This window comes from Veillonella ratti (genome assembly GCF_003992115.1).
Lineage (GTDB): Bacteria > Bacillota > Negativicutes > Veillonellales > Veillonellaceae > Veillonella_A > Veillonella_A ratti.
In genome coordinates, this window is the sequence record NZ_RQUX01000008.1 from 1 (window position 1) to 57,671 (window position 57,671).

General features: G+C 43.5%; 44 protein-coding genes and 1 pseudogene (1 of these 45 running past the window's edge). 7 read left to right on the plus strand and 38 right to left on the minus strand.

Annotated elements, in window-relative coordinates; translation table 11 throughout:
* Positions 1-581: 581 nt before the first annotated feature.
* From EO124_RS04810 to pdxR, 6 genes are all read right to left on the minus strand, one after another.
* Positions 582-1,721: an efflux RND transporter periplasmic adaptor subunit gene (locus EO124_RS04810; RefSeq protein WP_127058574.1), complete on the minus strand. Its 1,140-nt coding sequence runs from the start codon at positions 1,719-1,721 to the stop codon at positions 582-584.
* Positions 1,722-1,741: 20 nt separating this feature from the next.
* A complete protein-coding gene (locus tag EO124_RS04815; RefSeq protein ID WP_127058575.1) occupies positions 1,742-2,368 on the minus strand; it encodes a TPR end-of-group domain-containing protein in 627 nt (208 codons plus the stop codon).
* A gap of 324 nt (positions 2,369-2,692) precedes the next feature.
* Complete coding sequence (gltB, locus tag EO124_RS04820; RefSeq protein ID WP_127058576.1) at positions 2,693-7,327, minus strand: glutamate synthase large subunit; 4,635 nt, start codon at positions 7,325-7,327, stop codon at positions 2,693-2,695.
* A 434-nt stretch (positions 7,328-7,761) separates the two neighbouring features.
* Complete coding sequence (locus EO124_RS04825) at positions 7,762-10,662, minus strand: ATP-binding protein (protein ID WP_127058577.1); 2,901 nt, start codon at positions 10,660-10,662, stop codon at positions 7,762-7,764.
* Positions 10,652-11,920: a metallophosphoesterase family protein gene (locus EO124_RS04830; protein WP_127058578.1), complete on the minus strand. Its 1,269-nt coding sequence runs from the start codon at positions 11,918-11,920 to the stop codon at positions 10,652-10,654. Before EO124_RS04830 ends, EO124_RS04825 begins: the two co-directional genes overlap by 11 nt.
* Position 11,921: 1 nt before the next feature.
* The gene (gene pdxR / locus EO124_RS04835; RefSeq protein WP_438873614.1) at positions 11,922-13,466 is read right to left on the minus strand and encodes a MocR-like pyridoxine biosynthesis transcription factor PdxR; all 1,545 of its coding nucleotides are present in this window, start codon (positions 13,464-13,466) and stop codon (positions 11,922-11,924) included.
* Between the two features lie 273 nt (positions 13,467-13,739).
* On the opposite strand from pdxR, the gene bioB reads away from it, so the two are divergent.
* Positions 13,740-14,765, plus strand: coding sequence for a biotin synthase BioB (gene bioB / locus EO124_RS04845; RefSeq protein ID WP_021842376.1), 1,026 nt, complete (start codon positions 13,740-13,742; stop codon positions 14,763-14,765).
* A 249-nt stretch (positions 14,766-15,014) separates the two neighbouring features.
* Here the strand turns inward: bioB and EO124_RS04850 are convergent, their stop codons facing one another.
* The 4 genes from EO124_RS04850 to pta form a co-directional block, all read right to left on the minus strand.
* Positions 15,015-16,325 (minus strand): DUF445 domain-containing protein, encoded by a 1,311-nt coding sequence (locus EO124_RS04850; RefSeq protein WP_127058579.1) that lies wholly within the window; start codon positions 16,323-16,325, stop codon positions 15,015-15,017.
* Positions 16,322-17,557, minus strand: coding sequence for a DUF445 domain-containing protein (locus EO124_RS04855; RefSeq protein WP_127058580.1), 1,236 nt, complete (start codon positions 17,555-17,557; stop codon positions 16,322-16,324). The genes EO124_RS04850 and EO124_RS04855 overlap by 4 nt, the downstream gene beginning before the upstream one ends.
* Positions 17,558-17,607: 50 nt before the next feature.
* Positions 17,608-18,315: an MBL fold metallo-hydrolase gene (locus EO124_RS04860; protein ID WP_127058581.1), complete on the minus strand. Its 708-nt coding sequence runs from the start codon at positions 18,313-18,315 to the stop codon at positions 17,608-17,610.
* Between the two features lie 207 nt (positions 18,316-18,522).
* On the minus strand, positions 18,523-19,524 hold the full coding sequence (pta, locus tag EO124_RS04865; protein ID WP_127058582.1) for a phosphate acetyltransferase: 1,002 nt from the start codon (positions 19,522-19,524) through the stop codon (positions 18,523-18,525).
* A 438-nt stretch (positions 19,525-19,962) separates the two neighbouring features.
* Between pta and EO124_RS04870 the strand changes: the two genes are divergently transcribed.
* From EO124_RS04870 to bioF, 3 genes are all read left to right on the plus strand, one after another.
* Positions 19,963-20,469: a hypothetical protein gene (locus EO124_RS04870; RefSeq protein WP_127058583.1), complete on the plus strand. Its 507-nt coding sequence runs from the start codon at positions 19,963-19,965 to the stop codon at positions 20,467-20,469.
* Positions 20,459-21,217 carry a 6-carboxyhexanoate--CoA ligase gene (locus tag EO124_RS04875; protein WP_127058584.1) on the plus strand — a complete coding sequence of 253 codons (759 nt, stop codon included), beginning with the start codon at positions 20,459-20,461 and terminating at the stop codon, positions 21,215-21,217. The genes EO124_RS04870 and EO124_RS04875 overlap by 11 nt, the downstream gene beginning before the upstream one ends.
* Positions 21,218-21,314: 97 nt before the next feature.
* A complete protein-coding gene (bioF, locus tag EO124_RS04880; RefSeq protein WP_127058585.1) occupies positions 21,315-22,487 on the plus strand; it encodes an 8-amino-7-oxononanoate synthase in 1,173 nt (390 codons plus the stop codon).
* A 73-nt stretch (positions 22,488-22,560) separates the two neighbouring features.
* On the opposite strand, the gene EO124_RS04885 is transcribed toward bioF, so the two are convergent.
* The 10 genes from EO124_RS04885 to ybiA form a co-directional block, all read right to left on the minus strand.
* Complete coding sequence (locus EO124_RS04885; protein WP_127058586.1) at positions 22,561-23,901, minus strand: purple acid phosphatase family protein; 1,341 nt, start codon at positions 23,899-23,901, stop codon at positions 22,561-22,563.
* Between the two features lie 142 nt (positions 23,902-24,043).
* On the minus strand, positions 24,044-24,670 hold the full coding sequence (locus EO124_RS04890; RefSeq protein WP_127058587.1) for a fibronectin type III domain-containing protein: 627 nt from the start codon (positions 24,668-24,670) through the stop codon (positions 24,044-24,046).
* Positions 24,671-25,320: 650 nt separating this feature from the next.
* On the minus strand, positions 25,321-26,328 hold the full coding sequence (gene mglC, locus EO124_RS04895) for a galactose/methyl galactoside ABC transporter permease MglC (RefSeq protein WP_127058588.1): 1,008 nt from the start codon (positions 26,326-26,328) through the stop codon (positions 25,321-25,323).
* A 13-nt stretch (positions 26,329-26,341) separates the two neighbouring features.
* Positions 26,342-27,853, minus strand: a complete 1,512-nt coding sequence (locus EO124_RS04900) for a sugar ABC transporter ATP-binding protein (protein ID WP_127058589.1) — start codon at positions 27,851-27,853, stop codon at positions 26,342-26,344.
* Positions 27,854-27,920: 67 nt separating this feature from the next.
* Positions 27,921-28,958, minus strand: coding sequence for a galactose ABC transporter substrate-binding protein (locus EO124_RS04905; protein WP_127058590.1), 1,038 nt, complete (start codon positions 28,956-28,958; stop codon positions 27,921-27,923).
* 75 nt (positions 28,959-29,033) lie between these two features.
* Positions 29,034-30,215 (minus strand): ROK family transcriptional regulator, encoded by a 1,182-nt coding sequence (locus tag EO124_RS04910; protein WP_127058591.1) that lies wholly within the window; start codon positions 30,213-30,215, stop codon positions 29,034-29,036.
* Between the two features lie 20 nt (positions 30,216-30,235).
* Positions 30,236-31,390 carry a galactokinase gene (locus tag EO124_RS04915; RefSeq protein ID WP_127058592.1) on the minus strand — a complete coding sequence of 385 codons (1,155 nt, stop codon included), beginning with the start codon at positions 31,388-31,390 and terminating at the stop codon, positions 30,236-30,238.
* A complete protein-coding gene (gene galT, locus EO124_RS04920) occupies positions 31,383-32,378 on the minus strand; it encodes a galactose-1-phosphate uridylyltransferase (protein WP_127058593.1) in 996 nt (331 codons plus the stop codon). Before galT ends, EO124_RS04915 begins: the two co-directional genes overlap by 8 nt.
* 317 nt (positions 32,379-32,695) lie before the next feature.
* Positions 32,696-33,586, minus strand: coding sequence for a helix-turn-helix domain-containing protein (locus EO124_RS04925; RefSeq protein WP_127058594.1), 891 nt, complete (start codon positions 33,584-33,586; stop codon positions 32,696-32,698).
* Between the two features lie 322 nt (positions 33,587-33,908).
* Positions 33,909-34,538: a riboflavin biosynthesis intermediates N-glycosidase gene (gene ybiA / locus EO124_RS04930; protein ID WP_206512536.1), complete on the minus strand. Its 630-nt coding sequence runs from the start codon at positions 34,536-34,538 to the stop codon at positions 33,909-33,911.
* Positions 34,539-34,869: 331 nt separating this feature from the next.
* Here ybiA and EO124_RS04935 point away from each other — a divergent pair, with 331 nt between their 5' ends.
* Together EO124_RS04935 and EO124_RS04940 are read left to right on the plus strand one after the other, a co-directional pair.
* Positions 34,870-35,451 (plus strand): hypothetical protein, encoded by a 582-nt coding sequence (locus EO124_RS04935; protein ID WP_127058595.1) that lies wholly within the window; start codon positions 34,870-34,872, stop codon positions 35,449-35,451.
* 433 nt (positions 35,452-35,884) lie between these two features.
* Positions 35,885-36,382 (plus strand): nitroreductase family protein, encoded by a 498-nt coding sequence (locus tag EO124_RS04940; RefSeq protein WP_127058596.1) that lies wholly within the window; start codon positions 35,885-35,887, stop codon positions 36,380-36,382.
* A 102-nt stretch (positions 36,383-36,484) separates the two neighbouring features.
* On the opposite strand, the gene EO124_RS04945 is transcribed toward EO124_RS04940, so the two are convergent.
* Positions 36,485-37,267, minus strand: a complete 783-nt coding sequence (locus tag EO124_RS04945) for a cyclase family protein (RefSeq protein ID WP_127058597.1) — start codon at positions 37,265-37,267, stop codon at positions 36,485-36,487.
* 153 nt (positions 37,268-37,420) lie between these two features.
* Positions 37,421-38,374 carry an alpha/beta hydrolase family protein gene (locus EO124_RS04950; protein ID WP_206512537.1) on the minus strand — a complete coding sequence of 318 codons (954 nt, stop codon included), beginning with the start codon at positions 38,372-38,374 and terminating at the stop codon, positions 37,421-37,423.
* Between the two features lie 497 nt (positions 38,375-38,871).
* On the opposite strand from EO124_RS04950, the gene EO124_RS04955 reads away from it, so the two are divergent.
* Positions 38,872-40,338 (plus strand): catalase, encoded by a 1,467-nt coding sequence (locus EO124_RS04955; RefSeq protein ID WP_127058599.1) that lies wholly within the window; start codon positions 38,872-38,874, stop codon positions 40,336-40,338.
* A 178-nt stretch (positions 40,339-40,516) separates the two neighbouring features.
* On the opposite strand, the pseudogene EO124_RS04965 reads toward EO124_RS04955, so the two are convergent.
* The 16 genes and pseudogenes from EO124_RS04965 to EO124_RS05035 all read right to left on the minus strand — a co-directional run.
* Positions 40,517-42,144 (minus strand): annotated as a pseudogene (locus EO124_RS04965) (L-lactate permease).
* Positions 42,144-43,448 (minus strand): YjiH family protein, encoded by a 1,305-nt coding sequence (locus tag EO124_RS04970; protein WP_127058602.1) that lies wholly within the window; start codon positions 43,446-43,448, stop codon positions 42,144-42,146. Before EO124_RS04970 ends, EO124_RS04965 begins: the two are co-directional and overlap by 1 nt.
* Before the next feature lie 267 nt (positions 43,449-43,715).
* Positions 43,716-45,080, minus strand: a complete 1,365-nt coding sequence (locus tag EO124_RS04975) for an FAD-dependent oxidoreductase (RefSeq protein ID WP_127058603.1) — start codon at positions 45,078-45,080, stop codon at positions 43,716-43,718.
* Between the two features lie 299 nt (positions 45,081-45,379).
* Positions 45,380-45,853 (minus strand): Rrf2 family transcriptional regulator, encoded by a 474-nt coding sequence (locus EO124_RS04980; RefSeq protein WP_021842660.1) that lies wholly within the window; start codon positions 45,851-45,853, stop codon positions 45,380-45,382.
* Positions 45,854-45,955: 102 nt separating this feature from the next.
* Positions 45,956-46,585 carry an SDR family oxidoreductase gene (locus EO124_RS04985; RefSeq protein WP_127058604.1) on the minus strand — a complete coding sequence of 210 codons (630 nt, stop codon included), beginning with the start codon at positions 46,583-46,585 and terminating at the stop codon, positions 45,956-45,958.
* A gap of 454 nt (positions 46,586-47,039) precedes the next feature.
* On the minus strand, positions 47,040-47,723 hold the full coding sequence (locus tag EO124_RS04990; protein WP_127058605.1) for a TerC family protein: 684 nt from the start codon (positions 47,721-47,723) through the stop codon (positions 47,040-47,042).
* Positions 47,724-47,741: 18 nt separating this feature from the next.
* Positions 47,742-48,272 carry a nitroreductase gene (locus EO124_RS04995; RefSeq protein WP_021842663.1) on the minus strand — a complete coding sequence of 177 codons (531 nt, stop codon included), beginning with the start codon at positions 48,270-48,272 and terminating at the stop codon, positions 47,742-47,744.
* A 320-nt stretch (positions 48,273-48,592) separates the two neighbouring features.
* Positions 48,593-49,147, minus strand: coding sequence for an NAD(P)H-dependent oxidoreductase (locus EO124_RS05000; protein WP_127058606.1), 555 nt, complete (start codon positions 49,145-49,147; stop codon positions 48,593-48,595).
* A gap of 83 nt (positions 49,148-49,230) precedes the next feature.
* Positions 49,231-50,106 carry a LysR family transcriptional regulator gene (locus EO124_RS05005; RefSeq protein WP_127058607.1) on the minus strand — a complete coding sequence of 292 codons (876 nt, stop codon included), beginning with the start codon at positions 50,104-50,106 and terminating at the stop codon, positions 49,231-49,233.
* A 271-nt stretch (positions 50,107-50,377) separates the two neighbouring features.
* On the minus strand, positions 50,378-50,923 hold the full coding sequence (locus EO124_RS05010; protein ID WP_127058608.1) for a cyclophilin-like fold protein: 546 nt from the start codon (positions 50,921-50,923) through the stop codon (positions 50,378-50,380).
* A 69-nt stretch (positions 50,924-50,992) separates the two neighbouring features.
* The gene (locus tag EO124_RS05015; RefSeq protein WP_127058609.1) at positions 50,993-51,544 is read right to left on the minus strand and encodes a flavodoxin; all 552 of its coding nucleotides are present in this window, start codon (positions 51,542-51,544) and stop codon (positions 50,993-50,995) included.
* A gap of 188 nt (positions 51,545-51,732) precedes the next feature.
* Complete coding sequence (locus tag EO124_RS05020; protein WP_127058610.1) at positions 51,733-53,019, minus strand: L-cysteine desulfidase family protein; 1,287 nt, start codon at positions 53,017-53,019, stop codon at positions 51,733-51,735.
* Between the two features lie 226 nt (positions 53,020-53,245).
* Positions 53,246-54,736, minus strand: a complete 1,491-nt coding sequence (locus EO124_RS05025) for an aldehyde dehydrogenase family protein (protein ID WP_127058611.1) — start codon at positions 54,734-54,736, stop codon at positions 53,246-53,248.
* Positions 54,737-55,083: 347 nt separating this feature from the next.
* Positions 55,084-55,464, minus strand: a complete 381-nt coding sequence (locus EO124_RS05030; protein WP_127058612.1) for a hypothetical protein — start codon at positions 55,462-55,464, stop codon at positions 55,084-55,086.
* A 67-nt stretch (positions 55,465-55,531) separates the two neighbouring features.
* Positions 55,532-56,635, minus strand: a complete 1,104-nt coding sequence (locus tag EO124_RS10345; RefSeq protein ID WP_241230671.1) for a DUF3387 domain-containing protein — start codon at positions 56,633-56,635, stop codon at positions 55,532-55,534.
* Positions 56,619-57,671: the 3' portion of a type I restriction endonuclease subunit R gene (locus tag EO124_RS05035; protein WP_241230672.1), read on the minus strand. It continues 993 nt past the right edge of the window; 1,053 of the gene's 2,046 nt are visible here — the last part of the coding sequence; its start codon lies beyond the right edge, outside the window; it ends in the stop codon at positions 56,619-56,621. Before EO124_RS05035 ends, EO124_RS10345 begins: the two co-directional genes overlap by 17 nt.

Sequence of the window (57,671 nt, forward strand, 5' to 3'; positions counted from 1 at the left end):
CTAGCTCGTTTTTCGTTGTTTGTCAGCTTAACCGAAGTTATCTGACTTAGAATTTATTTGGTTGGTTTCAACGTTGTCGAAACCCGCACTCTGGCTATGTTCATTTCGTTAAAAATGATTACCTTACATTGTTCAGTTTTCAAAGATCTGCTCGCTTAACCTTCATTGCACTTAGCGCATTTCAGATTTGCGATTCAATCACCGTCATCTCTGACGGTTATTACATTGTAACACCATTGTTTTATTCTGTCAACAACTTTTTTACAAGTTATTTACGAGATTTAAACATTCAGGCTACTCACAACACTCTGTGTTGTTTGTCGTCTTCAACTGACGACTTGATTATCTTACCAAATTAACACGGGGAACGTCAACCCCTTTTTTAAATTTTTTCAGTTTTTTCTTCAGGAGGTTCTATATACTATTAATGAATGTATAAAAAACTGTCTCTAAAGGCCATACCTTAGACTGTTTGTAATACACAAAAAACGAGGCTCTCATCTGAGCCTCGTTCAGTTTAATATACGTATGTTATACAGCAGGTCAATTTATCTTGTAATAATATACTACTTAATATGCTACTAATACTCTACTTTTTCGCCCAACTCGAATTCACCTTTAGACGTAATTACACGTTCCCCTTTAGCTAAGCCATTTACAATAGCCGTATAATCATCATCGGTTTCACTGGTTTCTACTACGCGAACGTCCACCGTATTATCGGCAGTTACTACATAGACGAACTTGCCATCTTTGTTTTCACGAACGGCGTCTTTAGGAACGGCAAGTACCGGTGCTTTGGCTTCTGATTCAATAACCAACGTATAGAACTCGCCCGGCTGAATGAGGCCATCCGCATTCAAGAAGGTCGCTTTTACTAATACGCTTGGCACGCCGGCCGGTGCATTGGTGTCTATATACGTTATTTCGCCCGGAATCTGTTTGTCATCAATTTTTAAATATACCTTAATGGATGGTTTAATCGTCGGCTCGGCCAACTTAAGCGCAAAATTCTGAGGAATACTTAGGGATGCTACAACCGGTGAACTCTGCTGAATGAGCATAAACGGTCTACCTTCAATAGCAACCTTTCTATCTTCATTATAAATAGCTGCTACTCGCCCATTAATTGGCGATACAATTTGAGCCTGGGCAATTTGTGTCTGCAGTTGAGCAATAGCGGCTTGGATACCGGCCGTTTCCATGCCGCCGGTGGACACATAGCCGCCGCCACTCGTCACAACAGTTGCCTGCGAACGTTGCACAATGGTCTGGTATTCTTTTTCAGTAATGATCCCGTTCTGCATCATTTCTCGAGCACGGTTCACATCAGCCGCCGACACTGCGCCCGGTACGATAGTCGTCTCTTGTGGTACAGCCTGTACACCACCACTGCTTTGTGCTTCACCAAGTTGTTGGATCAACTGATTCAGTTGTTGCTGCATGGTACTCGTATCAAGCATAGCCACAACCTGACCTTGCTTAACTTCATCGCCCACTTTGACCGCCATCGTCGCCACCTGCCCGGAAACGGTCGGTTCAATTGTCGCTTTATTTAAAGCCGTAATATTGGCGTCATTATTAATTTTAACCGGCATCTCGCGCATATCCGCCTCGGCTGTTGTTACCTTCGTCGGTCCAAAGCACCCGGCCATAAGACCGGCTACCATAACAATCATTACCATGAATAGCCATCGAAAACGTCGCTGTCGTTCTTCCATAACTAATCCTCCTTCTCCGGTTATTTTACAATCTCTTCAAATTCTTCATTGCCGTGAAAACGCTCAAAATGATCTTGCGTGCGCGCTACTTCTTTCACACTTTTGTCCAGCGCAATGGCCTGCCGCAAATATTGCAATGCGTTAGCATCCTGCCCCTGGTCCGCATAAATAGTAGCTATGCCATACACCGACCAAGTATTGGTTGGATCCTTAGCCAATAACGCATCAAACCAAAATTTAGCATCATTCAATTGCCCCTGCAATTTATACAGCATGGCCATATTGTAATAATTGCTTAAATTATTTGGATTGATATTATATGCTTTTTTTGCCAAAACCAGTCCCCCCGCGGGATCACCGTTTAGCCCCATGGCCATTCCTTTCAACGAATAGGCCGCATCAGAATTCGGATACTTTTGCAAAATCTCATCCGCTTTTGCAATAGCACCGGGATAATCATTCGACTGCAATAATTTAGTTGCTTCTTCCAATTCCGTCGTCGGTACCGGCCCTTTCATGGCAACTGTATTAGACGTCACAGTCTTTCCGGGGTCTACCGAAGGCGTCTGCTCGGCAGCTAAACCGCATCCCCCCAAAAGCAAGGCTGCACCGAAAAACAAGGCTGTCACTATATGTAATAACTTCACTAATGGCTCCTTTACTATATGCGCAAAACACGCCGTAACTATATTCTAAGATTCGATATGCTAATAATTGATTTATAATTAACTTATTTACTTATTTCTATTTGTCTGTTCTTAATTATATACTATTTTGAATATTTTAAAAATCTCTAATGTTCAAAAAAATCGCCGAATATAGCAAAATGGGCCCGTTTATATCGAACTCACTAAAGAGCCCATGTGTTATGTAATTACTCAAACGATACGACTTACAACGGTACTTGCAATGCTACTTGCAACGCTGCTTACAATACTACTTACAACGCTTTTTACAAAGTTACTTACATGCTACTTAATGTGGTAGGCATCTTTAAAGGCCTGTAATTGAGCATCTTCCAATTTTAAGCCCGTTGCTTCATAGACAGCAATTGCTTTTTGCATGTTTTCATAAGCAGTCGGTACGATTTTGGTAAAACGCTGTGCAAAGTTTTGCCAATTGTCCAAAATGTGACGACCTTTACGACTATCTGTATGCAATACATGTGCTTCTACCAAAGATTTAATGCGTTTTAAATCTTCATTCGTAGCCGCACGCGGTTCTACCAACGCAGTATTGCACTTGCGCACGTCAAAATCAAGAATGTACGCATAGCCACCGGACATGCCGGCCCCGAAGTTACGACCGGTGGGACCTAAGATGAGAACTTCGCCGCCGGTCATGTATTCACAACCGTGGTCGCCCACGCCTTCTACCACGGCGGTAATACCACTATTGCGGACGGCAAAACGTTCACCGGCTCGGCCGCTTACATAGGCTTCACCGGAAGTGGCCCCATAAAAAGCCACGTTACCGATGATAACGTTCTGGTCTGCTTCAAAAAGCGCCGCTCTCGGCGGATATACCGTCACCACGCCACCGGACAAGCCTTTACCTACATAGTCATTAGCGTCACCTTCCAGCACCATAGTCATGCCTTTTGGAATGAAGGCGCCAAAACTTTGACCGGCACTGCCAACAAAGCTGAGTTTAATCGTATTCGGAGCTAAACCGTCAGCGCCGTATTTTTTAGTAATTTCACTGCCCACGATAGTGCCTACTACGCGGTGCGTATTGTTGATGGCCAATTTAGCACGAATCGGTTTCTGCTCTTCAATAGCCGGACGACACATGCGGAGCAATTTGCCGGCATCTAACGTTTTTGCCAATTCATGGTCTTGTTCGTGTTGATGGTAATGACCGACAGAAATATCCGTATATGGACGGAAGAGAATTCGTTTCAAATCGACGCGGGATAATTTGTAATTATCATCCACCACTTTTTGACGTAACAAGTCTACACGACCAACCATTTCTTCTACGCTGCGGATGCCGAGTTTAGCCATGATTTCGCGAAGTTCACGAGCTAAAAAGAGCATCAAATGTTCCACATACTCCGGTTTGCCTTTAAAGTTTTTACGTAACTTTTCATCTTGCGTTGCTACGCCGTATGGACAGGTATTTAAATTACAAACACGGGCCATTTTACAACCTACGGCAATGAGCGGCAAGGTACCGAAACCAAACATTTCAGCCCCTAAGAGCGCTGCTACGGCTATGTCAAAACCGGTCATCAATTTGCTATCCACTTCGAGCACAATGCGGTCACGCAAACGATTGAGAAGTAAGGTCTGATGCGTTTCGGCGAGGCCCAATTCCCAAGGAGCCCCGGTGTGACGCATACCGGTACGACCGGCCGCGCCGGTGCCGCCGTCATAACCGCAAATAAGGATATTATCGGCTTTCGCTTTGGCTACACCTGCAGCGATGGTACCAACACCCGCTTCGGCTGCTAATTTCACACTGATACGAGCATCGCGATTGGCGTTTTTCAAATCAAAAATTAATTCCGCCAAATCTTCAATAGAGTAAATATCGTGATGAGGTGGTGGCGATACCAGTTCTACACCCGGCGTGGAGTGACGGGCTTTACCGATTGGCGGATATACCTTTTTGCCCGGCAGCTGACCGCCTTCACCAGGCTTGGCACCTTGGGCACATTTAATTTGCAATTCCTTGGCATTGACTAAATATTCGGAGGTTACGCCGAAACGGCCTGATGCAATCTGTTTAATTTCACTGCATCGATTGTCTCCATTAGGCAACAATTTATAACGGTCCGCATCTTCGCCGCCTTCACCGGAATTGCTCATAGTCCCCAAACGGTTCATGGCAATGGCGATGGTTTCATGTGCTTCCTTACTGATAGCGCCATAACTCATGGCGCCCCCTTTAAAGCGCTTTACGATAGATTCTACCGGTTCTACTTCTTCGATAGCGATGCCGCCGCCCACCGGGAAATTGAACTCGAGCAAACTGCGAAGTGTTACATGGTAATCATTGCGAATCGCCGACGCATACTCTTTGTAGAGTTCATAATTATTTTCAATACAAGCGCGCTGCAATAAATCAATGGTCTTCGGATTGTATAAATGAGGTTCCCCGTCCTTCATAGGACCGTAGAAACCACCCGCTTCAAGAGCTGTGTCGGCCGGTTCTTCGAAAGCACGATGATGACGACTCAATGCTTCCAACGCTACCCCATCAGTACCGATACCGCCGATACGAGTCGGCGTATTCACAAAATATTTACCGATGAAATCGCTGTTAAGGCCTACGGCTTCAAAAATCTGAGCACCTTGATAACTGCGCACCGTGGAAATGCCCATTTTGGACATAACTTTTAAAATACCGTTTACCGCTGCTTTAATATAGTTTTGTTCAGCCTGTTCCGCCGTAACATCGCCTAAACGACCCTGTTTTTGTAAATCCGCTACCGTTTCAAGGGCAACATACGGATTAATAGCCGTTACACCATAGCCGATTAAGGTACAGAAATGATGAACTTCACGCGGTTCCCCCGATTCGAGGACCAAACCGATATCGGTGCGAAGTACTTTTTTAATTAAATGATTGTGCACCGCTGCTACCGCGAGCAGTGCCGGAATGGCTACATGATTGGCATCAACGCCACGGTCGGACAACACCAACACATTATGGTCGGAGCGCGCCGCTTCTTCCGCTTTTTCACAAAGAGTCTGTAACGCTTTGCGCATCCCTTGAGTGCCTTCGGCCGGGTCAAAAAGAATGGATAAAACGGTGCTCTTCATGCGGCGACAATCTAATTTACGAATGGCGGCAAATTCTTTATTTGTCAAAATCGGACTATCCAAGTACACACAATAAGTGCCGCTTTTGTGCGGATCCATCATGTTGCCGCTGTTGCCGAACATTACGCCGGTGGAGGTTACCATTTTTTCTCGAATCGCATCGATTGGCGGATTCGTGACTTGCGCAAATAATTGTTTAAAATAACTGTACAACAACTGCGGTTTATCCGATAAAATGGCCAACGGTGCATCAGCCCCCATAGCCCCTACCGGATCTTTGCCGTCTTTAGCCATAGGCTGTAACATGCGCACCAAATCTTCCTGAGTATAGCCGAAAGCTTGCTGCAATTCTTTCAAGTTGGTCACTGTCGGAATTTCATCATCCGTCGCCTGCTCAATGCTGTCCAAGTGAATGATATGTTCTTTCACCCATTCCCCGTACGGTTTTTCAGTAGCAATGCGATGTTTAATTTCTTCATCCGATACAATACGCTGTTCCTTCGTATCAACGAGGAGCATTTTGCCCGGTTCCAAACGACCTTTATAGCGGATGTTTTCAGCTGCTTCATTGACAACGCCTACTTCGGACGCCATAATGAGGCGATCATTGCCCGTAATATAGTAACGGGACGGGCGCAAACCGTTGCGGTCCAACACACCACCGATAACGGTACCGTCCGTAAAGCCCATAGCAGCCGGACCATCCCAAGGTTCCATCATGAAGCTGTTAAACTCGTAAAAGTCTTTTTTCTCCTGACTCATGAGCTCGTTGTTTTCCCAAGGTTCCGGAATCATCATCATCATGGCATGTGGCAAACTGCGGCCCGTCATATATAAGAACTCAAGCGTGTTGTCGAACATGGCCGAATCGGAACCGGTGTCGTCAACAACGGGGAATACTTTTTTAATTTGCGGGAAATATTCCGAATCGGCTTTGCCTTCACGGGCATTAATCCAGTTAATATTGCCGCGAATAGTATTAATTTCCCCATTATGAACGATGAAGCGATTCGGATGAGCCCGCGCCCAGCTTGGGAATGTATTGGTACTGAAACGGGAGTGCACCATGGCTAAGGCCGACGTGAAATCCAAGTCCACTAAATCAAGATAAAATTCTCGGAGTTGCTTTGGTGTGAGCATCCCTTTATAAACGATGGTTTTGGCGGACAATGAAGCAATGTAGAAGTCGCCGCTTTCCGCTTTACTGAGGGGAATAATCTGTTTTTCCGCTTCTTTACGAATTACATACAGTTTGCGTTCAAACTCTTCATCGTTCATGATATTATCGCCTTTACCGATAAAAATCTGGATGAGCCAAGGTCGAATGGCAGCCGCTTCGGCACCCACTGCATGGGAATCGACCGGCACTTCACGCCAACCGAGTACGACTTGACCTTCTTCACGAACAATGTTTTCCAAAATCGCCTTCTGCTTATTGCGAAGGGTTTCATAACGATGGGCAAATACCATGCCTACGCCGTAACTGCCAACCGGCGGCAAGGAAAAACCCAACACTTCACATTCACGACGGAAAAAGTCGTGCGGAATTTGCACCAAAATACCGGCGCCGTCACCGGATGAAGCATCGGCGCCACGCGCGCCACGATGTTCCAAACGTTCCAAAATACGTAAACCGTCATCGATAATATCATGAGATTTACGGCCTTTAATATCGACTACAAACCCCATACCACAGGCGTCTTTTTCATAGGCCGCATCATATAAACCCTGCTTTTGCCATTGCCCCTGTTCCTGCTGCTGAATTTCAATCTGCGTTTTTCCTTGTTGCTGTACGCTTCCTGATTTTTGATATGTCCCTTGATGTGCTTGTCCCATAAGCCCTTGCTCCTTCCAAACCCTATACTCTCTCTTTAGCTGCCCTAGCAGAGGCAGATGCTATTTCTATATTAAGACAATCACTGTTGTTCAACGAATCCGGGCCCGCCTCCCCAAAGCTATATCAAATAGCCCCGCCGGGAATCTCTATTAGCCTGTGCCAACGTCTAACAATCTATGATTATACGCCTTATATCCATTCTATAGAAAATAGATTGTTTCTATTATATACCTATTGTCAAAAAAAATCATATAGCAATATGCCATACATATTGTGCATTAATCTCATGTATACAAGGTACTTCTAAATACAAAAAACCTCTCCGAATTATTTTCAGAGAGGTTTTCAGATTTACCATACAGATCGTCAAATAACAACTTTCTGTATTTTTAATCTATTTTAACTTATAAATTTACACTTTTATTATATTCACCTACATAGCTTCGCGAGTCGACAAATCATACACGCTCACGCCATCGAGCTGCGCACTGCGTTCCGCCGTGCCCTGCTGACAGGTAAAGATCAAAATTTGTTCACTTTGACCGATATGAGCCAATAGCTTCAAGGCCGCATTTTGTCGACCTTCATCAAAGCGCAACAAAATGTCATCCAAAATAATCGGCAATGATTCCACCCGCTGTGCAAACACGCTGGCCAAGCTGAGGCGCAAGGCGAGATATACCTGATCGCCCATGCCGCTGCTCCAACGTTCCGTCGGTACCACTTCACCGGATGCCAACACGGCTTCCACATTGGCAGTGCTGTCCCCCAATTGCAAGGTATATTTGCCATCTGTCATCAAAGACAAATATTTCGAAGCCTTCGCCATAGCTTCCGGCTGACGGTCTTTTTCATAGTCCATCTGTGCCAGTTCCATGAAATGGCTTACCAAAACTTGGGTCGCCCAGGCTGTTAAAGCTTCCTGCAATTCCCCTTCCAACTGTTGTTCTTCCTGCAGCGCCAAGGACAGGGCCTTATCCTGCGATAAGGTGCGCATCGCTTCCTGAATCTGGCCGCGTTTTTCATACAAAGCAGCTAACCGTTTCTGCAAGGCCGCCATTTCCGAATGGCTTCGTTCCGCTTCGGTCTGCCATTTTTCTTTATTGCCCGATTTCAAACGACGATACAAAGCTTCCTGACCGTCTTTCTTCGGTGCAAACAAGGCCAATTGGTCACGGCTCTGTTCGTACACTTTTTGCCACTGCACATATTGATCCTGCAATAATAAACGCTGACGATATTCGCCGGCCGTAGCGACCCCGGTCTTTTGTAAAAACTCTTGCTGTTCCAACAACAGTGCCTTTTCTTGGCGGCTCCACTGCTCGTATTCCTCATGATAATTGCGACGCTGTGATTCTTTTTGTTCCCAACGAACCTGGTTTTGGCGATGGGATTTCAAAAGATTATAAACACGACGCAGTTCAATCGGCGTAACCGGAATATCCAGTTCCAATTTTTCCCATAAAACCGCACAACGCGATTCAATATCCTTAAGGGTTGCCTCATGTTCGGCCAAGCGTTTTTCATAATCTTTATACTGGTTGAAATCTTCCATATACGTATCGTATTCCTGTTTGAGGGCAAAGAATTGATTGTCCGTCAAAACACGGCTGGCCCCTTCCGGTAACCAACGTTGCCAAGCTTCCATGGCCGCATTGCCGGCGGCTTCCAATTTTTTACCTTCTTCCAGCCACTGATTATGCACCTGTTCATAGCTGTGAATTTTAGCCAAGATTAAATTCTGATTACTGAAGGCCGCCCGTTTAGCTGCTACCGAATCTTCCAAATCCTTAATATCGGCCGCGGTTTTGGGTTCCGATAATTCCAAATCACGAGCCATGGCTTTTACCAGTTCTTCCCAACGTTCACGCTGGTGCAAAGCTGCTTCGCGAAGGCCCGTAAATTTGCGACCTTGCTGCCAACCGTAGCCAAAAGCACCCGCTGCTAAAATGAAGCAAAGAATACCTGCCCAAAGGCCTATATCGGGAAGCACCATCATGAGGACAATACCAATAACAATGAGTGCGATGGCACCATAGCGATATAAAGGTGACGGGCCACTTTGGTTGAGTTCATTTTCCTTAGCTAAGCTATTTTCATACTCCGTAAAGGCCTGTTTCAATTGGGCCACGCCTGTTTCCAATTCCTTAAGGGAATTTTCTTCGTCTTTTACCGTAGAGTTGGCAATGTCTGCCGGCTCAACCGGTTTACGACCTTGCCAATTCAAATAATTGTCTTGGGCACTGCGCAGTTCACGGGCCAGTTTTTCACCGGTTGCCCAGTCCACTTTTTCCGGCATTTGTGCATCCGCCCGCCAAACATTATGCAAAGTGCGGGACAAATCCAACTGTTCTTTAACTCGTTTTAAATAGTTACGCCCTTGTTCACAATCCTTTTGAAGTTGCGTCCACTGGCCTAATTCTTGGAACAGGTTTTCAATCTCTTGACTGTAAACGCCTACCAAAGAATCGGGGGCAAAGTTTTCCGGCACGAGCCCCGCTTCTTTACCGCTCCAAAGCTTCATATTATTACGGCATTCCGTAATCTTTTCGTCCAATTCATAGAAAGCGTCTTTTTCAAGCAAATCTGTAACCGCATAGGTATTCATCTGCTCTTTCGCATGTTCTGCCCGCTTATATACATCCCAGGCCCGCAATACAAGATCCACGTCTTTGCCGTAATCTTGCCATTCTTTAAGGCGCTCCTGCAATTCCTTTTCCGTTGTGGCGATGCCGTCCAATTCCTGTTGGTACGCCGTATAAGCCTCTTCATTTTTACCGAGGTCCGCCATCTTTTCACGAAGCTGTTTCAACCGCTCCATGAGCACATTGATTTTCCGCTTCCCATTCGCCGAAGCTACCAGTAAATCGGAGGAGGCTTTTTCAATATCCTTCACGGCCGTGCTGAGGCGCTCTCCACCCTCACCGCCGAAGAAGCGAGCTCGCACTTCCACTTCGGCCAACACATCCGCACCTTGCAATTCATCAACGGTAATGGCAAAAATTCTATCATAGGTCTTTTTATCAAGACCATGCCACCATAGAGCGGCCGGTTCTTCCGAAATCGGACCTTTGCCTAAAGGATAGAAATTAAGCTTTTTGCCGTCGCGACCGATATGATAGGCCACGCCGTCCCGTTCTACCACAAGATAGCCCGAACCGTAGCCGTACGTTTTACTTTTTTTACCAAACAACAAAAAGCGAAGGGCTTCCAATAAGGAGGTCTTACCGCTTTCGTTGGGGCCGTAAATAACTTGTACCCCTTCGGCGGCCGGTGTAAACGACCATTCGTGATAAGGGCCAAATTCTTTAATATATATTTCCTTAATCCTCATCCGTATCTCCCATGAGGCAACGAGCGCCTTCCGCTTCCGCTCGTCGCAATGCGTCTAATAAAACATCATCTGTCAACAGTTCCTGATACATACCGAGCCTTTTACTTTCCGGCCGTTCCGCAATTAGATTGCGAATCGTTGAAGCGCGTTCTACGGCCGGCAGTTTGGCGATTGTATCATAACTACGCAAATAGTCGCCTACCATATCTTCCATTTCACGGCGCGCCGTCCAGTCCGTTACGCCTCGCGTGCGGTCCACGATACTGAAAGGCATGACGAAATTAAACTTATTACGTTCTTCCGCCTGCGCCATTTCAAGCCAAGTTTGGCGCACCTCGTCTTGACTGCAAAGTTCATACAAAGCCCCTTCGCCGGTGAGCACAATTTCGAGGAGTACCTGCTTTTTCAGTTTACGCAGCATTTCCTTCTTATGGCGAATCATTTCCACCATATCGCCCATACTGCCAAGGGCACCAATATCTATGGTTACCTGCTCAAAGCGAATGGGCGCCGTTTCGTGAAACTGCAGGGTCACACGACCTTTGGCGGTTACATCAACCAGATAGCAACCTTTAGGTCCCAATTCTTTTTTATGAAGGCCTTGAATATTACCGGCATACACCACATAGGGCGTTTCGTTTAACACCTGCCGTTTATGAATATGGCCGATAGCCCAATAATTCATAGGCGACGCCGTCAATTCCCCCAGCGTAGTGGGCCCCACCGTTTCGTGCTCACCGGCTGAGCCTACGGTACCGTGAAAAATCCCGATGGAAAAAGGATCGTCCGACCAAGGTTTCAATTGCTGCGCCACATTGTCGGCCCGGTTTTGATTGCTCGTACTGATGCCGTAGATATACGCGGCCACCTTATTTTTCACATATAAAGGCTGGCGCTCACTCTTAGTGGCGCTGAACACATACACGGAACTTGGTAAGCTGATTTTGGCCGCCCAACTTTCCGCCGGATCATGATTGCCCTGTACTAAAAATACGGGTATCTTATGCTCGCTTAAACGTTCGCATTCATAGGCAAAACGCACCTGTGCTTCCAAATTATGCTTTTCACTATCATAAATATCGCCCGTAATCAGCACGGCGTGCACCTGCTGTTCAATGGCAAAATCCACAATATTCGTAAACGACTGATAGGTAGCACGATTGACAGCTTCGTCCACTTGCTTGCCTAATGATTTTAAATATTTAAAAGGAGTCCCCAAGTGGAGGTCTCCACATTGTATAAAGCGAAATGGTATCATCTCACAGTCCTTTCCAAGCGTTGCCCAGTTCTTTTACGGCCGCTTCCAATTCGTTGGTCGGAATCGCACTGAATGACAACAGACAACGGACTTCGTCATCACCGTCCGCTTCAATGCGCACATCACAACCGGCCTCACGAGCTTTTTGCAAAAGAGCGTCCGCTCCCTTATCCGTAAAAATCGTAAGACCTATATAAACACCGCCTTCCGGCAGATATACTTTAACGGTATCGCCAAATGTTTGCTGCAACTGTGCCGCTAAAACCTTACTTTTATCCGCATAGTGCTTACGCAAACGACGAATTTGTTTGGACCACTCGCCATCCTTAATATAACGCGCCCATACAAGCTGCTCCATGACACCGGCACTTTGCCGATACGATGTGCGATAGGTTAAAAAATCGCTCCACAGCACCGGTGGCAAAACCATGTAACTGATGCGAATAGATGGGGGCAACACTTTTGATGGGGTCCCCAAATAGATAACCCGCTCCGTCGTGGCCATCCCCTGCAAGGAGGAAATAGGTCGTCCGTAATAGCGAAGTTCGCTGTCATAATCATCTTCAATGAGATAACTATTTTGCTCCGCCGCCCAGTGTAACAATTCCTTGCGCCGGCCTACACTCATGACTCGGCCCTGCCTATCGCCATGAGACGGCGTGCAGTACAAAGCTTCCACACCGGCTTTATGGAGGTCTTCCAACAAGGTCTCACTATGCTGGTCCACGGTGATAACGGTAAATCCGTAATCCTTAAAAATATGCGTTACCCCGATGATAACACTGGCATCAACGGCCACCGTGGTGAGACCGGCACGTTTTAAAAGGGCTGCCAGCATCATGACCATGGCCTGAGTACCGCTACCGATAATAATATGATCCACCGTGGTACGCACAGCGCGGGCATTATTCAAATACTGCGCCAGCTCAGCCCGCAGTTCCGGTTCCCCTTGCGGATGGCCGTAGGCCAAAAGCCGTTCCGGTTCACGCAAGATATAACCGATATAACGCTTCCACCGCGTATAGTCAAACCCCTCCGGATCCATGGCACCGGTAGCAAAATTATAGCGAATCGGCACGGCCTGCGTTGCTTTAGAGGATAGTTCCCCTTGATTGGTTAACCTCGTAGAGGCCACCCTAGTTTCGTTTTGTATCACACCGCTTAGATCCAATTCGGTTGTCTTTTCATTCAAAATATTGTCAACCTCGGCAACGGTTCCACTCATTTCATGATTCTTTTCAAAATGAGAGCCATTGTCCAATAAAATCGGTAAAGGCAACACTTCATAGGGCGAGCGATCATGAGCCTTAATATAGCCTTCCGCGGCCAACTGCAAATAGGCCTGCTCCACCGTTATCTTGCTTACCCCTACTTCACCGGCTAAGGAACGAACCGACGGTAAACGGGAACCGGCCGCATATTGTCCGTGCTCAATTCGAGATTTAAGGTATTGATAAATCTGTTCATATAAAGGCGTGACACTTTTACGTTCAATTGTTAACAGATGGCTCGCCCCCTCACCGACTTTTAAATCGTGTAAAACAATACTTACTACATTACTTCTTATTTTATCACAGCCTCTTGAAAATGGTAATCTGTCCTATCCATTTTTTGTAAATTTTTTACAAACTGACATTACAATTGTTAACCATATTTATAATTTTCGGTTATTGTTAACTATAATTAAAATTCATGGTTGACTATCTTAAATCATGTTCGTATAATATAGGCAACGGCTAATGGTTAATATCAAGTAGACCCACAGCCGAAGCTCCCAGGTAGAGCGGGATAAACTAAAGAAATACAGAGGTGTAGGTTCATGACAACAAAACAAACTATTGGCTATGAAGAAATTATTGCGTACGCCCAACGCATCTTAGATGGTGGTGAAATAACCCCAAAGGAAGCAGAAGAATTGATTCATGTTTCCGACGAAGATACAATGATTTTATTGGCTATGGCCGATAAAATTCGTCAAAAATTCAGTGGCAACGAAGTTGACCTTTGTGCGATTGTTAACGCACGTTCCGGCAAATGCCCTGAAAACTGTAAATTCTGCGCCCAATCGGCTCATCACGAAACAGGCGTTACCGTATATCCGTTTATGAGCGAAGAAGATATCGTTGAACACGCTCGTAAAGCAAAAGAAGCCGGCGCTATCCGCTTCTCCATCGTAACCAGCGGTCGTAACACCAACAATCCTAAAGAATTCGAACAGATTTTGAGTGCTCTTCGTCGTATTCACGAAGAAACAGGTCTTGAAATTTGCTGCTCCTTAGGTCTTCTTACTTACGAACAGGCTGTTCAGTTGAAAGCTATCGGTGTAACTCGTTACCATTCCAATATCGAAACAGCACCAAGCAACTTCCCTAACATTTGCAGCACTCACAACTTTGCTGATAAAATGTCCACCATTGAAAACGCTAAAAAAGCAGGTATCCGCGTATGCTCCGGCGGTATCCTCGGTCTCAATGAAACCTTGGAACAACGCGTTGAAATGGCTTATGAATTAAAACGTCTCGGCATTGATTCCGTGCCACTCAATATTTTGAATCCAATCAAAGGCACCCCATTTGAACACAACAAACCATTGCCTCCATTGGAAATTTTACGTACTTTTGCTATGTTCCGTTTCGTATTGCCACATGCACAGATTCGTACAGCCGGCGGTCGTGAAGTTAACCTCCGCGACTTACAAGCCTTAGCATTATCCGGCGGTCTCAACGGTATAATGGTAGGCGGTTACTTAACCACCGATGGTCGTTCCCCACTCCAAGACTTACAGATGATTGAAGACTTGCATTTGGAACGCACCGCGCCTCAGCCTATTCAGACTCAGGCTTAATTCGCTAACACTTCATTGCCGGCAACTTCATCACAACAGTTTGCCACCCAACTTCATCAGTGACAAGCTGACAACTAACTTCATCTCCGGCAATGAATGTTTATAAAAAGTTTTTCATTAACTTTCTTCAAACACGCTACAATATTACAACCTAAAAAAGGACCCCTCACAGGGTCCTTTTTAGGTTAACAAAAACGGTCTCACTCCTAAGCGAAGTAAGACCGTTTATTTTTTCACTACAAAATATTCTTATAATCCCCACAAAGCCAAGAGCGGTTCATAGATAAAGTGCAAGAAACTCCAAGCGCCGAGGCCGCATACAGCACCTACCAAGGCACCGTTAATACGGATCCAGCTCAAGTCATCCTCTACTTTCGATTCGATGAAATAGATAAACTTCTCTGTGCTGAGCGAGCCCAGTACTTGTCGCACAATGACGCCCAGTAGCGCATGACTGCGCAATAACACATAGCCGGCCATGTGCTGGCACATGTTTTCCAATTTAGCTTCCAATTCCGGGTTTTTACTGTAAACAGCCCACAACTCCTGCAACGACTGTTCCAATACATTAACCGGTGTGCCTTCTTCAAAAACATCTTCCTTATCGGACATGTGGATTACATTATGAATGTACGGACACACATAACTTTCCAGAACAGCTTCCCAATCCTGTTCATCAATCCAGCGTTGCCACACATCGTCGATAGCTTTACCGACGGTGCTGTTATAGGCCAACTCCTGCAAAGGACCAAGCCACTGCTGCATCCACACAAGACGCTCCGTGCTGCCCGGCTGTTTCCACCGCTCCAATATCATGTAGAGCTCACGCAACATGGCCATGGCCATATCGCGGGCATTAATAATGTCAAAGGTTTCCGAAGCGCCGATAAGAATGGCGGACAGAATATTTTCCTTACGAGCCTGAATCTCGCGATCAATCGTATTCGTAAGCCAGAACAAAACTTGCGGTTTATCAAGAGCTTCCTGCAGCAGCATGATGCCCTTAATAATCGTAGTTTCGTGCTTATTGGTTTTACAAACATCCGTTAAAAACTGCTGCAAAGGTCCCGTAATCGACTGGCGATGCAAGAAATAACGAAGCTTCTCAGCACCCCAGGCAGCCCATTCCTTTTCACTGCGACTATGCCACACTACATGGAGCAAACTGCGCAGTGCCTTACGAATGTACTGACGGCCCTTATCACTCTTGATATAACCGTCAATATAGGGCACGAATTTCACCGATTTCAAAGCACGCTGACACTGGTCCAAAGTCAAAAGACGCGTTTCAATGAGGTTAACCAAACCGGAAATCATGCGCTCTTTATTGCGCGGAATGAGCGCCGTATGATACGGGAAACCCAGCGGTTTACGGAATAAGGCCGTCACGGCAAACCAGTCCGCCACGGAACCGATAAGAGCCGATTGAACGAGCCAATATAAAGCATCATACCAGGTAGCGGTAATGTAGAATTGCCCCACAAAAACTATGGCGTATAAAACGGCGGAGATAGCTAATATACGATTAGCCCATACGCGATACGGTACACCACCAATCATAAGCTAACACCTCCTTGCACGAGTTGCGCCGCCACATAGAAGAGACCGCCCAACACAGCACCTACCAAGGAGCCGTTAATACGAATCATCTGTAAATCATGATATAACTTACCTTTAATCAAATCGGCCAAGCGTTCCGGCGAATAGGAATTTAATTCACGCACTACCGACGTATCTACAAAGGGCCGCAATTTACGAAGTAACGGCACCAGTTGATACAAAAGTAAGCGTTCCAAACTCTGCATTTTGGCCTTATCCTGCAATAAACTGCGTGCATAGGATTCAGCTTCTTCTTGAGCGCGTTTGAAAATTCCCTGCCAAGCTTTAGTGTCGCCGGCCATATCTACATCTTCCAGGGCATCCATAAGCCAAGTATTCTTTTTGGTTTCTATGTACGCGCGCCACTCTTTATTGCGTTCCAACTCAGATAAGAGCCAAAGCACCTTATTGTACACATACTGCCCCATGGGGGAGTAAATCGATTCTTGAGAGCGTAAAAACTCCGTTGCTTTGCGCTGAATTAATTCAGCCACTCGCTCCGGTGAAAAACTGTCACTGCCGAGGGCTAATGCCAGCTCTCGCCAAAAGGAGTTTTCCGCATAACGGCTCATCATCGCTGCCACGATACCCGTAATATACGGCTGGATTCCTTCAGAACCAATAAGACGCTGCGCCATGCGGTTAAGATAGAGCCACAACGTCTCGGCTGTTTCATATTTCATCAAAAGATGACCAAACCGAATGAGGAGCGGTGCCACTTCCCAGTGCTCCACGCCCTGTTTAATAGCGCCCGTCACTTCCTTGCGAAGGGGCGCCCCGTCAAAGCGATTGCCTAATTGTGAACCTACTTCTTCGATAAATTGATTCAGTTGTTTACGCCCGTCATCGCTCAAAAAGTACATGAGAATGCGCTTCGGCAACTGTTCTTTTTTAATAATCGTATATACCGGCTGAACTCTGAGGAGTTCTTCCACCATCATATAACGAGCCGTTTCCACCAAGCGGGCCTTACTGCGCGGTATAAGGGCCGTTTTATACGAAATCCCTAAAGGCTTTTTAAATAATGCGGTCACCGCATACCAGTCAGCCAGGCCGCCGATCATGGCAGCACCGCTTACATGAGTCAAAAAGCCGAATAAGGGCTCTTGGCGAAACGGATAAACGCCTAAAAATATAATCATCATACCAAACAATAAGCCGGTGGCAATCGGCCAATCCGTTCGTTGTTTCATACTCAATCCTTTCGAACTATTCAATACTTTACTCACCAAACTCAATCGAATTATTCAATCCCATACTCTTCTAATTCAACGCTGTCGCCCGTATGTTTCGGGCTCCAAACCGGCATATGTTCATACAAGGATTTAAAGTATAACGAAGGTTCCCAAACAGGACCGTGACGGTGCATCGGTACAAATAGTTTTGGCAAACGTCCTACCGCATGTAAGAACTCAAAGGCGCCCCATTCACGGGCCGCTTCCAAGCGATCGTCTACCGGGAACATGGCAAGATCCGGCGTGATGCCGGCAATACGTTTAAATTCCTTGGCCGCAAAATCACGAGCAAAGTCGATATTTTCCGGTGTATCACCGAGCCAATGCCACCAGTTCAAATCGCCGGCATGGAAAATCGTAGCATCACCGGTATCGATTAAGAAGGACCCGCCTTCATCGGTGGAGCCGTACATGGTAACTTTAAGGTCTTCAACGTACGTCGTATCCCCTACGGCCATAACCGTAGTTCGTTCTTTAGGCATATCTTTATGTGGCACATCGGTATGCACAATGTAACGTGTTGTAGGGCTGTTAAAATCCAAAATAGCCGGCGAATAATGGTCGCCATGCCAATGGGTCACGAAGAACCTCAATACTTTACCTGCCGCTTGCGCTTTTTTGACAACCTGCGCTTCATCTTTCCAATAATCAAAGACATAACAGGTATCACCGGCATCAAGCATAAAACCGCTGTGTTCTAAATAATATAGTTTCATAGTATCACCTCTACTTAAGAGTCATAGATTATAGTAAGCCAAATATCTTAGCCAAAACAGGTCTTAAGAAACGCCTTATTGATAATATTATTACTAACAACTTCTATTATACCATAAAACACAAGCTAAAAAACTCCGTTATTGTCAGAGTTTTTCAAAAACCTACTACAATAACGGAGTTTATTATTCATTCGCTATATGAAATTCTTATTCAACACTTTCAGCTGCTGCAATAGCTACAACATCAACGATGTCGGTAGCGAAGCAACCACGGGACAAGTCATGAATAGGAGCTGCCAAACCTTGAATCAATGGTCCAAGAGCGGTAGCACCGGCAAAACGTTGTACCAATTTGTAACCGATGTTAGCTGCCTGAAGATCAGGGAAAATCAAGATGTTAGCTTTACCGGCTACTTTGCTGCCAGGCGCTTTGCGTTCAGCAACAGATGGTTCGATAGAAGCATCAAGCTGTAATTCGCCGTCGAAGTCGAAATCTACATTGCGTTCTTTCAACATTTCAACAGCTGCAACTACTTTATCTACTTCAGGAGAGGACGCAGAACCTTTAGTGGAGAAAGATAAGAAGGATACGCGAGGGTTAGCCATGTTGCCAACTTTGCGAGCTTTTTCTACGGAAGACATAGCGATGTCAGCCAATTGTTCGGAAGTTGGGTTAGGAATAACGCCGCAATCGGAGAATACGAGCATACCGTCGTCACCATATTGTTTTTTGTCAGAGAAAACAAACATGGAGCTGGATACGGTTTTAAGACCAGGTTTAGTACCTACAACCTGTAAAGCGGCACGCAATACGTTAGCCGTAGGGCTGGCAGAACCGGCTACCATGCCGTCAACTACACCGAGGTGTACCAACATAGCACCGAAGAATAAGCAATCACCAAGCATAGTTGCTTTTGCTTTTTCAGGAGTCATACCTTTTTTAGCGCGTTTTTCTACGAAAATGTCGATCATTACAGGTAAACGATCATAAGTTTCAGGGTTGATGATTTCAGCACCGTCAACGTTGAAGCCTTCTTTTTGAGCCAATGCTTTAACTTCTTCAGGGTTACCAACCAATACAGGGGTTGCAAAACCTTCTTTAAGAATTAATTCAGTAGCTTCTAATACACGAGCATCTTTGTATTCAGGTAATACAATTTTCTTGCCTAATGGTTTTACTTTTGCTTTTAAGTTTTGTACTAATTCCACAATATCGTCCTCCTTGACTGTGAACGGTCCCCTTCAACGGACCTTTTATACTATTTTATTATATCAAATCTGCAACAGAGATTAAAGGGGCTCATGTCATATTACTTTTTGTAAATTGATATGACTTTTAGAGATAGGTCAATTGCTAATTCTACGCTTTAATCCGAGGAAACAAACTTTATCATCTAGTTGATAAAACTCTCTCCTGTATAACTACTTGTAGTTTTAAACATAAACGCTGATATAACTTTATTTTCCTACATTTTTTCTATGATATTTCTGAAAAAATTTGTACAAAAATTTCTTAAAATTCTCATTTACAGTATACAACGACTGGGGTATAATATTCTCAAATGTTAACCATTTTATTTATTGTAGGTTTACATAAGGGTTAACAATAGGTATTAGGGGTATTATTTTTAGAAAAGGGGTTTACGTATGAGAAATTCTAACATTCGTTTCATTTGCGAAATCGCCATCTTGGCCGCCATGATTGGGATTACCGGTGCCATTAAATTACCGAATGTGATTCCCGGTATAGAATTCCAGCTATCGGCACCACTTGCCGTTGCCATCTGCTGTGTATTCGGCTTTAAACGCTATATCATTGCCGGTTGTTTAGCCAGTGCCATTTCCCTCATGTTGGGCACTCATAACTTATTAAATGTAGCGATTCAGATGCAATTCCGCATCATTGCCGGTGCCGTTCTCTATTTAGGTCACCGAGCCGTTTGGTCACAAATAATTGCCGGTCCGATTGCATCTATCATTGCCCGCCTCACCTTGGGCCTATTCTTCGGCAAATTAGCTATGGCTATGATTCTTATGGCCGTACCGGGCTATATTTTTACCGCCATCTTCTCCCCACTCTTAGTCAAAGTGTTGTCCCGTGTTCGTCGCTCTGTTCCGGCACTCTCCGGAGGTGACAAAGCCAATGCTTTATAGTATTCGTATGCGTTCGGCTAAAGGCGGTGCCCATGAAAACGGTGGTCACCATATTTCCGGGGCCGAACGAATTTTGAGTAAAGAAGAGTTAGCGCAAACAGCCTCTGAACTCGTAACCAGGGCGTTAACTCACAGCAAAGGCTGTGCCGACTTTATTCGCATCACCATCGATGCCATCGAAGATGACGACATAGTGTATAAACCGGCTTTAGACGTTGCCATCACCAAAGCCGACTCCGTAACGGAAGGTCTCGAGGATGCGTACCGTCTCCTCGAAACCTCCGGCATTAAGCGCGACGCCATTCAAAAAGCCCTCCATACCCTGCGCAGTCAACCGGAAAACATGTGCGGTGCTTTAATCTGCAACGCCGAAACCGGCGAACGGATGGATGATTTAGGCCTCCGTGGCGTCCGTGTCAGCCGCATGGCCTTTGCCAATCCGGCTGATGCAATTCCTCACTTTGAAAAACAAGGTCATACCGGTGTTCACTTTGAAGAAGCGTTGGTGCTGGCATCTAAAGTATTAGGCTATCCAGATATTCTCGGTGAATTTTGCGTCTCTGATGACCCGGACTACGCCGTAGGTTATGTAAGTTACGGCCACACCTATCACCGCTTAACACCGGTCAAAAATCTGGGCGATCAACGAGGCGGTCGCATCTTTTTTGTAAAACCTGACACCGACCTCGACTCCTTGCGCCATTACTTGGAAGAAACTACCGTTTTGGTAACAATTGAAACGATTTAGCAAATTTTGTTATAATAAAGGTAGAAAATTTCAGAGAGATTATTATAATTAAAAACGTTTTTTATCGTAGATTATTAATTATAAGCGGGGAGTTACTATGTTTAGAAAAGCCATCTGGGAACAAATGAATCAAGAGCTGGAAGTGCTCAAAGCAGAACATCGTTTTCGTCAATGTGTCGCCTATACGCCTATCGATAGTACGCATATCGAGTTGGACGGCAAAAAGTATTTAATGATGGCCTCCAACAATTATTTGGGCTTTACCCATAATGCGGATGTCATGGCAGCTGCCCAAAAAGCCATTGAAACTTACGGCACCGGATCCGGCGGCGCTCGCCTCACGTCCGGCACTAATCCGATGATTACGGAACTGGAAGAAGATTTGGCCTTTTTTAAAGGCACTACCAAAGCACTAGTTTTCAACACCGGTTACATGGCCAATGTGGGCACCATTTCCGGTCTCATGAATCCGGGCGATCACATCCTCAGCGATGAATTAAATCACGCCAGCATCATTGATGGCTGCCGTCTCAGCGGCGCCAACGTGCATGTATATCGTCACAGCGACATGAAACACTTAGACGAACTGCTTGCGGACTTACCGGCAACAGGCAAACGACTCATTGTAACCGACGGCGTTTTCAGCATGGATGGTGATATTTGCCATCTCCCGGCCATTGTAAATTTAGCTAAAGAGCACGGAGCCTTGGTTATGGTTGACGATGCCCATGCGACCGGTATCATCGGCGAAGGCAAAGGGGTGGCTCATCACTTTGGCTTAAGCGATGACGTAGATATTCAACTGGGTACCCTCAGTAAAGCGCTCGGCAGTGAAGGCGGCTATGTATGCGCCAACGAGGTAATCATCAATACCTTAATTAATCACAGCCGCAGCTTTATCTTCTCCACCGCTTTAGTGCCGGCTGCCGTAGGAGCCGCTAAAGCTGCGTTGTCCCTTTTAGAAAAAGAACCGTATCATATCGCTCAGTTGCGTGCGAATGTACATGATATGTCAAAATATTTAGAGCGTCACAACATCCCGGTGGCTCACAATGCCATTCCGATTTTCCCTATCATCGTAGGGTCTGATGAAAAAGCCTTGGCGGTTCAAGATCAATTATTCGAAAAAGGCATTATCTTGACGGCCATTCGCCCACCGACCGTGGCACCCGGCGAAAGCCGCTTGCGCCTCACCGTATCGGCGGACCATACCAAAGAAGAACTATGGTACGTAGCCGATACCTTGGCTGAAGCGTTGGGCAAACTATAATCGGCATCACTATAACAGCTAATACAAAAGGAAGTAACGATTTCATCGATGAAATCGCTACTTCCTTTTTACTTTATTTACGCAACGTAATCGAGTCAAACTTCGTGCCGTCAGCCAAGTACGCATCAACGGTCAAACTATTATTATCCTTACGAAGGACTAAGTAGTTATCCCCATCAAGATAAGGGGACACATACTCATCCAGCGGATGGTCCTTCCAAATCTCGGCATATTTCACATCCCCCGCTACACCGGTAATGATATAGTACGGTCCGTTTTCACTGCGTTGGAAGTTTTCCACATGGCCGCGACGACGATACATGTGATAATGAGCCGACAATACCATGTCCACATCGTATTTTTCAAAAACGGGCATGAATAATTCACCCATATCACTGAAGCCGGCCGTCATGCGTGCCACCTTCGTATTCGGATAGCTAAAGGTATCGCGGTGCATGAGCACTACTTTCCAAGGCTTAGTCGTAGCCGCCAAATCTTCTTCAAGCCATGCCATTTGTTCATTACGCACTTCATCACGATAACTTTCATTCATCTCATTAAACTGCGTATTCAGCACCACGAAGTGAACATCGCCATAATCGTAGGAATAAAAAGCACGTCTGGAAGAATCGCCGGCAGCCTCGCTATAGGGCGCAGCCTTTGGTGCATCAAATTTAAAGAAATGGTCATACGCAGTGGGCTCTTTTATCTGCCAATCCAGGGAATAGTACTCATGATTGCCGCTAACGCCGACAAAAGGAATATTCGCAATCATAGGCTCCACCGCGCCAAACCAAGCATCCCACTGATAGGCCGATTCGCCATTATCTACAAGGTCACCCATGTTGACAAAAAACGTGGCTTCCGGATTTTCTGTATACGCCGTGTTTACCAAGCTTTGCCAGCCGCTATAGTCCAAGGACTGGGAGTCCGGAAAAATCAAGGCGGTAAAACTATTTTCATCCATCGTATGTAAGGTGTGCCAACCTTTGGTAATCACATTTTTGCCCACCTGATATTCATAAGTTGAATTTGGCGTCAAACCGGTAAGCTCCGCTCGGTATATATAGCGCACCGTCTTATCTTCTTCAAAGCGCTCCATCGTAGCCGGTACGGTCTCAATCGTACTATCCGATGCGCCGGCTATTTTATAAAGTACCACCGGATCAGCTTCCGGTGCGTGTGTTTCCCACATGATAATGCGGGAGTGCGTCATGTCCGGCGTAATTAATTGCCGTACATACATAGCCTCAGTCCCTGCCTGTGGCATCAATTCATAATACAATGTCCGCCCTTGACGCAACATGCCGGCGCCCCAAGCGGTTGAGCTGATAATGACCCCCATGACAACAATCAGCGCCACCATTGCACTTAGCCATGTAAACCAACGCTTACTTCTCTTTTTTTCTTCCATATATTGTTACTCCTCTTATCTCACACATGTTATCACACAAACTCTATACAACCAATCAACAAATCGAATATCTTCAATATCTTATATCGTCATTATATAGTTTGAAGTTAACTTCAAGTCAAGAAGAATATGGAAAAAAATATTAAATATCATAACAAATCAGCGTATTCGGATGAACATCCGGACAGTCATGATTCGGTCCATGCAAACAAAAATGGTTATCGTATTTCTTGACGCCTACAATCTGCACCGAACCGCTTGTCTTAGGGATAACCCAAGATTGCGGCTTATTTGTTTCAAGAAATGACATTTTATCCATCTTGTGCGTACTAAAGGAGTGCCATTCACCATCGGTGTGACCTTGCTTCCCCACTTGGAAAACATACTCTTGATTTGGCTCTAAATCGCACAAATCAACACGGTATACATAGCGAGTCGTCTGATTTTCTTTAATTTTGTCCGTCGTCGCCCACAAAATTTTAGCCTCGCTATCAGCCTCACCTTTTAATTTATAGACAACAACAGCATTTGCTTCAAATTCAGTTGTCTCCCATAAAATAGTTCGTTTCGTGCCCATGTCCGGCCCCACTAATTGCCTGATATATAGTGGTTTCGTTCCCGACATAGGCATATAGGCGTGATAGGCTGCATCAAGCCGTTGCCCCAAGGTTCGCCCGTCATCGCTCCCAATTATCCCTAAAAGCCAGCCTCCAAGAATCACTATGATTCCTATCAAAAAGACGGCTACCACAAATCCCGTACGCTTCATTGCATATTACTCAACTTTCTAGTATTACACGTACCAAAATCACCACACAAACACAAAAAACACTAATATGCTATAGCCGATTCCCATCGCTATAGCCTATTAATGTATTTTGATTCACTTGTCAAAAGCATACACTCGCCCATAATTAATCTGCCAAGGCTTATGCAGGCTCGATACATATACCGGTACAAGTATTGCCACCGGCATATATATCATTGTTTCCCTATACCTAATTTATAAATATGCATGCTTAACGCAAAGCAATACATATATTTTTAAAGCGGTTCTCAACTTCCGCTTCACGACTTCTTCAAATAACCTTTTTATATTATATAACATAAATAATATATCGTGCAATATTTATAATCAAATTTTACAATCAAATAATGCTACTTTCCACAATCAATAGTCATTCCTAATCGCTCTAAAATCTCGATTATCAAATAGTGCAACACATTTCTCAAAAGACAGAAAGCGCAGTTAATAAATGAAAATTTCATTCATTAACTGCGCTTTTTTAAACATCTTAATTAATTCATATTTTCAAAAATTACAATATGTAATCATGTTGGCATCTGCATATATATACTCACAGGGTGTACATATATACGTACAGAATCATTTCGATTGACTACCTAATCTGTCGTCAATTATTTACGAGCCAAGTATTTACGTACGTCAACGGCTACGGCGATAACGATGATTAAGCCTTTAATGATGAGCTGCCAGTATGGGCCCATGCCTACGAACGTAAGGCCATAGTTAATAACCGTAAAGATAAGTACACCGGCGATGATCCCCGGTACGGTACCGATACCACCGGTTACGGATACGCCACCTACAACGGCTGCGGCGATGGCATCCAATTCGTACATGTTACCATAGTTATTCGTAGCACCACCGGTACGAGCGGCTTCCAAAATACCACCAACACCATAGAGAGCACCGGCAATCACATAGATAGCAATCAAGGTAGCGGCCACGTTAATGCCGGATACAACGGCTGCCTGAGGGTTACCGCCGATGGCAAACATATTTTTGCCAAGAACCGTTTTGTTATATACAATCCACATAACAAAGGCGATAACGGCGGCAATAATAACGATGTACGGAATCGTTACGAAACCTAAATCCAAAGAACCGGAACCGAATACGGTAAATTCAGGACGCAAACCGCCGATTGGCTGCGAGTTGTTCGGCTCCATGTCAAAGTACAGGGAACATACACCATAGGTCATAACCATGGTGCCCAACGTTGCGATGAACGGAACGATACGTAAGTACGCTACGATCAAACCGGAGACTAAACCAACACAGGCACCTACGGCAATGGCGATAATAATCGGTAAGAAAGTCGGCAAATTCGGAGCCTGCTCAAAGAACGGATGCGGATAGCTCGGCATCTGCGATAAAGATGCGGAAACAACCGCAGTCAAACCAACTACACGACCGGCTGACAAGTCACAGCCGGCGGTTATAAGAATCATAGCCGAGCCAAGGGCAATGATAACACGCGGTGACGATTGGATTAAGATATCCCGAAAACTGGTCATTGATAAGAAATTAGGGCTATAAATTGAAATAGCAGCTACCAATACAACGAGTACGATGTAGATAGCATTTTGTGTCATAAACTTGCTAACGCGAGATCCACTCATAAGTCATATCCTCCTATACTAAACCTGCCGTAGCAAGTTCCATGATCTTCTCTTCCGTTGCGTCTTTCGCATCCAGAATTCCTTCCATGATACCGTTACTCATAACCATAATGCGGTCGCTCATACCGAGCAACTCGGACATTTCCGACGAAATCATGATTACGCTTTTACCTTGGGTCGCCAAACGATTGATAATCGAATAGATTTCGTATTTGGCCCCTACGTCGATACCGCGCGTCGGTTCGTCGAGTAAGAGGATTTCCGGATTCGTATTTAACCAACGAGAAATCAATACTTTTTGTTGATTCCCGCCCGATAACGATTGAATGCGAGTCTGCGTGTCCGGCGTTTTGATGCGCAAGGAGCTAACCCCTTCATCCGTGTCGATTTCACGCAACCTGTCATTTAAGAGGCCCACTTTATTGCGATATTTCGGCATGCAGGCCATCGTATTATTATCGACAATATTGAGCATTGGGAAAATACCGGTCGCCCGTCGTTCTTCCGTAAGAAGAGCGATATGATGTTTCTTCGCATCACGAGGACTGCGGATTTTAACTTCCTTACCGTGGATAAAAATTTTACCTTCCGCCAAATGACGAAGTCCGAAGAGTGCTTCGATGACTTCCGTTCGCTGCGCCCCTACGAGACCGCCGATACCGAGGACCTCACCTTTACGAAGGGAGAAATTCACGCCTTTGAAGGAATGGTCACGAATGGAGGTCATATTTTCCACCCGCAAAACTTCTTCGCCCGGCACATTGGTTTTCTCTGGGAAGAGCTGCGTCATTTCACGACCAACCATGCGTTTAATGATTAGGTCCGTGGTCAATTCATCAGACGGCCAAGTGCCTATATAATTACCATCACGCATAATCGTTACTTCGTCAGATATGCGGAGGATTTCTTCCATTTTATGAGAGATATAAATAATGGCAACCCCTTTGGCCTTAAGACTATTTATGATTTTAAATAAGTGCTCTACTTCATCACTGGTCAAAGATGAGGTCGGTTCGTCCATTACAATAATACGGGAGTGATGAGATACCGCTTTGGCAATTTCAATACTCTGAAGTTTAGATACAGATAAATTACCGGCTAGTTCTTCCGGATCAATATCAACATCTATTTCTTTAAAAAGCGCCGCTGTGTCGGCCTTCATTTTTTTATGGTCAACCAGTTTCAAAGGACCATAACTTTTAAGCGGAAAACGGCCAAGCCATAAGTTTTCCATAACAGTCTGTTGTAATACGGGATAGAGTTCTTGGTGGATCATCGAGATACCAAGACCCAGTGCGGTGCGCGAATCAGAAATTTCTACCTGTTCGCCGTCTAAAATTATTTGTCCTTCGTCTTGTTTGTAGATGCCGAATAAACATTTCATCAAGGTCGATTTCCCAGCTCCATTTTCGCCCATAAGCGCGTGTACCGAACCTGGACGGAGCCGCAGAGATACATCATTCAATGCTTTTACGCCGGGAAATGACTTTGTTATATGTTGCATCTCTAAAATATATTCACTCATGCTTGCCCTCCTACCGGTTCAGTAAGTGAGGGAGGCCTGCAACAAGCCTCCCTACCTACTGCAATGACTACTTATCACCTAAGATTTGATCTGCATTTTCTTTCGTTACGATTTCGTAAGGAACCCAAATATATTGTTTGTCAACAATTTCAAAGCCTGTATTTTCTTTAGTTGGAGTTTCGCCTTTAGCCAATACGAACATCAAGTTGAATACGGCATCCCCTTGTTTTTTCGCATTGTTAAGAACGGTACCCAATAATGTGCCGTCTTTAAGAGCCTGTACAGCCGGAGCCGTAGCATCCACACCTACAACCGGCATGTATTTGCCGTTCTGGAAGTAGCCGGCAGCTTTCAATGCTTCGATAGCGCCTAAAGCCATGTCATCATTGTTAGCGATAACGGCATCAATCTTGTCGCCGTAGCTGGACAAGAAGGCAGCCATTTTTTCCTGACCTTTAACGCGGTCCCACATAGCTGTATCTTGTGCAATTTCTTGTACCTGAATGCCTTCATTTTTGAGGGATTCAATTACATATTTGGAGCGAAGTTCTGCATCCTGATGGCCCGGTTCGCCTTTGATAAGTACATAGTGCAATACATTATCATTGCTCTTATAAGCTTCCGGATGTTTCTTGAAGTAATCCGCTAAGATTTTGCCCTGCATTTCGCCGCTTTGTTCAGCTTTAGCACCTACATAGTACACTTTATCCCATTTAGCCATGTCTTCTTTTAAAGGTTCACGGTTAAGGAATACAACCGGTACGTTAGCCGCTTTAGCTTTGTCGATGATACCGCCGGCTGCCGGACGGTCAACAATGTTAACACCGATAGCTTTGTATTTCTTGTTAAGGAACAAGTCAACTTTTTCATTCTGCGTAGGCTGCGAGTTCTGGCTGTCTACGATATCTACTTTAGCTTTGCCTTTAGCGTCTGCATCGATACGAGCACGTACGCCGCTCATAAAGGTATCGTCAAATTTGTAAATAGCCACACCTACTTGTGGTAAATCACCACTGCCGGATGTAGAATCACTGCCACAACCTGCCATTACTAAGGTACCTACTGCGAAGGTAGCCAACATTGCTGCTTTCCATGCCTTTTTCACGAGAAATTCCTCCTTTGAGACGAAAATGTAGACTCTATAATTCGCTTTCTTCCAGCGTATCTACCAACCATTCGTTTAACGACCGCTAAGCCATACTTCACCGGCTCTGCGGCTGCTCACAATATCCACCATGCCCAGCAATGTGTAATAACTGCCATTGCCGGAGTAAACCAAGTCGACGGATTGTGCCCGATGTAAATTTTGTTCCAATACGGTACGTAAAATCGGATCCATTGTCCCCACCGCATTGCCCATAGCGCTACTTACCACAATACGCTGCGGGTTAATCATGTTATATAAATTAGCTAAGGTAATGCCCAAGTATTTGCCTACGCGATTTAAGGCTTCCAAACAAATTTCATCGCCTTCCACGGCGGCCTCATAAATAGGCTCTACCCGGAATGCATCGGATAAAATCGCTATATTGTCGGTCACTTTAGACAAGCGACCTTTTTTAATCTCCGTCAACACATATTCGCGAATGGCTGTTTCCGATGCCACTTCTTCTAAGCGTGTGAAGGAATTTTCTTTAGTATCATCAATATCGATTACGGAGTAACCGATCTCACCGGCATAATCGTTATAGCCACGATAGAGCGAGCCGTGATAAATCAAAGAGGCACCGAGACCGTAGCTGAATTTCAATACCAAGAGGTTTTCAATCCCCTTGCCGCTGCCATAATAATATTCGCCGGTAGCGAGGCAACGCACGTCATTTTCCACATAAGCCGGTAATTGGAACCGTTCTTCCAAAATGTACTTGAACGGAATATTAGACCATTTACCGTTTGGTGAAAAAATGGAAATTCCTTTTTGCGAATCCACGGGACCGCGCAAGATGAGACCGATAGCGGCAATCGTCCAACGCATATCCTCAATGATATCTTCGATACAATGATAAATCGTATTTAATATTTCTTCTGATGAAAGGCCGATAATCGACTGTTGCATCTGATGTAAAATAATACCGCCCGATTGCACCACATAGCAGAACACATTATGCGTCCGCACATGAACCATCAGCATCATTTCTTTTTGCTCATTAAATTTCAAGAGCATCGACGGTCGCCCCAATGCACTGCGCTCCTGTCGATCTTCGTAAATAAGACCTTTCTCAGCCAACGTATTGCAAATATTGGTTACCGTCGGTGGTGTAATGCCCGTATTGCGAGCAATAATTGCTTTTGAAACAGAGCCGTTACGACGTATGTAATTTAAAATTATTTCGTCATTGTTGAGTGCCTGTTTAGTTTGCATCTTGTCCCCTTCCCGAAAGCCTATAAATTATATACGCCATCGCCTATCTCAGCATCATATAAGGTCGGTACAGTGCCAATAGCCTCCTCGTAAAGTTTCGGAACCGCTTCTTTAAAAGCTGCTACCTTATCGCTGGCTACCAAAGCAATCGCACAGCCCCCAAAACCGGCGCCGGTCATACGCGATGCCAAACAGCCCGGCTGCTTACGCGCAATCTCTACCATCGTATCGAGTTCCAAACCGCTTACTTCATAGTCATAACGTAGGGATTCATGAGAGGCCGTAATGATTTCGGCAATCTTCGACGTATTGCCTTCACGAAGGGCATCCATGAATGCCATAACGCGTAAGTTTTCAGTAATGGCATGACGAGCGCGGCGACGAAGCACATCATCCTCGATGAGCTCCAAATCCTCTAACGTACCGAGCGACAATCCGGATAAAGGATGATGCTTTTGGATTTCAGCCAAAGCCGCATCACATTCACCCTTGCGCTCGTTAAATTTGGAATCAACGAGCCCGCGTTTCTTATTGGTATTCATAATAATGAGGTGGTAATCACCCCAATTAAGCGGCACATGTTCAAACTCCATAGCCGTGCAGTCGAGGAGCACGCCGTGCCCTTCCTTGCCGTGGCTGATGGCGAATTGGTCCATGATACCAACTTTAACGCCTACAAAATTGTATTCAACCTGCTGTGCCATTTCTGCCAACTTCGTGCGGTCAATCGGCGTCTTGCCGAGATGTGTCCACAACATGTAACCCGTTAAATCGAGAATACAAGCAGAGGATGAAAGACCGGCACCGGCCGGTAAATTACCACTGTAGAATAAATCCATACCCGGTAAGGTGTAACCATCTTTTTTCAAATATTCAATGATGCCAAGCGGATAGTTGGCCCAATCATGAGCTTCATCGTAAACGAAATCATCATTAATATCTACCACAATCGTGGCTTCCATATTTTCAGAATAAAGACGAACTTTAGAATCGTCCCGCAAGCGCATAGCACCCCAAATCCCGCAAGTCAGAGCGGCCGGAAACACATGACCGCCATTGTAATCCTGATGTTCACCAATGATGTTCACACGCCCCGGGGCAAAATAGCAATCAATGGGTTCTCCGGTATCGCCGAATTGCTCAATAAATTTAGCTATCAGTTCCTCTTTAGTCATTACTTTCTTCCCTTTCTATAATCTTCGTCACCAGCTTACGCAAAACCGGTGCCGTTTCTTCAACTGCGCTCGTATTGGCTGCGGCCCAAGCGCCCATTTCCGAGGAAGCATAGTATTTAATCTTATTAGCTTCTCTAAATGGCGGATAAAATTCAATGTGGAAATGATAATAATCGTTAGCATCATCATATTCCGGCGAGTTAACCGGCCGTTGATGGTAAACCATCATATACGGGAACGGTGCATTAAATAATTCGTCGAATGCGTGAGTAACCACTTTTAACATGCGCGCCAAATCTTCTTTTTCTTTGGCCGTACATTCGGAAAGCATGCTGAAATGACGTTTCGGTACAACGAATACACCGTACGGATAATCCGTAAAGAACGGAATATACGCTAAGAAACTGTCGTTTTCGGCTACAATGCGCGAATCCGATTTTTGTTCCGCTTGGTTCATCTGACAGAGCAAGCAACGCTGTGTTTCTTCATAATGTTCCTTACAGTTCTTAAGTTCCGTTTCAATCTTCTGCGGCACGAACGGATACCCGTAAATCTGTCCGTGAGGATGCGGCATCGTTACGCCTACGGCTTCCCCTTTGTTTTCAAACGGATAGACATACTTAATCTTCTTATCCGCCGCAAGGGCCGTACAACGATCCGAAATTAATTCCAACAGGTCGATAATATGGCCTACGGACAATTCATAGAATTTAACCGAATGACGCGGTGAGTACAAGATAACTTCGCACTTACCATGATTTTCTGCGCTCTTGTAAAAACCTGTTTCATCCACAAACGGTGCTTCCGGATGTTGGGTTAGAGCCGGAAAATCATTATCATAGGCATACACGGTAAATTCGGATGGTACCTTTTTCCCTTCTCCCGGGCAAAACGGGCACCAATCTTTTGGCATAGTGGGACGTAATTTACGGTTTGACGCTACCATCGTCCATGTGCCGAGCAATGGATTCCATCTTAATTCTGACATAATCTCCGCTCCTCACATTTAATAAACTACTTAAGAAAATATATTACAAATATATTTTCGCTCATGTTTGACTTTTTTTCAAGTAAAATTTTACAAAAGCGCATACCTATTTGACATACATTTTACTAAACTCAAAAAGAGGTCATAAAACCGCATTATACCTGCAGTTTTACAACCTCTTCCGTCTGGTTTTTATAATTTTTTATTCAAATTTTAAGTAAATTAGTTAATTTCTTAATTAAGTATTACCTTAAAACATATATTAAACAATTAAGCAAAGTGCTCATTTAATCCGAGTCAATTACTCATCTAATTGCTTATTTCTTACCGACAGCCTCCATAAGGGCCTTAATATCCGTGCCTTCGGCTACCATACGCCACGTTTCGAGCTCATCACTGTCAACGAGCAAGTACAAGTACGCCCACACGATGCGGTTATAGCGTCTGAAATCAGTGACCACTTTGACCACCTTCGACACAATGCCCACATCTTTAGCCACATCTTCAATCGTCTTCAAAAGCTCTACGGTATGACCGTTGGCAATCGCTTTCACGCAAGACGTAATCACTTGACCCAAACGGTCATGCAAGGCCCCTTCTACATCGGCAACGCCGCGGGCTTCAAAAATCTTACGCAATTTGGAGCGAACCAACATGGCTTCTTCCGAACCGATATGCATGAAGACAATACTCATCCCCTGATCATCCAAACGTTCACCGAAGAGACGATTCATACCCGCTTCGCTTATGAGGAATGTGCCATCACTGTTGCGGCATTCTCTTTCGTTAAAACGATTGAGGCCACCCCCTTGGCACGCTTTAATAACAGCAGTCAAACCGACTTCCCAAATTTTGGCCGCTTCACTGTCGGTAAATACTTGCTCTACCACCGACTTAGGGGTTTTCACAACCGGCTTTTTATTGGCCAACGCCGCTAACGTAGCAATACTATGCTCTTCAAAATAAGGCTTTTCAAATTCATAACGCGCTTGCGCTACCATCTGTAACAATACATCATCCGGCTTTTCAGCATAACGGCCATCGAATGCATCCTTGCCGTACCAATTAACTACTACGTCGTCAATCACAACTAGTTGCAGTGTATCATGCACAGACAATGTGCCTTTTTCAAGCGCTTTGCTCACTTGAGCCGCCAATGCCAAATACCCTTTCCTCATAGCTTCTGAATCACAACGAAATTCTCGCATAATACACATCCTTCCTGCCGAACAGTGTTAATGTCCGTCGTTTCTTTTCGCTTACTATTCTTCACACTAAATTCATCTTAATTGTTTCTATTTTAATCAAAAATTTAGATAATCTACTACATCTTATAATAACAGTAAAAAACATTATGCGCTAGTGTTAATATCAAATAAATCATAGGTATTATGCGTTTAGTGAATCTCGCCGTAACATGAGCATTCCCTGTGGGTATTTCGTGGTGCTTTGTCCACTCAGAATATTCAACTTTATAGGTTCTTAACCTTTTTCATCTTTAAGCAATGTATTGCCCCTTCATTAGTTATATCAATTTTCTTGCTCAATTTTCGCCTTCAAATCAGTCTTTATTTCCTCGCGAACGCGCATCAGTATTTTACCCAAATTATTCTCCCCTTCGCCATCGACCATGCCCCAGAAGGTATCGCCCCAATCATTACCTTCTATCAGCATTCTATCTCGCGTTGCCAACAGTTTAGCCTGCAATTTTTCATTTTGTAAAAACTTAGCTTTAACTATGTCATACATGACCCGCAACTTAACGTTCTCCCAATCAGCACGGATGGGCTTCATATTGCGCCCTATACGCCTTGCAAAGTCAGGCCGCTTCACTCTTACCATTTTCATACGCTGCAAGTCCGTAGCCGCTTTAGCACCTTGATACGCCGCCTCCGCCGAATAATAGGTGTCGCCCATATAAAATACCTTATAAGTACTAAAATTCGAAAGAAAGCTATAGGTCCCTCTAAAACGATCAATCACCGGTGGTATCTCATCGTCGCGAAGTTTCAAAATATCCTTGCGCGAGTATGTGGGCTTACTAGCATTCTTTTCAGCTTTAGCCACTGTGTCCTTCGCACTTGTCTGTTTACCCCGCTGCTTTTTTGTTTCTACTTCTTTGTTCGGCATCTGTCTTTTGTGCGTTTCAGTCATCATCATTACCTCCCCTTCGCCTAGTTATGTTTTAACCGTAAAAACAGCCCTCTAAACAAATGTCTAAAAAGCTATTATTATCGTATTAAACTTATGCTACTTTGCCTATAAATGAGTAGTTCAAATGACTAAACGCAAAATTATAGTTGTCTCAATAAATACGTGAAAACTTTGTCCACACAAATCAAATCTCGAACTTTCGATAGTTGAATTACTAAAAATTTCGATTTTTTTTAGTCCACTCCCTTGAACTCTTTGTTTTTATTGTGCTATAATAAAGACATAGAAAAAAATCGATATTCAAAATTTATTGATATTCGAAGGGAGATTATATATTATGAAATTACAAAAATTATTAGTATTAGGTTTAGCATTAACAACAGTTGCGGGCGTAGCTTCCGCTAAAACTTTACCGGCCGATCAATGGTACTGGGTACATTCCGACGCTGACTACACAACTCGTGTTAACGTTCCTTCCGTTAACTACGATGTAAATACAGATACTGCTGATTTCCAGGCAGCTGCAGTAAACCCTAACACAGGTCTTACTGACGTAGTAAACTACAAATTAGACTTCGCTAACAACACATTATACGCTTACCAGAAAGACGTATACCCTAACAACTCCGAAAATGTTCAGAGCACTTCCAACGCTAACGGTGCAGGCCAGGCTATCCAGCCTAACACAGCTGCCGCTGCTTTAGAAACTGTAGTAGCTAACCTTGTTAACCGCGACTACCAGTTGAAAAACAAACCGGACATCGCTATTACTCCGGCCGAAGCTCAACAGAAAAAAGTAGAAGACGCTAAAATCGCCGCTACTTGGCAGAACGCACAGGCTCAGAGCAACTTAGAAGCTCAGAAAACCGATATCATCATCGACAAAACTGACACTGAAGCTCAGAAACCTGCAAAATAATAAATAATAAGTATTACGTACTAAGGCATTTATTAATTAATTTATATTTTGCCTTGTAACATAACTATTCTCTCTCAGTTGTACTTATTAAGCCGACAAACAATAGCCCAAGCGTAACAGCCGTATGCATTGGTCTATTCATATCAAAGAGGCAGTAACCATCCGAACCGACTCGGAGGTTACTGCCTCTTTTTTGATTGAAAAATAAATAATGCTCTACTTATATCTTTTTATAAAGCCCTTCAGACTATATAATTCAAATAATACCCCTACCTGAATAAACCTTGACAGAAAGTATATAATGAAAGTAAGAAGTATATTTACGTATATAAATATGTATGACTAGCAAGTGATATCAAAGAATATATACGCAATAGGTTTGCCATCACTCAGCAGTATAGCCGTCATCTACAAATATTAGGAGGTTTTCACCATGAACAGTATTTTCCACAGAACCAGTATCCGCAAATACGAAGCTCGTCCGGTTGAGCCGGAAAAAATCACCGAAATCCTTCGTGCCGGTATGCAAGCACCTTCCGCGGTTAACCAACAGCCTTGGGAATTCTACGTTGTTACCAATCCAGAAGTTATTAAGACCTTGTCTAATGTTTCCCCCTACTCGCACTGCGTAGCCGGTGCTCCGGTTGTGATTGTACCGGTCTACAAAACTGATTCTATCCCGGTACCTTCAATGGCTCAAATCGACATGTCAATTGCTCAAGAAAATATTTGGCTCCAGACCGATGCACTTGGCCTCGGCGGCGTTTGGATTGGCATTGCCCCTTTCGAAGATCGCATGGAATATGTAAGCAAAGCCTTAAACCTACCTGAAGGAATACAACCATTCTCACTCTTCCCTTTAGGCTATCCCGCTGAAACAAGAAAACAGCAAGACCGTTTCTTCGAAGACCGAATTCACTATGTGAAATAATAAAATACAATAAGATAAAAATACAGGCGATAATGCATAACTTCAAAGTTGAGCATTATCGCCTTTTTGTGTTTCTATTAAACATTTATGGAGAAATATAAATTATTCGTTTTCTACCAATGCAAAGCAACGTGCCGCAAAGCCGGTGCCACCTTTCAACTTAGGGAAGGTTACAAAAATAACAGCCCCCACCGGTGGTAATTCATCCAAGTGAGCCAATACCTCCACCTGAATTCTATCCTGCGACAAAATATACTGTTCAGCCGGCAACGGATGGGAATCCGGTTGGAATGCTCGAATCGCTGCATCCGTATCGGCCGTTTCATGACCGATGGCACCGATATTACGCTCTTTTACCAAAAACTCCAATGTGGGAATCGTCCAGCCCGGCGTATGCGGATTGCCATCGGCATCCTTTTTCTGAAAATCATCGGCCGGTTGTTTATACCAATCCGTTCTAAACGCTACAAAAGCACCTTCCGGAATGCGACCATATTCTTTTTCAAAGGCCAACACATCTTCAACGGATAATTCATAATCCGGATTTTCAGCCACTTCTTTGGATTTATCGATAACAACTAAAGGATAGACCATTTCATCAACGCGTAGCTGCTCTTGCGTACGCCCCTTCGAATCAAAATGAATCGGTGCATCTACATGCGTGCCATACTGTCCTACCACGGTATATTCCTTAATCTGCATAGGCGCTTCCGTCCAAGTGTCGCCATCTTTTTTATTTTCCGGATAATCATATAAAGTCGTTTCCTTCAAAGGCTTAAAGCCCCACCAGTGTGGTGTTTCCGGACTTAACTCATGCGTCAAATCTACAAAACGATACTTCGAAGACTTCCATGCTGCTACTTGTTCCCATAATTTTAAACTCATACTCTCTCCTCTTTTCTTTTGAAAAAATTTTTCTCTAATCTCTCATTACAGTAAACAAAGTTTTATAGGTGCATTTCATTCCCCCTTGCCCCTGCTAAACATTTGTTTTTGTGTAATAGATATATTATACCATTAAAAATATAGGAATAATAGTTATTTTAAAGATTCTAAAAATGCTTTCACCTTATCGAGCACTTCAATAATCTTTTCAAAAAACAACCGAATTTCATTGAGATAACTATTAATCTTCAAATCCGTATCATCGGTGCGATTTACATCTTGCTGCACGGTCTGCACTATCCCGCGCGCTATGGCCGGCATATTTTGTGAAAACTCATGATCATAACCCTCCACGATTTCAAGCGTGCTATGCTTATAAATTTCAACAAAACGCTGCGCATACCGTGGCGGCACTACCGTATCCTCCTTCCCCTGAATGATAGTCACCGGTCCCGTATACAGCTTTGCCGTGTCATACAAAGGCAGACTATAAGCCGTTTTAAAATAATCACGGCCTACGCGTAAGCCGCTCGGCAGTTCAATGTATTCCGGCATAGTATCCGTATCAAACTGTACACCGAAAAAGGCTCCACCAATCGTTTTATCCACGATATTAGCGGCCGGAGCCAATAACACCAACCCTTTTACCGCATCATTGCCATATTGCTCCGTTAACTCGCCGGCCAGCATACTGGCCACAACCCCACCTTGCGAATGGCCGACCAGTAAAATATTCGTAACGCCTGGTAATGCTTTGGCGTACGCATAGACCTTCTTCGCATCTTCAATTTCATTCGGCACCGTCATGTCTTCAAAACGGCCTTCACTATCACCGTGGCCGTTAAAATCAAAACGAATAGAAGCAATCCCCGCTTTTTCCAAATATTCCGCCGTCAATTCCAGTAGTTTATAATCTTTGCTCGCGGAAAAACCGTGCATCAAAATAACCAAAGGATAACTCTGAACCGTGTCCGGTGTTTCCAACACAGCCGACAAGGCGCCGTGGTCACCTTGAATCATAAGTCGTTCCGATTTAGCCGCAACACCGTTAAATGCCCCAGCCGTCATAAAACTGATAAAGCCCACCAGCACCATCAGTACGGTCATTTTTTTCAGTATATATTTCATATGAGTAATCTTCCGTTTCTTCTAAACAACTAATAAATACACTGTCAATAATGATATGTTCATACTACAAGCATATTATAAGTATAGAGTATCATATAAAATTCAATAAGAAAAGGAACCGTCCGTTCATTAATATCATATCCGTATCATCCGCAATACGTCGCCTATTATAGGCAGATAATTCAAAAAAAGCTCCATTCCGCTCAAAATATATGCGTGAATCAAACAGGAAACACCTTTCGTGTATACTAATATATCAAAAAATTATTAAGTATCCTTTATATTACGTTTTCTAATTATCCCTATAAAATAAGCTATCCCAGGTACATCTTCATCAAATTTAATAATATTTTTAATAAAAAAATATTGTCTATTTCGAAATTTACAGTTATAATAAAAGTATAAACGGATAATAATTATCCATTAACATTCAAAACAATCGAAAAGTTAGTAGGTACTAAGGAGGAAATAGGAAAATGAGTGACAAAAAGAAATTGACTACTGCCTTTGGTGCACCCGTACCGGACAATAATAACTCTATGACGGCCGGCAAACGTGGTCCTGTACTTATGCAAGACGTATGGCTCATGGAAAAATTAGGCCATTTTGCTCGTGAAGTAATTCCTGAAAGACGTATGCATGCTAAAGGTTCCGGCGCATTCGGTACTTTTACAGTAACTAATGACATCACTAAATACACTAAAGCTAAACTTTTCTCCGAAGTTGGCAAAAAAACCGATTTATTCGTTCGTTTCTCCACGGTAGCCGGGGAACGCGGTGCCGCTGACGCCGAACGCGATATTCGCGGTTTTGCCGTTAAATTCTACACCGAAGAAGGCAACTGGGACCTCGTTGGTAACAACACCCCAGTATTCTTCATTCGCGATCCATTGCAATTCCCTGATTTGAACCGTGCGGTAAAACGTAATCCAAAAACAAACTTGCGTGATGCCGAAGCTAACTGGGACTTCTGGACCAGCTTACCGGAAGCCATCCACCAGATCACTATCGTTATGAGTGACCGTGGTATCCCTTCCTCCTACCGCCATATGCATGGTTTCGGTAGCCATACGTACAGCTTAATCAACGCTAATGATGAGCGCGTTTGGGTTAAATTCCACTGGGTTTGCCAACAACCGATTGAAAACTTGAGCGACCAAGAAGCAGCTGAAGTAGTAGCCGGCGACCGCGAAAGCCATCAACGGGATTTATTCGACGCCATTGAAAAAGGCGATTTCCCGAAATGGAAATTATGCATCCAGGTTATGACGGAAGAACAGGCTAAAGAAATGCCATATAATCCGTTCGACCTCACTAAAGTTTGGTATCACAGTGAATTCCCGCTCATCGAAGTGGGTGTCATGGAATTAAATCGCAATCCTGAAAACTACTTCCAAGATGTTGAACAAGCTGCCTTTGCTCCATCCACTATCGTTCCGGGCATTGGATTCTCCCCTGACAGAATGTTACAAGGTCGTTTATTCTCCTATGCTGATGCTCAGCGTTATCGCTTAGGCACTAACTACCATCAGATTCCGGTTAACGCCGCTAAATGCCCTGTCAACATGTACCATCGCGATGGTCTCGGCCGTGTTGACGGTAACCACGGTGCTACCATCGGCTATGCGCCAAATACTAAAGGCGAATGGCTCAACCAACCGGAATTCAAAGAACCACCGCTCGATATTACGGGCCCTGCTTACCAATACGATTTCTATGAAGACGATTCCGATTTCTACACCCAACCGGGCAAATTGTTCCGTCTCATGACTCCGGAAAAACAACAACTTTTATTTGAAAATACAGCACGTGCTATGAACGGCGTTTCTAAAGAAATTCAAGAACGCCACGTTAAACATTGTTACCAATGTGATCCGGCTTACGGCGAAGGCGTAGCCAAGGCACTCGGTATTACAGTTGATTTTTCCAATTTAGATGATTAATATATTCGCGTTTCATGTGACCAATATGTGCAATTAATCATTAAAAATAACTACTCTCTCTAGGAAAATCAGCTGCATAATAAACAAACCCCTCTCTGTGCATCCGCACGGAGAGGGGTTTTGTGTTATCTGAATCCAAAGCTTTGGATTATAGCTTTATAGGACTATAGGGCAAAGCTTACAACAACAACTGCATAAAGCCTAACAAACCAAATATAACAGCCAGCGCAATAGTAAACGGCATCATAAGTTTCAATATTTTATCTTCACCTTCGTTAAACTCGGTGGTGACAATCCCCATAATCACACACCCCGGCGAAAAGGAATTACCAAGCACGCCGCCGGTAGTCTGCAACGCTGCCGTAATAGCCGGATTTATGCCCAGCGCCTTAGCCGCCAGCATTTGTAAATTGCCGAATAATATATTGGAGGACATATTACTACCTGTTAAAAGGAACCAATCATGCCCAATAACGGCGATACTATAACATAGGAAATACCGAGCAATTCAACAATTCCCGTTGAAAGCACATAGATTTGCCCGCTACTGCCCATATATTTAGCCATAACAATTAAACAGGTAATAGCAATCGTTGGTGCTTTACATTTTTCAAAAGTGCGTTTATTAACAGCCGTTACCGCCGTTTTAGGTAAAAACTTCTTTTTTTCATAATACCAAAGACTGCTTAGCGCCGACAAAAGTAAGAACGTACCCGCATAAGTTAAAGGTTGCACGGGACTGAAATAAGGCTCCGCCTTAGTCATATAACCAAAAGCAGTCACCGTCTCAGGAAACGTGAGCGCCACTTTCCAGACACTGAGAGTATTGTAAATCGGTGGCACTAACAAGCATAATACCGTAATGCCAATCAACAGATAGTATGGCAAAAAAGCTTGATTAAACGACATGGTACGTCCGGAAGTGACCTTTGCCGGCGTGTCATTCAACGGTACATTTTCAATGTGTTTAAGCCGCATCATAATCGGGCTGCCAGTAATGTACCATCGTTGCTTGTACTTTGGAATTTTACTCACCACAAACACTAAGCCCATGCCGATAGCGGTAGGTAAAAAGCAGGAAATAGTCGGATTAATGGTGGCAAGCCATAATTCGCCGCCACCCATGACAAGAGACAAGCCAACGACTACGGGCCAAACAGATTGTATCGCCCTCATTCGCCCATATAACCAACAAATATATAGCACCGCTAAAAAATTAAAAATCCAAATCATAGCCGCCGCCAAAAAGGCGGCATACACTTGTTCGTTGCCATTCATCGAGGATTGCTGAACCAATGCCTCCCAAGCAAGGGCCAAGGTCCCAAACGTAGCCCCCCAAGAATGGCCCAGTAGTACAATGACAATACTGTACAGCGGCCTTACGCCAATACTCAATAACAGCGGCGCTCCCACCGCTACAGCAACACCAAAACCGGTTATCCCCTGTAAGAAACTGGGAAACACCCAACCTAATATTAAAATCTGTAATAGTTCGTGTTTTGTTATCTGTTGAATACCTGCGCGAATCGCCTCAACCGCCTTAACTTCACAAGTTATTTCATATAAATAAATGGCCGGCCAAATCACGAGCAATATAGTAGCAGCGTTCCAAACGCCCTTACCGGTTTCAAATAATAAAGCTAATGGTGAGGATCCGAAAAGTAGCCAGGCAATCGATAGGGCCAATATCATACTGACAACGGAGGCGTTGGCAATGCGCCACCGTAATTTAATAATCGCTACTAAAAGAAATACAATGGGTACTAACGCCGGTAACCAAAAACGTACGTCCGTTGAAAGTTCCATTACATCAACCACTTAATTGCATAAATTACCGGCACCGAAATCAGAATGGATAATACTACACGTTCAAACCAAATGATAAAATAATCTTTGAGTTTAATCGGAATTTCCGTAGCCATCATACATGGAATCGAAGCGGAGAAGAACAATACTTCAGAAACGCAGGTAATAGCAACCAACATACGAACTTCAAAGCTTAATTTCGTAACCAAAACAGCGGGCAGGAACATTTCCGCAATACCGAGGGATAACGCTTTAGCTACTAAAAACGGTTCTTCAAAGCCTGTAATCCAAGTAAATGGATACAAGGTGTAAGCCAAAATATTAAATACCGGCGTATTGTTAGCAATAACAATGCCCAGAACACCAATTGACATGAGGGACGGTGCAATTTTTAAGGCCAACACGAGACCGTCACGGAGATGATGATAAGTGCCGGTTACGATGCCGTCCGCTTTCGAGCTGGCTTCCATAGCTTCTTCAAAAGCAACTTTAAGCTTATCATGGACAACCACACGTTCAACTTCACCTTGTACATCATTGTAATAGGAATCCGGCTTTTTACTGATAGGATAAATGCGAGCCGTTACAGTCGTGACAAGAAAAGTCACCACAACAGTGGCCCAGAAATATAAGTTCCAAACATCCAGTAAATTAAGCGTTTTGGCAACAATAATCATAAACGTAGCCGATACGGTGGAAAAACCGGTGGCAATAACGACCGCTTCTTTAATGGTATAACGACCTTCTTTGAAAACGCGGTTCGTAATCAAAAGGGCTACCGAATAACTACCTACGAACGAAGCTACCGCATCAATGGCGGAGCGCCCCGGCGTTTGCCACAGTGGTCTCATAACCGGACGCATGAAAACACCGACAAACTCCATGAGGCCATAGTTAATAAGCAAAGCCAAGAATACGGCACCAATCGGCACAATCGTAATAACCGGCACTACGATTTTGGAATAAATAAACGGAATCGTGCTCTTATTCATTAAAAATTCCGGACCATAACCGGTCAAAGCCATGATGATAAACGGAATCCCCAATATATTCAGCAAAGAAAACACAGTTGTTGTCGTATTCTTATTCCATGTCTTATTGATAAACGGCAAGACAGCCCCCAGAATGACAAACAAAGCGCCGTATACCGGCTGGAAGTATGGAATTTTTAAAATATACGTAACAATGTGATCTAGCGGAATCGTCGATTTTCCGCCAATAGTAACCGGTACAAAGAATATAATAATGCCTAAAATACTGTAAATAATGAACTGTAACTTACTCTCCATGGAGTACTTATTCATACCTCTCACCTCTCCGCTTGATTGTTAAATCATGAATTCATCAACCTTCCTGTCTCCTTTCCTCCGTATTTATACCTCGCCTAACTTCACACTTGATATATTGTAGTTATTTTATTCCTGTAAGGTCTTAAAATAGTCAAATTTTCTTCTAACATGTATAAATTACAAAAAAACTCCTTACTATATCGATAATACATTGATATAATAAGGAGTTTTGCTGTTTTATTACATTATGTTTATAATTTGATACTATTCATAAAGAGCATCTTATAACGCAAACAAATCGTTCAAGCTTTCGGACATGGTTGGGTGATTATAGATGAAGTCGCGGAGTACTTCATAGCCCAAATCATGGTCCATAGCGAGTTTAATCATGTTGATCATTTCATGGGATTCGGCACAGAAGAGTTGTGCGCCCAAGATTTTGCCGTTTGGAGCTACCAAAGCTTTTAACACGCCTTCGGTTTCGCGAAGTACTTTGGCTTTTGGAATTGCATTAGCCGGCATTTTAAGAACGCGGTACTCGAGGCCTTGAGCTTTGGCTTCTTTTTCATTCAAACCTACACGGGAGAACGGTGGTTCAATGAATACGGAGTACGCGAAAGCGCCACGGTTTTCAGTCGTACGTTGACTGTTGCCCATCATGTCATCCAAAACGATGCGGTAATCATCTAAGGAAATGTAGGTGAACTGCAATTTACCTACTACGTCGCCGGCAGCCCAGATGTTAGGCACGCTGGAGCGTAAGTGTTCATCTGTTTCAACAGCGCCGCGGTTCGTCATTTTGATACCCGCTTTTTCAGCTTGAAGTTCATCCGTATTAGGACGACGACCGGTAGCAATAAGAACAGCATCGCCGGCTAATTCTTTAGTAGCGCCGTCAGCTGTGTAAGTTACTACGCCGTCTTTGATTGCGCTAATAGCCGCACCGGTAATCACTTCAACGCCTTTAGCACTGATAACTTCGCGAATTACTTCGACAATGTCTTCGTCTTCACGTGGTAAAAATACATCGGCATCTTGAATAATCGTAACTTTGCTGCCGAATTCGGCAAACATGGATGCAAATTCCAAACCGATATAACCGCCGCCTACGATGGTAAGGCGTTCAGGGAGTTCATCCAAATCCATGAGCGTCTGGGATGTGTAGAGTTTATTGCCTGCCTGAAGTTCACCGGTCGCTGGATCGCGCACGCCTTCAATATTAGGAATTACAGGGGTAGAGCCGGTATTAATCAAGAACTGTTCAGCCGTCAACGTTAAATCACCATCAGCGGTTTTAACATTGATAGTTTTAGCATCAACAAAGGATGCTACGCCATCAATGATTTCAGCACCGGCTTGAGCCACTTTATTATAGTTGGCCTGATTCAACGCCGCGGTTAATTGACGTTTGCCTTCAATGGATTTTTTGAAATAAGCCGCTTTTTCGCTAAAAGAAGCATCAGGGGACAAAGCCGCATCCGTAATCAAACGTTTTGAAGGAATGCAGCCCACATTAATACAAGTCCCGCCATACATAAAAGCGTCTTTTTCAATTAAAGCCACTTTTTTACCGGATTTTGCCAATTTGCCGGCCAAAGTTTTGCCGGCTTTACCGAAACCAATCACAATTACGTCATACGATTTCATCTTTTGCCTCCTTATTGGTTTGCTATCAATATTTTTGAAAAATAAATAATCTTGAATATCTGTCTCATATATTTAATTATATCACACTGCCTCCCAAAGGCTGCAATATAACATCGATATTTTTCAAAAAATTTACGATTATGTAGTCAACAATCTTTTAAAAATTATCATAGCCAACATAAAAGAACCCCGCTCGGTCATGATACGTAACTTTCCTCAAGGATAAGCTCTTACATAACCGAGACAGGGGGTTCTCATATTAACTATTTAGTTTTTTATACCAGTTCCGAGCATAGTTTTTATACCAGCTCCGAGCAATCGGCATTGGCCGCCGCTTCATCTTTGGCAATTTGCGTTTCCGCATCTTCAATAATCGATGCTAACGTAATACTTTGCAACTCTTTTTCAAGGGCACTCTGAATCTGTTCCAAACGGCCGTCCAGCACACAATGAATATGACTTCCGACAGGACAATCCTGAGCCGGGTTTTCATGAAAACTGAACAACTGACCGTTATCGAGGGATTCTACGGCGTTAAAAATATCTAACAAGGTGATGTCCGACGGGCATTTGGCAATCTTGATGCCAGACGTGCCCTGGCGGGAATCAATCAGACCGTGCGCCTTCAGCATGAGCACAATGTTACGAATAATAACCGGATTTACGTTGATACTACCGGCCAAAAACTTGCTGGTTACTTTATATTTCTTTTCTGCAATAGCGATACAAGTAAAAATATGAACCGCTATAGTAAAACGACTGGATATTTGCATGGGCATGCCTCCTAATAAATTGTAATATACACTATTACATTAGAGATTATATCACGAATCCACCGTTTTTACTATAACGACGCCCAAAATAAAAATGTATAATTATTTGCCCACCACGCTGATACGCTGCTGAATGTGGTTACCTTTTTCGATTTCATCCACCATAGCAAGCGCGTAGTCGGCATAACTTACCACACTTTCACCACGGTCGTTAACAGTGAATTCTTCACCGGCCAAAATGTATTCACCGGTACGAGCACCTTCCGGATCAAAAATCGCCGCAGGGCTTACGAAGGTCCATTTTACATCATTGCGTTTGCGAAGTTCTACCAATTCATCAGCCTGAGCTTTAGCGAGCGCATAGAATTCTTTTGGAAATTCCGGTGTATCGAGGAGCTGCGTCGTATGTTCTTTATCTACGAACAAGCTGCCGGCACCACCTACAACCAATAAACGAGTATTCGTATTGGCTACGGCATCAGCCAAATGCATCAACGATTTAGTGTGAAGATCCAAGGTATCCGGTGCAAATGTACCAAATGCATCAACTACCGCATCAAAACCTGCCAAATCTTCTTTGGTAATATCGAGAATATCTTTTTTCACAAAATTAGTAGCGTCCGATTTATTTTCGCTGCGGGCAAAACCGGTTACGTCAAAACCACGACGAATTGCTTCCGCTACTACCAAACGACCTACTTTACCATTCGAACTTACAACTGCAATTTTCATAATTGAACCTCTGCTTTCTCCCGTTCCGGGAATAAATGACTGTTAAAAATTTAACTTTTGAATTCTTAATGCTTAATACGTAACGCTGAACTCTTAATGCTGAATTCTTAATACTTAATGCCTAACTTTTAAAACTTAATTCTTAACGGCTCTCTTGTAATGTTTTTCCTTACACGTTTATATTACAATCTTTCGGTTGTAATGTCAAGTATTACATTTTAAATTTTCTGAAAATTTTTTGTAAAGTCGCCGAATCATCTTTGCCAAATCATTTTCCCTAATCCGGAAACGCCAATCTTTACGCGGTTTTCAGAGGATAATACTGTCCCTATAACAACAAAAAAAAGATGAACCCGGCATAACCGAATTCATCCTTCAAGCCCCTCAGGGGCAATTATTATTTTTACGCCTTTTAGTAGCAAAACCCGTTGCTCCTCTTCAGCAATTAATGCCTTTATGCTTCTTCATCCGGAGCCGTTGCTTTACGGCGACGTTTCCAAATAAGCGCCGCAGCCACAACCAAAATAACACCGGCAATTTCAATCAACCGTTCATAGCCTGTAATGTATGGCTGTAACAACGGTTCAGCCGTTACCATTTCAGCGGCTACCCACGCCAACAAGCTGCCGCCGGCCCATAAGATAATTGGGTATTTGTTGATAATACGCGCCAACAAACGGGAACCGTAAATCAAAAGCGGAACGGTAATTAACATCCCTACGATAACGAGTTCCAAATGACCTTTGGCGGCACCGACAACGCCGATAACATTATCGATACTCATCATCGCATCGGCTACGATAATCGTAATAATAGCACCGCGCAACGAATCCTTACTTTCGATGTTCGCATCATCGTCATCGCCGACAAGGAGATGGAACGCAATCCACAAGAGCACGAGACCACCTACGAAATGGAGGCCCGGAATGTATTCCAATGCTTCCACCAAGATGGTGGCAAAAATAAGACGCATCGCAATGGCCCCGAAGGTGCCCCACATGATGGCTTTTTCACGATACTTATCTTCCAACTTACTTACGGCCATGCCGATAACCACGGCATTATCGCCGGCCAGCAAAATATCGACCACGATAATTTTACCAATCATAACCCATGTAGCTAATTCTAAAAATTCCATATATTCTTTCCTTTAACTTTATTTTACGTAATATACCCGATTTTCTCTGCGTGGGGCCGCTTTAGGTGTGTCACCGTCAATGTAACCGAGGACACAATGACCGATGCCTTCATAATCCCCTTCAATCCCGAGCGATTTCAAAAGCTCCTTACCTTCCGGTGACTCAAACTCTTCTTTGGCACGATGAATCCAGCAACTGCCGAGTCCCAACGCATGAGCGGCAAGCATGAGATTTTGCATAACCAGCGAACCGTCACATACATAAGGTGGCCGTTCTTTTGACGCCAATACCACCAGCACTACCGGTGCATTATAAAACGGATCACTTTCGGTACCGAAAATCTTGGCATTCATCGCCGATAAGCGGTCCCGAACTTCTTTATTCGTTACGGCCACAATAATGGCCGATTGTTTCCCCATACTGCTAGGCGCATACAGACCAGCTTCAATAATCTGATCTATTAATTCCGCAGGCACTGCATCTGACTTAAAACTACGAACACTCCGTCTAGTTTTTAACAGTTGTATCAAATGTTCTGCATCATGCATAATAATCCCTCGCTTTACATGATTATACTAGAATTACGGCTATTCCTTCCGACCGACATGAAATGTGCCGGAATTAAAATCTATCTCATAAATATATTATAATAAGAATTAAGAGCAACTTCAAACAAAAATTGACAAAATTTGTCCACTCAAGCAAACTTTTTTTCTTCTCCTACGAAAATAGATTCTACTTTGGCTTCTATACAACCCCAGAGTATAGGACAAAACTCTTACATTCCAAGAAAAAAGAGGCCCATGTTGCCATGTTGCCTCAATATTCAAAAGATATAATTTGATGATAGGACATGTAATTATTTTACCTACGCTTTAGCCAATAAAGCCATCAACTTTTCAGTGTGAGACGCCAATTTAGCACGCGTAGCCACTTCATTTTCCGGTTTTCGATCGCCATAAGACACGCCGGTCGTCGCCACAAAGCCACCCCAGTGCATACCAGTCAAAATACACATAGATTTAAATGGTGCCAAATAATCTTCCAATTCAAAACGCATCATACCATCACGGCTATACGCAAAAGCAGGAGCCCCAGTTGTAAACGACGCAATCCAGGTTTTACCTTCCAACGCGTGGCCGGACGTGCCGTGAGACCAACCATGTTGGAATACCTGATCCATCCAACGATGCAATAAGCCCGGCATAGAGTACCAATAGAATGGATACTGCAATACGATAATGTCGGCTGCTTCCAATTTTGCCTGCTCGGCCGGAATATCAAAATTAAAATCGGCATACTGAGCATCCAAATCATCAAACACGGCATTCGGCAATTTTGCCTTCAAATCTTCCAAAATATACTTATTAGCTACTGAATCTACTACGGTATCATGTGCGGAAACAACTAATACTTTTTTCATCTCAAACTCCTTTACCCATACGATACAATTATAATCAACAAATTCGCCAAACGTATTCCTTTTTCCTTTTTTTGAAAAAATATTCAGTTTCCATACTGTGCTTTGAAATGGTCTAAAAATGCGCCGGCTGCGGAAAAGCCGGAACGGAATTTTTTCCAAACAAAGACGGAGGACATAGATAATTCAGGACTTAACGGCTTAAACACAAACCGGTCGGAGCAGAATTGACGAACTGCCCCTTCAATGGTCAGCGCCGATGCTATCCCGTCGGCCACAATATTTACAGCATTGGTAATAATGTTGTAGGTGGCAAAAATATCCAGCTCAGAATACATGTCACCAAACCAGGCTTCCAATTCCTTTTGCACGAAGAGCCGATCCGACGTAATCAAGGGCTCCCCCTTCAAGTCTTCTTTTACAATATATTCCTTGACCGCCAGCGGATGATCTTTACGCATAAAAACGCCCCAGCGCTCCCGATCCGCCATACGCAAATAATCGAATTTACTCACATCCACCGGTTCCAGCAAGAGCCCAAAGTCCAACAAACCTTGCTCGAGCCGTTCTTTTATATAGTCCGCATTATTGGTATAAAGACTAAAGGTAACCTTCGGATACAGTTCGCGAAAGCTCGCCATAATCGGCGGTAAGACATGCATGGCGTAAAGGCCACCGCTTCCGATGGAAATAACGCCGCCAAGCTCCCGCTGATGAGAAAATTCATCCTCAATCTTCGCCATAAGCCCGACTACCTCTTCGGCACGATGTTTCAGCATAACCCCGGCATCGGTCAGTTCAAACCGACAACCACGCACAAAGAGCGTGGCGCCCAGCGTTTTTTCAAGCTGTGCCATCTGACGACTCAGCGTCGGCTGCGTCACATGAAGCACGTCCGCCGCCCTCGATATATTCTCTTCCCGTACTACCGCCAAAAAGTATTGCAACAGCCTAAGTTCCATGTAATCAGCCTCCCCACCGTTTCTGTATAATTTAATTAAATTATACTAAAATCCGACAGCGAGATAAACAGGCTTACAACGATTGAGCCGGATAAATAAAAAGATAGGCCCCTACATCTTGAAAAAGAAACGTAAGAGCCTATTTTTAGAATAAGAATAATATTTTAAGAATTGTATTTTAAAAAATTGTTAGTTTTAATGATTAATGTGAACTAGTTTTAATTGAAATAATCAGTTGTCATGGGATATTCGATACCCAATTAAATATACCTTATTGTTCGATTTCGAACGTTACCGTTGCATTTTCGCCGTTTTCAAAAATAGAGAAATCACCGTCAATATGGCCGACTTGCTGGCGTTCGAAGGTATCCCCGTCCTGACGATACAAGATTACAAAACTACCACGTGGTGGCCAGTAGATAATATCGCCCACTTCAAAATTATCCGAACGGGTCTTTTCCACCGGGAACGTGCCGGCGCCATAACGATAGAGCATTTCACGACCGTAAGCATTGGTCATATTAAGCGTCATCGGGAAAATCCCCTTTTCAAGCATCGCCTTGGTTGTGGCGTTATTTTCCAACGTGCCATGGAATTCTTTCCCATTAACCGTTGCTTTAATTTTAATCTGTCCCACTTTTTCAACATCTCCTTGTTTTGTTTCATCTACAATCTGCTGATAGGAATTAGCGGTCACCGGCGCTTGTTGATTCTCCGCCGCCCCCGCATCACTATTAGCACAGCCGGTTAAAACAACCGTTGTAAAAAGTGCTGCGCCCATCAGTTTTAAAATACTCTGTTGCCATTTCATTCTCATATAATGTAACTCTCCTCTCAAATTTCCCTTTTAAATTTTACTGTCAATTCTTTCTTGTAAATAGTTCTCTCAAAATCCGCTATCGTTGAGCCACTTATCTATTTTTTTAAAATTATGAGCACCCGACAAAGTAATCCCTTTAACTACATGTGCATCCGGTAAAAACCCGGCAATACGCGCTTCACTTTTTTCAATAGTACTGCCACCACTGGTACAAAACGGAATAATATATTTATCTTCCAGCTTAGCGGATTCGATAAATGTATCCACTACCACCGGTTCCTGATACCACCAAATCGGATAGCCGATAAACACGACATCATAGGCCTTTACATTCGGCAAAGCCTTAGCCAACGGCGGCCGATACTCGGCATCCAATTCTTTTTTGGCTAAATTGGAAACCTCGCTGTGACTGCCCACATACGGATCACGGGGCACAATTTCATAAAGGTCGCCACCAACGCAAGACTGAATATATTCTGCCACTTGGCGCGTTGTTCCCGACCAAGAAAAATACACTATAAGAATCTTCTTTTCACGGAGATTCTCATCAGTCAACGTTTTATAGGCTACCTTCTCACCCGAATGCTTCGAATGAATCGGCCAAAAAGTATTACTCATAGTATCTCTCCCTTAGTTATATGTAAATCATCATTTAACGACGCCCTAAATAAAAAAGAGGAACTTGTTAGTTCCTCTTTAGTATAGGCAATATTTAGTTGTATGTGAAATGCTTATATTTTATGGAGAATTATACATAATCCGTATAACTCTCTACTAGAAAATGCTATCATTACACGATTATTACTCTATTTTTCCCTCATAATATCTAAAATTGTCGCATCGACCCGATTCATGCCCTCCTGCCCGATACGTGCCATATTGCGAATACAATCCTCCGGAGTTTTGGCACATATACCGTCACTCACCCGCAAGGGGGCCTCATTAATCGCCGCCATAGCACTCATGAAAGCCGCCACCGAACCACTGGCTACCTTCAAGGCACATCCAACCTTTCCACCATCGCAAATCATACCGGTGACAGTTCCCGTCATATTGCGTACAGCATACCCGAGTTGCTCATTCGTGCCCTCCATTAAATATGTCATGCCCACTGACGCGGCCGTAGCCGATGCCAATACACACGCACACATGGGCGATAATTTACCAATCTGAGCATTAATATACCGATTTACCAAATGCGCCAACGCCAAGGCACGCACGCGTTTTAACACGGGCACTTGCAATTCATCAGCCATTTCGTTGACCGGTAAAATAACCACCAAGCCCTTGGTGCCCGCCCCCGAACTGCTCATAGTCGGCATAGGACAGCCATCCAAACGACTTTCCGCCGCCGAGGTAACTTTCACCATAATTCGCGACATTATATCATTTGACAACAATTTTTGGCCTGCCCCTGTTCGCATGGAATCTGCTAAGCCTACACCAATCTTATTGGATTTGGAATAGTCCGCCAACGTTTCATTCATCACGACGCCGTCCAGTAAAAAAATCAACTCATCTTCGGACACGGTATCAACCAAATTCCTCATTTGGGCAATGGTCATGGCTTTTAACTTTTCAACCAATTTATCATCTTGTTTGAGACTTTGACCACCACGACAATCTAAGATTGTTTCATTATTTTTTTGCAAAAAAACAATATTCGTATGAGCATTTTTAATAATACACGTTGCTTGCTCCGCTGCTGTCCAAACAGTGCATTTTGAAAATATACCACTTTCTTCTGAATTAATTTGAACGGTTACACCATCATTATTACAGAGTTCATCTACCTCGTTTAATACATCCGCCGTAATATCCTCAAATAATTCCATGCGTTTATTCGGATTTTTTAAAAAAGCTCCCAAAGCCGCAGCATACTGCAAGCCTACCTGCTCACAATTCGGGATACCGGCTGACATGCCGTTCTTATAAAGGCCGGGACTAACTTCTACCTCAATCCGTACTATCGGTTCCGTTAATTCAGCACTTGCTGTAGCGGCACAAAGAGACACACAGACCGGCTCCGTACAACCAAGCGCCGGTACTACATCTTTATGCAACAACTCTAAAAATTCGTTTTTAGTTAACATAAGGCCTCACTTGAATTAAATAAAGAATTGCTTCTTGTTAGTTCAGAAGTATATTTAAACACACACAATTTATGAAACATCATATTCTCTATTTAATTATATAATCTTCCCTGATAATTAACCATTTAATTTTTTCAAAACGCAAAAGAACCCTATTCACAACCACTTGACGATTGTTAATAGGGTTCACTTTCAAGTTATATTCATTGAGTGTCCTATGAGACTTTTATTTAGTATCCAAGTTATAAAGACCCGATGGCTTTTCACCTAGGTTAATGATGATGCTCTTCTTCTGGCTGTAGTGGTCCAAGATAACTTTATGGGTTTCACGGCCGATACCGGATTGTTTGTAACCACCAAACGGTGCGCCTGCCGGAATCGCGTTATATGTATTCACCCACATACGACCGGTTTCAATGGCTCGTGCTACACGCACGGCACGGTTAATATCCCGTGTCCAAACACCGCCGCCGAGGCCGTAAATGCTATCGTTGGCCATCTTAATCACTTCTTCTTCGCTATGGAATTTGATTACAACGGCTACCGGTCCGAAAATTTCTTCCCGAGCTACGCGCATGTCGTTAGTGGCGTCTACAATCAAGGTTGGTCGTACGAAGCAACCTTTGGCAAAATCGCCATCCACTACGCGAACACCGCCGGCGGCAATACGAGCACCTTCCTCTTTCGCGATTTCCACATAATCAAGGATTTTTTTAACTTGTTCTTCGTAAATCTGAGCACCCAATTCGGTGGTGTCATCCCAAGGCATGCCCACTTTAACTTTGTCGAAGAGTTTTGCCAAATCGGCTACGAATTTATCGTAAATAGTGTCTTGGACAAAAATACGAGCGCCGGCACAGCATACTTGACCCTGATTGAACAAAATACCGAGCATAGCGCCATCTAAGGCCATGTCCCATTTGGCATCTTCAAAGAAAATGTTGGCCGATTTACCGCCCAACTCCAAAGTTGCCGGAATGAGACGTTCCGAGGCGGCTTTATATACATTGAGGCCCACTTCCGTAGAACCGGTGAAGGCCAACTTGCTAAAGCCCGGATGATCCAAAATATATTGACCCGATTTTGAGCCTTTACCGGTGATAATATTTACAACGCCCGGTGGTAAGATTTCTTGGAAAATATTGGCAAATTCCAAGAGGCTAAGTGATGTGTGATTGGATGGTTTGATAACAATCGTACATCCTGCAGCCAAAGCCGGAGCAATTTTCCAAGCGGCCATGAGGAATGGGAAGTTCCAAGGAATAACCTGACCTACCACGCCGATTGGCTCATTCAAAATAAGAGCCAAGGTGTTTTCATCCAGCATATTGGCCGAACCTTCTTCGGCACGAATAGCGCCGGCAAAATAGCGGAAATGATCAACCGCAAACGGCACATCCACGGCACGCGTTTCACGAATCGGTTTACCGTTATCGTAGGACTCAACCATGGCAAAATGCTCTGCCTGTGCTTCTAATTTATCTGCAATTTTTAATAAATATTCGGAACGTTCCTGAGGACTTGTCTTTTTCCAAGATTCAAAGGCAACACTTGCTGCGGTTACTGCTGCGTCAACGTCTTCTTTCGTCGCTTCCGCTGCTATAGCCAACAATTCACCGTTAGCCGGACTATGTACTTCATAGGTGCCACCATCACTGGCCGGTACCCATTTATTATTAATAAATAAACCGTATTCCTTCTTTAAGTTCAATGACATAATCCTACCTCCTTATAATTATCGAGTTATTAACAAATAATATTTATTAGAAAGCATCTAATGTTTTCTATATACTTATATTACGTCAATAATATGCAGATTTCAAGTCATAATTTCTAGGTATTTTGTATACATTATGATTGATTTAATTGAATTTCAGATAAAAATAGAGCCGACTTGTTTGTAGCCGGCTCTATTTACATCAGAGATAATATTTACTTATTCGTCATTTTTACGCGCATTTCCCAAATTCGATCAATCTGAAGACTTAATGCTCTAACGGCTTGATGACTTGATGATCTAATGACCTAACAACCTGATAATCTAATGACCTAACAACTAGATACCTAGGAGTAGCGGGTCTTTCCTCGTTGGCAAAAAGTCGCCAAATCGAGCGTTTCGATGTCAATTTCCGGGAAGAAGAAATAGATGTAGAGCTGCGTATCTTTGATAATTCTCTCCTGACTCTCGGTCGCATCCAGCTCACGAGCCTCTTCAGACATGTTATAGCCAATTTCTAAAAGCTCTGCTTCAACCGGCTGGGCTAATCGTGTTTGCGTTTGAATCGCATCTTCTATGATTAAGTGATAGACACCGGCAAAACGGTTCATGGCATTGGCAAATTTTGCTTTCAGTTCGCCGTCAAGGTCGAGTTGCTTGATGCGAAGGATGTAGTCCGAGAAAGTGTAACAGGCGTCTATGAATTTGGATAAGTCACGTGGGTGCATGGGGGCTCCTTGTATTAAACTAATTTTCTCTTCATATTACAAATATTATGCCCTAGTGTTTTGGGAATTAATTTGTTCTATCCGCAACTGCTTGCAACCCATCATTATTCATTGGATATGCTAAAACATTACTCTGTTGTGATATTTCTGATTTATCAGTCCAAAGTTCACATTGGCTGATTACCGTACTAATGGCAAAATCATAATCCTCTGGAGGATATTTATATTTTTTTAACAATCGCTTAACCATTTTTCTCATAGAAGCCCTTGCAGTTTCTTTCTTTTGCCAATCAATCGTTCTATTCTTACGTAGCTGCTCAGTAAGTTCTTTAGTCAAAGCCACTAATTCGTCATTTTCATAAAAATCTTTAATATTTTCTGGTTTAGTTAGTGCATCATAGAAAGCCAATTCTTCCTGTGAAAGGCCTAATTTCTCACCGTTTTTATATAAATTTTTAATTTCTTCAGCCGTCTTCAAAAGTTCTTTTATAACTTCTTCATTAGTAATTAAGCCATTATAATAAGAATTCATTAATTTAGTGATTTTTTCAGAGAATTTCTCAGACTGTACAACGTTAGTTGACTTGTAAACACCAACTTGATCCAACATCAACTTTTTCAACATTTCAACAGCTATATTTTTCTCCTTCATTTTTGAAATCTCATCCAAAACTTTCGGATCAAACAGGCTAAAAATCTCACCTTTAGCCTTACTACTATCAAACAAACTAATAACTCCATTACATTGAATGGCTGCCTTTAACAATTCATTGATTTGTGCATTAATTTCATTAAGTGACAATGTTCTTCCGCCATCCCCACCATGCTTAATTTTAATTACAGTCGAACGAATAGCTTCCATATATGCAGCCTCTGCGCGTTCCCTTTCAAGAGTCATACTGGAGCAAAGCGAATGTGCTTGTTTCAGTAACAAAGCTTCTTTCAAAAATAAATCTACTCTCTCAGGTTCATGTGGATCTAGGACAAAATTTACACCACCGGATATAAGTCTGGCTTTCACAAGTGGTGAGCCGGTATTAAAGTCACTAAAGTCAAATCCATGCAATAAGTCTTTACATACTTGCAACTTCTCTTGGAATTTTGGATATGCTTCTTTAGCAATATCCATATCGCCATATTTAGACTGATCACGCTTAGTATATTCTTTCATGGCGGCTTTTAATGCCGACGTAATCTACAATCAAACCGCCTTCTTTATCCTTGAAAACACGATTTACACGAGCAATCGCCTGCATTAAATTATAGCCATACATGGACTTATAGATATACATAGTAGCCAGTGAAGGTACATCAAACCCAGTCAACCACATATCTACTACGATAGCAATCTTCATTGGGTCATTATTATCTTTAAACTTTGCGGCCAATTTTTCTTTGTGAGCCTTAGTACCAATAACGTCTTTCCAATCTTCCGGGTCATTATTTCCGCCGGTCATTACTACACCGACTTTTTCTGTCCAATCCGGCCGAAGCTCCAATATGCGTCGATAAATCTTCATCGCAATTGGTCTGGAATAAGCAACAATCATCGCCTTACCAGTTAATAAATTAGCTCTGTATTTTTCATAATGGTCTATAATATCGCTACACAATGAATCAATAGTAGAATCAGCACCTAATACGCTCTCCATCTGGCCTAACATTTTTTTACTTTTTTCAATGGTCTCTTTATCTGACTGTTCTTCCAACACATCATATGTAGAGTCAATTAACGCCAATGTATTAGTATCTAATTTTAAATGAACTACACGGCTTTCATAATATACCGGTCTCGTAGCACCATCTTCTACAGCTTGAGTCATATCATACACATCAATATAATCGCCAAACACTTCTCGTGTATTACGGTCTTTAGCAGCTATCGGCGTTCCGGTAAAGCCAATGAAAGTAGCATTCGGCAAAGCATCGTGAATAATACGAGCATTACCAATAGATGTATGCGCTTCCAGTTCCCCCGCTTCATTTTTTGACATTATGATACGTTCTTCAAAACCATATTGCCCACGATGAGCTTCATCCGTCATAACTACAATATTGCGACGCTCTGACAAGGGTTTCTCACCACGTTCAAACTTAAACATTGTTGTAAAAATTATGCCATTTACACTGCGATTTTCCAAAAGTCGAGTTAAATCTGTTTTACTTTCAGCCTGTTCCGGAACCTGGCGTAAAAACTCTGCACATTG

Coding starts and splice junctions, on each gene's coding strand:
- EO124_RS04885 (WP_127058586.1), bottom strand. CDS start 23,901: ATGGAAGAAAAAAAGAGAAGTAAGCGTTGGTTTACATGGCTAAGTGCA.
- bioF (WP_127058585.1), top strand. CDS start 21,315: ATGTTTAGAAAAGCCATCTGGGAACAAATGAATCAAGAGCTGGAAGTG.
- EO124_RS04855 (WP_127058580.1), bottom strand. CDS start 17,557: ATGAAACAACGAACGGATTGGCCGATTGCCACCGGCTTATTGTTTGGT.
- EO124_RS04890 (WP_127058587.1), bottom strand. CDS start 24,670: ATGAAGCGTACGGGATTTGTGGTAGCCGTCTTTTTGATAGGAATCATA.
- EO124_RS04830 (WP_127058578.1), bottom strand. CDS start 11,920: ATGATACCATTTCGCTTTATACAATGTGGAGACCTCCACTTGGGGACT.
- EO124_RS04860 (WP_127058581.1), bottom strand. CDS start 18,315: ATGAAACTATATTATTTAGAACACAGCGGTTTTATGCTTGATGCCGGT.
- EO124_RS04935 (WP_127058595.1), top strand. CDS start 34,870: ATGAAATTACAAAAATTATTAGTATTAGGTTTAGCATTAACAACAGTT.
- EO124_RS04875 (WP_127058584.1), top strand. CDS start 20,459: ATGCTTTATAGTATTCGTATGCGTTCGGCTAAAGGCGGTGCCCATGAA.
- EO124_RS10345 (WP_241230671.1), bottom strand. CDS start 56,635: ATGAAAGAATATACTAAGCGTGATCAGTCTAAATATGGCGATATGGAT.
- EO124_RS04825 (WP_127058577.1), bottom strand. CDS start 10,662: ATGAGGATTAAGGAAATATATATTAAAGAATTTGGCCCTTATCACGAA.
- EO124_RS04980 (WP_021842660.1), bottom strand. CDS start 45,853: ATGCAAATATCCAGTCGTTTTACTATAGCGGTTCATATTTTTACTTGT.
- EO124_RS05015 (WP_127058609.1), bottom strand. CDS start 51,544: ATGAGTAATACTTTTTGGCCGATTCATTCGAAGCATTCGGGTGAGAAG.
- EO124_RS04990 (WP_127058605.1), bottom strand. CDS start 47,723: ATGGAATTTTTAGAATTAGCTACATGGGTTATGATTGGTAAAATTATC.
- EO124_RS04945 (WP_127058597.1), bottom strand. CDS start 37,267: ATGAGTTTAAAATTATGGGAACAAGTAGCAGCATGGAAGTCTTCGAAG.
- EO124_RS04975 (WP_127058603.1), bottom strand. CDS start 45,080: ATGAAATCGTATGACGTAATTGTGATTGGTTTCGGTAAAGCCGGCAAA.
- EO124_RS04955 (WP_127058599.1), top strand. CDS start 38,872: ATGAGTGACAAAAAGAAATTGACTACTGCCTTTGGTGCACCCGTACCG.
- EO124_RS05020 (WP_127058610.1), bottom strand. CDS start 53,019: ATGTTAACTAAAAACGAATTTTTAGAGTTGTTGCATAAAGATGTAGTA.
- EO124_RS05010 (WP_127058608.1), bottom strand. CDS start 50,923: ATGAGAATGAAATGGCAACAGAGTATTTTAAAACTGATGGGCGCAGCA.
- EO124_RS04870 (WP_127058583.1), top strand. CDS start 19,963: ATGAGAAATTCTAACATTCGTTTCATTTGCGAAATCGCCATCTTGGCC.
- EO124_RS04950 (WP_206512537.1), bottom strand. CDS start 38,374: ATGACCGTACTGATGGTGCTGGTGGGCTTTATCAGTTTTATGACGGCT.
- EO124_RS04925 (WP_127058594.1), bottom strand. CDS start 33,586: ATGCGAGAATTTCGTTGTGATTCAGAAGCTATGAGGAAAGGGTATTTG.
- gltB (WP_127058576.1), bottom strand. CDS start 7,327: ATGGGACAAGCACATCAAGGGACATATCAAAAATCAGGAAGCGTACAG.
- EO124_RS05005 (WP_127058607.1), bottom strand. CDS start 50,106: ATGGAACTTAGGCTGTTGCAATACTTTTTGGCGGTAGTACGGGAAGAG.
- EO124_RS04940 (WP_127058596.1), top strand. CDS start 35,885: ATGAACAGTATTTTCCACAGAACCAGTATCCGCAAATACGAAGCTCGT.
- EO124_RS04900 (WP_127058589.1), bottom strand. CDS start 27,853: ATGAGTGAATATATTTTAGAGATGCAACATATAACAAAGTCATTTCCC.
- EO124_RS04970 (WP_127058602.1), bottom strand. CDS start 43,448: ATGAATAAGTACTCCATGGAGAGTAAGTTACAGTTCATTATTTACAGT.
- EO124_RS05025 (WP_127058611.1), bottom strand. CDS start 54,736: ATGTCATTGAACTTAAAGAAGGAATACGGTTTATTTATTAATAATAAA.
- EO124_RS04810 (WP_127058574.1), bottom strand. CDS start 1,721: ATGGAAGAACGACAGCGACGTTTTCGATGGCTATTCATGGTAATGATT.
- EO124_RS04910 (WP_127058591.1), bottom strand. CDS start 30,215: ATGCAAACTAAACAGGCACTCAACAATGACGAAATAATTTTAAATTAC.
- EO124_RS04995 (WP_021842663.1), bottom strand. CDS start 48,272: ATGCATGATGCAGAACATTTGATACAACTGTTAAAAACTAGACGGAGT.
- EO124_RS04915 (WP_127058592.1), bottom strand. CDS start 31,390: ATGACTAAAGAGGAACTGATAGCTAAATTTATTGAGCAATTCGGCGAT.
- ybiA (WP_206512536.1), bottom strand. CDS start 34,538: ATGATGATGACTGAAACGCACAAAAGACAGATGCCGAACAAAGAAGTA.
- mglC (WP_127058588.1), bottom strand. CDS start 26,328: ATGAGTGGATCTCGCGTTAGCAAGTTTATGACACAAAATGCTATCTAC.
- EO124_RS04850 (WP_127058579.1), bottom strand. CDS start 16,325: ATGATTGGTGGTGTACCGTATCGCGTATGGGCTAATCGTATATTAGCT.
- EO124_RS04985 (WP_127058604.1), bottom strand. CDS start 46,585: ATGAAAATTGCAGTTGTAAGTTCGAATGGTAAAGTAGGTCGTTTGGTA.
- EO124_RS05030 (WP_127058612.1), bottom strand. CDS start 55,464: ATGCACCCACGTGACTTATCCAAATTCATAGACGCCTGTTACACTTTC.
- bioB (WP_021842376.1), top strand. CDS start 13,740: ATGACAACAAAACAAACTATTGGCTATGAAGAAATTATTGCGTACGCC.
- EO124_RS05000 (WP_127058606.1), bottom strand. CDS start 49,147: ATGAAAAAAGTATTAGTTGTTTCCGCACATGATACCGTAGTAGATTCA.
- galT (WP_127058593.1), bottom strand. CDS start 32,378: ATGTCAGAATTAAGATGGAATCCATTGCTCGGCACATGGACGATGGTA.